Annotated in this window: 71 protein-coding genes; 55 read left to right on the top strand and 16 right to left on the bottom strand. The window is 44.3% G+C overall.

Annotated features, from left to right (window positions below; genetic code table 11):
- Positions 1 to 109: 109 nt before the first annotated feature.
- Positions 110 to 316: a hypothetical protein gene (locus tag BM299_RS14220; protein WP_092485718.1), complete on the bottom strand. Its 207-nt coding sequence runs from the start codon at positions 314 to 316 to the stop codon at positions 110 to 112.
- Positions 317 to 426: 110 nt separating this feature from the next.
- Positions 427 to 1,236 carry a M41 family metallopeptidase gene (locus tag BM299_RS18930; protein ID WP_114340135.1) on the bottom strand — a complete coding sequence of 270 codons (810 nt, stop codon included), beginning with the start codon at positions 1,234 to 1,236 and terminating at the stop codon, positions 427 to 429.
- A gap of 36 nt (positions 1,237 to 1,272) precedes the next feature.
- Here BM299_RS18930 and BM299_RS14210 point away from each other — a divergent pair, with 36 nt between their 5' ends.
- From BM299_RS14210 to BM299_RS14060, 29 genes are all read left to right on the top strand, one after another.
- On the top strand, positions 1,273 to 1,458 hold the full coding sequence (locus tag BM299_RS14210) for a hypothetical protein (RefSeq protein ID WP_092485712.1): 186 nt from the start codon (positions 1,273 to 1,275) through the stop codon (positions 1,456 to 1,458).
- Between the two features lie 76 nt (positions 1,459 to 1,534).
- Positions 1,535 to 1,765 carry a helix-turn-helix transcriptional regulator gene (locus tag BM299_RS14205; protein WP_114340134.1) on the top strand — a complete coding sequence of 77 codons (231 nt, stop codon included), beginning with the start codon at positions 1,535 to 1,537 and terminating at the stop codon, positions 1,763 to 1,765.
- Between the two features lie 272 nt (positions 1,766 to 2,037).
- Positions 2,038 to 3,456, top strand: a complete 1,419-nt coding sequence (locus BM299_RS14200) for a hypothetical protein (RefSeq protein WP_092485707.1) — start codon at positions 2,038 to 2,040, stop codon at positions 3,454 to 3,456.
- 93 nt (positions 3,457 to 3,549) lie between these two features.
- Positions 3,550 to 4,299 (top strand): SAF domain-containing protein, encoded by a 750-nt coding sequence (locus BM299_RS14195; RefSeq protein ID WP_092485704.1) that lies wholly within the window; start codon positions 3,550 to 3,552, stop codon positions 4,297 to 4,299.
- Between the two features lie 12 nt (positions 4,300 to 4,311).
- Positions 4,312 to 5,679 (top strand): ATPase, T2SS/T4P/T4SS family, encoded by a 1,368-nt coding sequence (locus BM299_RS14190; protein WP_092485701.1) that lies wholly within the window; start codon positions 4,312 to 4,314, stop codon positions 5,677 to 5,679.
- A gap of 95 nt (positions 5,680 to 5,774) precedes the next feature.
- Positions 5,775 to 6,671 carry a type II secretion system F family protein gene (locus BM299_RS14185; RefSeq protein WP_092485697.1) on the top strand — a complete coding sequence of 299 codons (897 nt, stop codon included), beginning with the start codon at positions 5,775 to 5,777 and terminating at the stop codon, positions 6,669 to 6,671.
- Positions 6,668 to 7,504, top strand: a complete 837-nt coding sequence (locus BM299_RS14180; RefSeq protein ID WP_092485694.1) for a hypothetical protein — start codon at positions 6,668 to 6,670, stop codon at positions 7,502 to 7,504. The genes BM299_RS14185 and BM299_RS14180 overlap by 4 nt, the downstream gene beginning before the upstream one ends.
- Positions 7,505 to 7,520: 16 nt before the next feature.
- Positions 7,521 to 7,811: a hypothetical protein gene (locus BM299_RS14175; RefSeq protein WP_092485691.1), complete on the top strand. Its 291-nt coding sequence runs from the start codon at positions 7,521 to 7,523 to the stop codon at positions 7,809 to 7,811.
- 13 nt (positions 7,812 to 7,824) lie between these two features.
- Positions 7,825 to 8,007 (top strand): hypothetical protein, encoded by a 183-nt coding sequence (locus BM299_RS14170; RefSeq protein ID WP_092485688.1) that lies wholly within the window; start codon positions 7,825 to 7,827, stop codon positions 8,005 to 8,007.
- 90 nt (positions 8,008 to 8,097) lie between these two features.
- The gene (locus tag BM299_RS14165; RefSeq protein ID WP_092485685.1) at positions 8,098 to 8,622 is read left to right on the top strand and encodes a prepilin peptidase; all 525 of its coding nucleotides are present in this window, start codon (positions 8,098 to 8,100) and stop codon (positions 8,620 to 8,622) included.
- A gap of 258 nt (positions 8,623 to 8,880) precedes the next feature.
- Positions 8,881 to 9,270, top strand: coding sequence for a hypothetical protein (locus BM299_RS14155; RefSeq protein WP_092485679.1), 390 nt, complete (start codon positions 8,881 to 8,883; stop codon positions 9,268 to 9,270).
- 31 nt (positions 9,271 to 9,301) lie between these two features.
- Positions 9,302 to 9,889 (top strand): hypothetical protein, encoded by a 588-nt coding sequence (locus BM299_RS14150; protein WP_131820658.1) that lies wholly within the window; start codon positions 9,302 to 9,304, stop codon positions 9,887 to 9,889.
- A 356-nt stretch (positions 9,890 to 10,245) separates the two neighbouring features.
- Positions 10,246 to 11,283, top strand: a complete 1,038-nt coding sequence (locus tag BM299_RS14145) for a VanW family protein (protein WP_165608346.1) — start codon at positions 10,246 to 10,248, stop codon at positions 11,281 to 11,283.
- A complete protein-coding gene (locus BM299_RS14140; protein WP_092485670.1) occupies positions 11,264 to 11,698 on the top strand; it encodes a hypothetical protein in 435 nt (144 codons plus the stop codon). The genes BM299_RS14145 and BM299_RS14140 overlap by 20 nt, the downstream gene beginning before the upstream one ends.
- Positions 11,699 to 11,749: 51 nt before the next feature.
- Positions 11,750 to 13,981, top strand: coding sequence for a glycoside hydrolase family 78 protein (locus BM299_RS14135; RefSeq protein WP_092485667.1), 2,232 nt, complete (start codon positions 11,750 to 11,752; stop codon positions 13,979 to 13,981).
- Between the two features lie 58 nt (positions 13,982 to 14,039).
- Positions 14,040 to 14,795, top strand: a complete 756-nt coding sequence (locus tag BM299_RS14130) for an EAL domain-containing protein (protein ID WP_165608345.1) — start codon at positions 14,040 to 14,042, stop codon at positions 14,793 to 14,795.
- A complete protein-coding gene (locus BM299_RS14125; protein WP_092485661.1) occupies positions 14,789 to 15,325 on the top strand; it encodes an HAD family hydrolase in 537 nt (178 codons plus the stop codon). The genes BM299_RS14130 and BM299_RS14125 overlap by 7 nt, the downstream gene beginning before the upstream one ends.
- Before the next feature lie 62 nt (positions 15,326 to 15,387).
- A complete protein-coding gene (locus tag BM299_RS14120) occupies positions 15,388 to 16,170 on the top strand; it encodes a ParA family protein (RefSeq protein WP_092485658.1) in 783 nt (260 codons plus the stop codon).
- Entirely contained in the window at positions 16,167 to 17,000 is an 834-nt protein-coding gene (locus BM299_RS14115) for a ParB/RepB/Spo0J family partition protein (protein WP_165608344.1), read from the top strand. Before BM299_RS14120 ends, BM299_RS14115 begins: the two co-directional genes overlap by 4 nt.
- Positions 17,001 to 17,219: 219 nt before the next feature.
- A complete protein-coding gene (locus BM299_RS14110) occupies positions 17,220 to 18,221 on the top strand; it encodes a hypothetical protein (RefSeq protein WP_092485652.1) in 1,002 nt (333 codons plus the stop codon).
- A gap of 84 nt (positions 18,222 to 18,305) precedes the next feature.
- Positions 18,306 to 19,136 (top strand): ATP-dependent DNA ligase, encoded by an 831-nt coding sequence (locus tag BM299_RS14105; protein WP_092485649.1) that lies wholly within the window; start codon positions 18,306 to 18,308, stop codon positions 19,134 to 19,136.
- 807 nt (positions 19,137 to 19,943) lie between these two features.
- On the top strand, positions 19,944 to 20,246 hold the full coding sequence (locus BM299_RS14095; RefSeq protein WP_092485643.1) for a hypothetical protein: 303 nt from the start codon (positions 19,944 to 19,946) through the stop codon (positions 20,244 to 20,246).
- Positions 20,239 to 20,721, top strand: a complete 483-nt coding sequence (locus BM299_RS14090; protein WP_092485640.1) for a hypothetical protein — start codon at positions 20,239 to 20,241, stop codon at positions 20,719 to 20,721. Before BM299_RS14095 ends, BM299_RS14090 begins: the two co-directional genes overlap by 8 nt.
- 197 nt (positions 20,722 to 20,918) lie before the next feature.
- Positions 20,919 to 23,015 carry a VirD4-like conjugal transfer protein, CD1115 family gene (locus BM299_RS14085; RefSeq protein ID WP_165608343.1) on the top strand — a complete coding sequence of 699 codons (2,097 nt, stop codon included), beginning with the start codon at positions 20,919 to 20,921 and terminating at the stop codon, positions 23,013 to 23,015.
- Between the two features lie 38 nt (positions 23,016 to 23,053).
- Complete coding sequence (locus BM299_RS14080) at positions 23,054 to 23,713, top strand: metal-dependent hydrolase (protein ID WP_092485634.1); 660 nt, start codon at positions 23,054 to 23,056, stop codon at positions 23,711 to 23,713.
- Between the two features lie 26 nt (positions 23,714 to 23,739).
- Positions 23,740 to 24,537 carry a hypothetical protein gene (locus BM299_RS14075; protein WP_092485631.1) on the top strand — a complete coding sequence of 266 codons (798 nt, stop codon included), beginning with the start codon at positions 23,740 to 23,742 and terminating at the stop codon, positions 24,535 to 24,537.
- Between the two features lie 14 nt (positions 24,538 to 24,551).
- Positions 24,552 to 25,058 carry a hypothetical protein gene (locus BM299_RS14070; RefSeq protein ID WP_092485629.1) on the top strand — a complete coding sequence of 169 codons (507 nt, stop codon included), beginning with the start codon at positions 24,552 to 24,554 and terminating at the stop codon, positions 25,056 to 25,058.
- Between the two features lie 564 nt (positions 25,059 to 25,622).
- The gene (locus BM299_RS14065) at positions 25,623 to 26,540 is read left to right on the top strand and encodes an ATP-binding protein (RefSeq protein WP_092485627.1); all 918 of its coding nucleotides are present in this window, start codon (positions 25,623 to 25,625) and stop codon (positions 26,538 to 26,540) included.
- Positions 26,541 to 26,558: 18 nt separating this feature from the next.
- Positions 26,559 to 26,846, top strand: a complete 288-nt coding sequence (locus BM299_RS14060; protein WP_092485625.1) for an STAS-like domain-containing protein — start codon at positions 26,559 to 26,561, stop codon at positions 26,844 to 26,846.
- A gap of 857 nt (positions 26,847 to 27,703) precedes the next feature.
- Here BM299_RS14060 and BM299_RS19105 read toward each other — a convergent pair.
- Entirely contained in the window at positions 27,704 to 27,934 is a 231-nt protein-coding gene (locus tag BM299_RS19105) for a hypothetical protein (RefSeq protein WP_131820657.1), read from the bottom strand.
- Between the two features lie 257 nt (positions 27,935 to 28,191).
- Here BM299_RS19105 and BM299_RS14055 point away from each other — a divergent pair, with 257 nt between their 5' ends.
- The 16 genes from BM299_RS14055 to BM299_RS13985 all read left to right on the top strand — a co-directional run bounded on the left by BM299_RS14055 (position 28,192) and on the right by BM299_RS13985 (position 39,402).
- On the top strand, positions 28,192 to 28,941 hold the full coding sequence (locus BM299_RS14055) for a hypothetical protein (protein ID WP_092485622.1): 750 nt from the start codon (positions 28,192 to 28,194) through the stop codon (positions 28,939 to 28,941).
- A 97-nt stretch (positions 28,942 to 29,038) separates the two neighbouring features.
- Positions 29,039 to 29,209, top strand: a complete 171-nt coding sequence (locus BM299_RS19450) for a hypothetical protein (RefSeq protein WP_165608342.1) — start codon at positions 29,039 to 29,041, stop codon at positions 29,207 to 29,209.
- A 213-nt stretch (positions 29,210 to 29,422) separates the two neighbouring features.
- Positions 29,423 to 29,896: a hypothetical protein gene (locus BM299_RS14050; RefSeq protein WP_131820656.1), complete on the top strand. Its 474-nt coding sequence runs from the start codon at positions 29,423 to 29,425 to the stop codon at positions 29,894 to 29,896.
- Between the two features lie 29 nt (positions 29,897 to 29,925).
- On the top strand, positions 29,926 to 30,375 hold the full coding sequence (locus tag BM299_RS14045; protein WP_131820655.1) for a hypothetical protein: 450 nt from the start codon (positions 29,926 to 29,928) through the stop codon (positions 30,373 to 30,375).
- Between the two features lie 61 nt (positions 30,376 to 30,436).
- Entirely contained in the window at positions 30,437 to 30,895 is a 459-nt protein-coding gene (locus tag BM299_RS14040) for a hypothetical protein (protein WP_092485613.1), read from the top strand.
- A gap of 66 nt (positions 30,896 to 30,961) precedes the next feature.
- Positions 30,962 to 31,819 (top strand): ArdC-like ssDNA-binding domain-containing protein, encoded by an 858-nt coding sequence (locus BM299_RS14035; protein ID WP_092485610.1) that lies wholly within the window; start codon positions 30,962 to 30,964, stop codon positions 31,817 to 31,819.
- Between the two features lie 189 nt (positions 31,820 to 32,008).
- On the top strand, positions 32,009 to 32,254 hold the full coding sequence (locus tag BM299_RS14030) for a hypothetical protein (protein ID WP_092485607.1): 246 nt from the start codon (positions 32,009 to 32,011) through the stop codon (positions 32,252 to 32,254).
- Positions 32,255 to 32,324: 70 nt separating this feature from the next.
- The gene (locus BM299_RS14025; RefSeq protein WP_092485604.1) at positions 32,325 to 32,705 is read left to right on the top strand and encodes a DUF1257 domain-containing protein; all 381 of its coding nucleotides are present in this window, start codon (positions 32,325 to 32,327) and stop codon (positions 32,703 to 32,705) included.
- Positions 32,706 to 32,707: 2 nt separating this feature from the next.
- Positions 32,708 to 32,914: a DUF2997 domain-containing protein gene (locus BM299_RS14020; protein WP_207545194.1), complete on the top strand. Its 207-nt coding sequence runs from the start codon at positions 32,708 to 32,710 to the stop codon at positions 32,912 to 32,914.
- A gap of 371 nt (positions 32,915 to 33,285) precedes the next feature.
- Positions 33,286 to 34,887 carry an ATP-binding protein gene (locus tag BM299_RS14015; protein WP_165608341.1) on the top strand — a complete coding sequence of 534 codons (1,602 nt, stop codon included), beginning with the start codon at positions 33,286 to 33,288 and terminating at the stop codon, positions 34,885 to 34,887.
- A gap of 49 nt (positions 34,888 to 34,936) precedes the next feature.
- Positions 34,937 to 36,256, top strand: a complete 1,320-nt coding sequence (locus tag BM299_RS14010) for a DUF3150 domain-containing protein (RefSeq protein ID WP_092485598.1) — start codon at positions 34,937 to 34,939, stop codon at positions 36,254 to 36,256.
- A gap of 221 nt (positions 36,257 to 36,477) precedes the next feature.
- Complete coding sequence (locus BM299_RS14005; RefSeq protein WP_092485595.1) at positions 36,478 to 37,434, top strand: hypothetical protein; 957 nt, start codon at positions 36,478 to 36,480, stop codon at positions 37,432 to 37,434.
- Between the two features lie 140 nt (positions 37,435 to 37,574).
- Positions 37,575 to 37,793: a hypothetical protein gene (locus BM299_RS14000; RefSeq protein WP_092485592.1), complete on the top strand. Its 219-nt coding sequence runs from the start codon at positions 37,575 to 37,577 to the stop codon at positions 37,791 to 37,793.
- The gene (locus tag BM299_RS13995; RefSeq protein WP_092485589.1) at positions 37,793 to 38,197 is read left to right on the top strand and encodes a type II toxin-antitoxin system VapC family toxin; all 405 of its coding nucleotides are present in this window, start codon (positions 37,793 to 37,795) and stop codon (positions 38,195 to 38,197) included. The genes BM299_RS14000 and BM299_RS13995 overlap by 1 nt, the downstream gene beginning before the upstream one ends.
- A 210-nt stretch (positions 38,198 to 38,407) precedes the next feature.
- Entirely contained in the window at positions 38,408 to 39,103 is a 696-nt protein-coding gene (locus tag BM299_RS19100; RefSeq protein WP_131820654.1) for a hypothetical protein, read from the top strand.
- Positions 39,104 to 39,132: 29 nt separating this feature from the next.
- Positions 39,133 to 39,402, top strand: coding sequence for a hypothetical protein (locus BM299_RS13985; RefSeq protein ID WP_092485583.1), 270 nt, complete (start codon positions 39,133 to 39,135; stop codon positions 39,400 to 39,402).
- Here BM299_RS13985 and BM299_RS13980 read toward each other — a convergent pair.
- From BM299_RS13980 to BM299_RS13965, 4 genes are all read right to left on the bottom strand, one after another.
- On the bottom strand, positions 39,399 to 39,884 hold the full coding sequence (locus tag BM299_RS13980) for an ImmA/IrrE family metallo-endopeptidase (RefSeq protein ID WP_092485580.1): 486 nt from the start codon (positions 39,882 to 39,884) through the stop codon (positions 39,399 to 39,401). The two genes, BM299_RS13985 and BM299_RS13980, sit on opposite strands and share 4 nt — an antisense overlap.
- 49 nt (positions 39,885 to 39,933) lie before the next feature.
- Entirely contained in the window at positions 39,934 to 40,632 is a 699-nt protein-coding gene (locus tag BM299_RS13975) for a helix-turn-helix domain-containing protein (RefSeq protein WP_092485577.1), read from the bottom strand.
- A 174-nt stretch (positions 40,633 to 40,806) separates the two neighbouring features.
- Positions 40,807 to 41,520: a GntR family transcriptional regulator gene (locus tag BM299_RS13970; protein WP_092485574.1), complete on the bottom strand. Its 714-nt coding sequence runs from the start codon at positions 41,518 to 41,520 to the stop codon at positions 40,807 to 40,809.
- A 28-nt stretch (positions 41,521 to 41,548) separates the two neighbouring features.
- Positions 41,549 to 41,767 carry a helix-turn-helix domain-containing protein gene (locus BM299_RS13965; RefSeq protein ID WP_092485571.1) on the bottom strand — a complete coding sequence of 73 codons (219 nt, stop codon included), beginning with the start codon at positions 41,765 to 41,767 and terminating at the stop codon, positions 41,549 to 41,551.
- A 103-nt stretch (positions 41,768 to 41,870) separates the two neighbouring features.
- Between BM299_RS13965 and BM299_RS13960 the strand changes: the two genes are divergently transcribed.
- Complete coding sequence (locus BM299_RS13960) at positions 41,871 to 42,083, top strand: helix-turn-helix transcriptional regulator (RefSeq protein WP_092485567.1); 213 nt, start codon at positions 41,871 to 41,873, stop codon at positions 42,081 to 42,083.
- Here BM299_RS13960 and BM299_RS13955 read toward each other — a convergent pair whose 3' ends face one another.
- From BM299_RS13955 to BM299_RS13940, 4 genes are all read right to left on the bottom strand, one after another.
- Positions 42,084 to 42,308: a type II toxin-antitoxin system HicA family toxin gene (locus BM299_RS13955; RefSeq protein WP_092485564.1), complete on the bottom strand. Its 225-nt coding sequence runs from the start codon at positions 42,306 to 42,308 to the stop codon at positions 42,084 to 42,086. It abuts the gene before it with no gap.
- 1 nt (position 42,309) lies between these two features.
- Complete coding sequence (locus tag BM299_RS13950) at positions 42,310 to 42,516, bottom strand: type II toxin-antitoxin system HicB family antitoxin (RefSeq protein WP_092485561.1); 207 nt, start codon at positions 42,514 to 42,516, stop codon at positions 42,310 to 42,312.
- 116 nt (positions 42,517 to 42,632) lie between these two features.
- Positions 42,633 to 42,971 (bottom strand): type II toxin-antitoxin system HicB family antitoxin, encoded by a 339-nt coding sequence (locus tag BM299_RS13945; RefSeq protein WP_092485558.1) that lies wholly within the window; start codon positions 42,969 to 42,971, stop codon positions 42,633 to 42,635.
- A 23-nt stretch (positions 42,972 to 42,994) separates the two neighbouring features.
- The gene (locus BM299_RS13940) at positions 42,995 to 43,213 is read right to left on the bottom strand and encodes a helix-turn-helix domain-containing protein (protein ID WP_092485555.1); all 219 of its coding nucleotides are present in this window, start codon (positions 43,211 to 43,213) and stop codon (positions 42,995 to 42,997) included.
- A 92-nt stretch (positions 43,214 to 43,305) separates the two neighbouring features.
- Between BM299_RS13940 and BM299_RS13935 the strand changes: the two genes are divergently transcribed.
- Positions 43,306 to 43,521: a helix-turn-helix transcriptional regulator gene (locus BM299_RS13935; protein WP_092485552.1), complete on the top strand. Its 216-nt coding sequence runs from the start codon at positions 43,306 to 43,308 to the stop codon at positions 43,519 to 43,521.
- On the opposite strand, the gene BM299_RS13930 is transcribed toward BM299_RS13935, so the two are convergent.
- Both BM299_RS13930 and BM299_RS13925 read right to left on the bottom strand, forming a co-directional pair.
- Positions 43,511 to 44,224, bottom strand: a complete 714-nt coding sequence (locus BM299_RS13930; protein WP_092485549.1) for a creatininase family protein — start codon at positions 44,222 to 44,224, stop codon at positions 43,511 to 43,513. The genes BM299_RS13935 and BM299_RS13930 overlap by 11 nt on opposite strands.
- 151 nt (positions 44,225 to 44,375) lie before the next feature.
- On the bottom strand, positions 44,376 to 44,696 hold the full coding sequence (locus tag BM299_RS13925) for a helix-turn-helix domain-containing protein (protein ID WP_092485546.1): 321 nt from the start codon (positions 44,694 to 44,696) through the stop codon (positions 44,376 to 44,378).
- A gap of 185 nt (positions 44,697 to 44,881) precedes the next feature.
- Here BM299_RS13925 and BM299_RS13920 point away from each other — a divergent pair, with 185 nt between their 5' ends.
- Positions 44,882 to 45,094 carry a helix-turn-helix domain-containing protein gene (locus BM299_RS13920; RefSeq protein WP_092485543.1) on the top strand — a complete coding sequence of 71 codons (213 nt, stop codon included), beginning with the start codon at positions 44,882 to 44,884 and terminating at the stop codon, positions 45,092 to 45,094.
- Between the two features lie 223 nt (positions 45,095 to 45,317).
- Here the strand turns inward: BM299_RS13920 and BM299_RS13915 are convergent, their stop codons facing one another.
- Complete coding sequence (locus BM299_RS13915) at positions 45,318 to 45,821, bottom strand: hypothetical protein (RefSeq protein ID WP_092485539.1); 504 nt, start codon at positions 45,819 to 45,821, stop codon at positions 45,318 to 45,320.
- A 13-nt stretch (positions 45,822 to 45,834) separates the two neighbouring features.
- Complete coding sequence (locus BM299_RS13910; RefSeq protein ID WP_165608340.1) at positions 45,835 to 46,149, bottom strand: helix-turn-helix domain-containing protein; 315 nt, start codon at positions 46,147 to 46,149, stop codon at positions 45,835 to 45,837.
- 128 nt (positions 46,150 to 46,277) lie between these two features.
- On the opposite strand from BM299_RS13910, the gene BM299_RS13905 reads away from it, so the two are divergent.
- Together BM299_RS13905 and BM299_RS13900 are read left to right on the top strand one after the other, a co-directional pair.
- Positions 46,278 to 46,466, top strand: a complete 189-nt coding sequence (locus tag BM299_RS13905) for a helix-turn-helix domain-containing protein (RefSeq protein ID WP_092485533.1) — start codon at positions 46,278 to 46,280, stop codon at positions 46,464 to 46,466.
- Positions 46,467 to 46,670: 204 nt separating this feature from the next.
- Entirely contained in the window at positions 46,671 to 46,895 is a 225-nt protein-coding gene (locus BM299_RS13900) for a hypothetical protein (protein ID WP_092485530.1), read from the top strand.
- 10 nt (positions 46,896 to 46,905) lie between these two features.
- Here BM299_RS13900 and BM299_RS13895 read toward each other — a convergent pair whose 3' ends face one another.
- A complete protein-coding gene (locus tag BM299_RS13895) occupies positions 46,906 to 47,736 on the bottom strand; it encodes a hypothetical protein (protein ID WP_092485527.1) in 831 nt (276 codons plus the stop codon).
- A 235-nt stretch (positions 47,737 to 47,971) separates the two neighbouring features.
- Here BM299_RS13895 and BM299_RS13890 point away from each other — a divergent pair, with 235 nt between their 5' ends.
- From BM299_RS13890 to BM299_RS13875, 5 genes are all read left to right on the top strand, one after another.
- Complete coding sequence (locus BM299_RS13890) at positions 47,972 to 48,703, top strand: hypothetical protein (RefSeq protein ID WP_092485524.1); 732 nt, start codon at positions 47,972 to 47,974, stop codon at positions 48,701 to 48,703.
- A gap of 143 nt (positions 48,704 to 48,846) precedes the next feature.
- Positions 48,847 to 49,812, top strand: a complete 966-nt coding sequence (locus BM299_RS13885; protein ID WP_092485521.1) for a GreA/GreB family elongation factor — start codon at positions 48,847 to 48,849, stop codon at positions 49,810 to 49,812.
- A 185-nt stretch (positions 49,813 to 49,997) separates the two neighbouring features.
- Entirely contained in the window at positions 49,998 to 52,871 is a 2,874-nt protein-coding gene (locus BM299_RS13880; RefSeq protein ID WP_092485518.1) for a hypothetical protein, read from the top strand.
- 62 nt (positions 52,872 to 52,933) lie between these two features.
- On the top strand, positions 52,934 to 53,125 hold the full coding sequence (locus BM299_RS19095) for a hypothetical protein (RefSeq protein WP_131820653.1): 192 nt from the start codon (positions 52,934 to 52,936) through the stop codon (positions 53,123 to 53,125).
- The gene (locus tag BM299_RS13875) at positions 53,122 to 53,421 is read left to right on the top strand and encodes a hypothetical protein (RefSeq protein WP_092485515.1); all 300 of its coding nucleotides are present in this window, start codon (positions 53,122 to 53,124) and stop codon (positions 53,419 to 53,421) included. The genes BM299_RS19095 and BM299_RS13875 overlap by 4 nt, the downstream gene beginning before the upstream one ends.
- Positions 53,422 to 53,843: the final 422 nt, after the last annotated feature.

Raw genomic sequence — 53,843 nt, 5'->3', positions numbered from 1 at the left:
CCCGTAGGTTCAGCCTACTCAGTTTGCCCCGGGTTTCCCCATTAGGGTGTCTCACTAGCCTCACCGTAGCGCAGGTTTTGGGTTCCGCAGAGGTCGCAGCGTCCCCAACTCACCCCGCCGCTTTGGCATTCAGCGTTGCGCTTTCAACCTGCACACTTCGGATAGGGACCTCTCGGTTACCCCTCTCTCCTCCGTCACGTCCCTCACGGGAGCGCGCTAGATGTACCCTTTGCCGCGCTTGCCACTTGCGCAGCGCCGGCCTGCCCTGCCTCTCGGCAGGGTGTCCGACATCCAGTGCGGGCTGCCGCCCGCACAACCTCCTCCGGGACAAGCCCGGAGGCTTCTCCACGATGGTATTTGGCAATAATGGCTCTAACTTCATCGCCAGACATGGATTTTGACTTAACCAATTCTTGGGCCATTTTTTCAATTACTTTTTTTGTTAGATAATACTATCTTAACAGCCCTATTATACTGTTCATCCATTATTTTATTAGTTAGTGTGGATTTCTGTCTATCAGTTAATACATCCCAAGTGGCAACACCAAATTCACTTATTCCGTTATTAACAATTGCTATTATTAAATCCTTTGCCTGATTAATATCCGCTAAGGCACCAGCGTATTTATCCTCAGGGAAAAATACATTTGTTGCTGCAAGCCCTCCAAGTGACCGACATATATGTATCTCAAAAGAAGATAACTTTGGCAATTCCTTAATAATATCTTTATAATACGTTATGCCACCCTCGTTTCTCTTAAAAAGAGATAACCACATCGCCCTTTCCGGGGTAATAAGAACGACTCTTTCTATACTACCCGGTGAAAGAATTTCAGAAACTATAACATGACCGCATTCATGAATTGATGTTTGATGATAATGCGATTCAAGAAAAGAAAAATTATCTTTTTTAGGCGCATTTAAGTATATTAAACAGGCAGTAATTATGGCAAAGGTTAACATTGTATTAGAAATTGCTAAAATATGTATAGATTTCTTAAGTTTTAATTTGAAATATATTATTAAATTTATTAAAGTTAAAACAGATATCACTAAAATAAATATATATATTTTTATTAAGCCAAGAAAATAATTGTTTAAAAAATTATAATAATACAAAACTAGGCAAGATAAAAATAAATAAATAATAAAGGACAATAATAAAATGATAAAGTTTTTATAGATAATTAAATTTAAAAAAAGTTTTCTCGTTAAGCCAAATTTATATTTATTCATTAATAAAATCACACGCCTTATAGGGGGTAAATAATTATGAGGCACATTAAAGAAACAAAATCGCTACTAAAATATATTATTATGTTAATAATTACATTAATCACATTAATTGAAATAACACTAATTGTTGCAAAAATTCCTGCACAATCAACAATATACAATAGGCCTGATTTAATTATTGAAAGTTATCCCATAGACCCTACTTCTGTTAAAAATTATTAAGAAATTTAATCTCTTTATTTGGTTAGGCAAATTATACTAAAACATGACAAAGCATGTCAATGAAAGAAGGGAATATATGTCCATAATTCCATTAGACTTAGCAGCAAAAAGAAAATATGCCGGATTAACACAAAAACAGCTATGCGAGAAAATTGGCATTTCAGAATTTCACCTTTTGCGGGCCGAAAAAGGAAAAGTTAATATGTCTTTCAAAACAGCCGTTAAATGTGCGGCTATTTTTAAAGACATAACTTTCTACGACAAGGAAAGCGGTACTAAGTTTAAGTTAGAGATACTAAATGAATAAAACAGCCCTTACGCTGGCACCAATGCCAGCATTTTTTATGGGGGTGGTTCTATGAGAGAGGTGTGAGAGGGGCCGGGAAGTTGCATCCTATGTATGTATATAGCAATACATTAATATGAAAATGCCGCCGATAATAATCAAGTGTAGCTTTAGAAACTCCGTAAAAACACGGAGTTTTTCTTTTTAAGGGGGTGATAGCCAATGATTTAATAGTTTTCTCGTGTGGTACGCAAAGATTAACGGTAATAGAAAAAATTTAGGAGGAAAGTTTAATGAATAAACATACTAAGTTATTTACAATATTTTTTAGCATTTATTTGCTGTTTAATTTTCCAATAAGTGCTTTTGCAGAAACATATATTTACAGTGAAATAGGTAATAGATCTTTTTCAAAGAGCGATTGGCCCTATTGCAAATTATATGCTCCACAAGCAGTAGATTTACCTCCTATTTTAATTAATAGCCCTGATGGAAAAAGTTTTATGAAAATTTCTGGTCTATCTATATTAAAGGATACAAGATGGGATTTTGGTCTTGTGGATGGGGATTACGTGTTTTATTTAACTTTTTATGGCGTAAGAAATGATGGATCTCTAGGAGAAAGCTGTAGTATTAACTGGAATGGATGGGAAAATGAAGGTGAGTCAAGGAACTTTGAAAAAGTATTTCAAGAAAGCTATGTGAAACTAAAAATAGTACCAAGCGTATATTTTTGGTCGCGTGAAAAAAACGATTATAATACATTAGAGTATTATTATTTTACTGGATCAGTAACTTTTTGGTCGGGTGGATATGTGCCCTCAAAAGAGACTTATAATTCTATAATAAACGCTACTAATACTGCTGCTACGAACGCCACCAACGCCGCTAATGCCGCCAATGCCGCAAAATCTTCCGCAGACACAGCGGCAGCAAGGTCATATTACAATGGTAACACTTCTGGTTATTGGAGCTACAACAGTTACACAAAAGCCAATTCAGCTAATACAAATGCTGCAAACGCAGTTAACATGCTTAACGGTTCCTCAAATGGCGGCAAATCCCTCGCAGCAACTTACGATAAAGCAAATGCTGCTAACTCAAACGCATATGCAGCCAAGAATAACGCCGCTACAGCATCTTCCCGTGTATGGGATAGCACCGAAGGCAAGTCCGCAGCCACCCTGTCCAAAGAGGCCCGTGACAAAGCAAATACTGCCGCCAATAATACAGCCTATATACGTAATACGCAACTTCCCGGAATTGCTACAGATGTAAGCCAGGCCAAAACAGCGGCTGATGCAGCCAAGGTTTCCGCAGATACCGCAGCAACCAAGGCAACAGCTGCAGCTGATCAGACTATTTACAACGGCAATTCAGCCGCTTACTGGGCCTATGTAGCTTACCAAAATACCGGAACTGATACAATAGCACCTGTCATAACCAAAGTTGAAGGCCAGAACGGGGCCACATGCACAACAGGAACCTCATTTACCGTAGTGATAACCGCCTCTGATAACGGGCCGGCCGGGAACCTTCGCTATCGCGTAACCTGTGGGGGTTTCGACAGCGGTTGGACTTCCAGCAACACTATAACAATAACTGGTTTATCAACTGGGGCAAAAACAGCAACAATAAAAGTAAGCGACAATCCATCGTCACCGGATAACGGAAATGTGGCACAAACTTCATATACTTTCTTTAAAATTTGATTTAACCTCCGGTAGCATAACCGGAGTTTTTTTATTTAGAGCAACTTTTGAAAGGAGTGATATCTCATTAAACTTAAAATACCCTGGAAAACTTTGATTGTTATTATTATTGGCCTGGCTACAGCTATTGGCTCTCTTCAGTACCAAAAACAGTGGGTGGCTGAAAACCAGGAGATGGTTAGTATCCCGGTACCGGCGCATAAAATCACCGCCAACACTGTAATACAGCCATCTGACCTGACCGAAAAAAAATACATCAAGGCAGCGCTTGGCGCAGACGTAATGATTAACCCTCACAAAATAATAGGTAAGGCCGCTGTCACCGATCTTTACCCGGGAGAACTAATACTAAAAAACAAACTCAAACCCGACATCCAGGTACTCAATCCGGGTGAAGTATTTGTCACCGTAAAAGCCGACAACCTGGAGCAGATTTTAGGCGGGAACATATGCCGGAACATGATAGTAGACGTAATCTACACCGAAGACTCTGAAAAACCGCCTGTTTTGTTGGCCGAAAACGCCGTAGTGGTGGCAGTAATGGACGAAAACGGCAAGTCGATGATTGAACCTGTTGCCGTGGCCCAGGCAGCCGTGCAGGGGATAACCGGCAGGGAAAGACCACCCAAATATATCATGCTCAAAGTTAAACGTCAGGAAAGCTATGAATTTACCAGACCACTTAACGGCGGGCACATACTCATCACACAGGTTGGCGAAGTTAAGCCGGCGGGGAATACCAATCCTAAAAAAGAACAGAACGTAACAAAACCGGAAACAACTTCACCGGTAAAACCGCCTGAAAAAACGACACCTGAAAAACCTTCAGATAACAATCAGTAGAAAGGTGATTTTATGGCGACTGCTTTAAATCTAATCAAAAAAACAAAAGAAACTAAAGACTATGAAATCAGGGTGGGGGAAAAATCCCTGCCGGAAGCCATGAAGATAATAAGAAACTTGCTTTCCGAACCCTCAATACAGACTCAAGAAGAAATTATAAAAACAAACGAGCTGGAAAAATGCTGCATGGGAGGATGCCGCGATTCGCGCCGGGCGTTAAAGGAAAAGATAATTGATTTTCTGAAAAAGTACGAAATCATTGTACCTGACATGACACCTGATGATGTGGCGGAACACATATGCCGCTATACATGGGGCCTGGGGCCTATAGAAGAAATATACAACGATCCCACAGTGGATGAAGTGCAAATTATCGGCACTGACATAGTCTATTCAATTCGACGCGGTATTTACACGAAAGAAAACATAACTTTCCCATCGCAAGAAGACCTTTTTCAGTTAATCAAGCGGCTAATCCGTTCCACCCGGGGCGACTTAACGGAACGAAACCCTATAATCAGGACAGTCAGGGCATTTGATGGATCAAGGGTCACCATAACCGGCCCGCCGGTTACAAAAAAATACACCGTATCAATCAGAAAACACGGGACATTTTTGATTTCCCGGGAAAACCTTATCAAAAACGGTACCATGGACGGCTTGACCTATGATAAACTGGCCCTTTCTTCCCGTGGTAGACTTAATATTTTAATCTCCGGCCCGGTTAACTCCGGTAAAACAACACTCATACGTGAATTGTTCGGACATGGGAAACCGGAACTACGGGCAGTTGTCATAGAAGTAGATTCCGAATTGCGACTGCTTGAACACTATCCGGGCTGGAACATAATCGAATTGGAAGAACAAAAGGGTATTGGAATTTCTATGGATACTTTATTCGAGACAACCCTTCAAATTTCACCGGTGCGTATCATATTTGGTGAAATTCTCGGCATAACGGAACTGCGCGGCGCTATTAAGTCCGGCATTCGCGGTCAAACAGGTAATTTTTCCACGTACCACAGCAGGGACATACGCCAGGCACTATATAACATGGCTTTGACATATGCAGAGGAAAGTCGCTCTTCGGTAATGACCATCGAAATGGCGCTGCGCTGGGTTATACAGGCTTTTGACATCATCATTCAAATGTATACCGATCCTGAACGGGGCGTTAAAAAAGTGGAACACATAGCAGAACCATACATTGATGAAAAAGGGAATCTGCAGCTTAATGACATTGTAGTTTGGCATGGATCGCAGGATGATTACTGCAAAGGGCACTGGGAGCATTATCCGATAACGGCTTCCATAAAAAATAAACTCCAACGCAACGGCATCCCGATAAAAGAGATTGAGGCGGTAGAATGCAGCAATTAGAAAACTTAATGCCTATTGCCAATCATTTCTTGCATAGCATTTACTTTCGATACACGCTTGCAGCCTTAACGTCTGTTGCCGTTGGCGTTACCGCAATGTACCTGGGGAAAACGGTCGTTGACCTTGTTTGTGGCGGCATAAGCCATCTCAGGCCCCGTTTGAAAAATAAAATAACAGCTATCCGGTCCCGACCGCCGGCACAATTACAAGCCGCCCTGGGCCTGCAAAGTAAGAAAGCTATTGACCTCGATATAGTTACAAAAAAAATAAAGTGGCTAATACCCGAACACCTATTGCGAAATGCAATATTTATTGTATTAGCCATTTTTACATCACTGATAGGCTTTAGCCTTTGTGTGACCTATTTAAACAATTTTGGTGCCGGTATCGTATGCATAGCCGCCGTGATACTGATCTTTATTCAAATTTTTACTTACGCTACCACCAAAGACCGGCGGGAAATAAACAACCAGCTGCCGGCGGTGGCAAGGATATTCGGTTCCGTCATGGAAGACACCGGCAGCTTCAGACTGGCCCTGGACGCGGTAGCCGATCGTTCCCCGGAACCGGCCAGAAGTTTGTTTATTAAGATAACCCAGATGCTCGATCACGGCATTGAGTCAGACAAAGCATTTGAAGAAATCCCTAAAGCTGCCGGAACGGGATATGCAACACTTCTAAAAGACTTGATGCTGGATGCGTACAAGTACGGGACAATCGTACTGCCGAGATTCACCCGCCTGGCCGGCCAAATTGATACCATGCAGGAGCTGCAGAATGAAAATACGCCCGATGTCGCGGCAAGCAGGTTTACTGCGATAATTCTGCACATCGGTATAATAATTATGGCATTTTTAACCGTAAGAATTGCGCCTGATGCAAAGAAATACCTGACAGATGACCCGATCGGCAAGATTATAGTAACGGCCATCTTTCTGTCCGTGGTTATCGGCATAATCGCCGATCGTTTGTGGGGTGATGTTTCAGATTGATCTGGCAAGAAATTATCCCGGTAATACTAACAACCGGAGGAATCGGTCTCGCTTTTGCGGGAGCTGCTTTGCTGGCAATACGCGGAGCCGAAGCCCTCTATGAAAAAATAACAGGCAGAATAAGCTTAAAAAGGCTTTACAGACAGCAGCAGCAACAATCGCTGGAACCGGTCTTAAGGCTGAAAAAACTGAATGAGAATCTACAAAACAACAGGGACCTTATTAAAATGTCCGCCCTGGTTTTTGGGGCGGGTATCATTGGAGCCCTGATTATGCCCGGTACAACGCTTAAAATATATGGTTTCAGCAGTGGTGCAGGTGCCGGTGCTTTTTTTTATTCTTTTTACCAAAAACAACGCAAGAAGGGGGTAAGGTTAAAAAAACTCAAGGAAGCTATTTTTATTTATGACGCAATCAATGTATACAGTGAAACGGGAGAAAACTTACCAAACATACTGGAAAAAATTCTCCCGGCGCTGGACACGCTGCGGCCGGCGGTGGAAAAGTTTCTGAAGCAGTATCCGTACAAAGCCAAGGAAGCCGTACTGGAAATGGAAAAAGAAATGGATTTCAACGAAGCCGGGATGCTTGCGTCTGTCTTTCTCCAAACACTTTCGTCCGGCGGACACAATCACATTACTGCATCAGAGGGGGTGAGAATGGAAAACACCAGGAAAACCATCTATAAAACCGACATTGCAGTAAGGCCCCTATACAGGCAGCTGGTTTTATTTTTACCGGCGGGTGCAGGTGTTATCATGGTGCTGTATACCCTGGGAAGACATGTATTGAATTCATTGTCAATGTTTAACGCATCTCAAATTTTAAAGTAAAGAGGAGGACTTTTACATGAATAAATGGAGAAAATTCAAAAATGCAGTTAAAAGGGCCTGGAATGACAACAGCGGCTTTCAAATCACTACTGAAAACGTTGGCTGGGTAATCGGCGCTTTAACCCTTGCCGGTGTAACAACCGCCATTGGCATCACTGCAGCGAAACATACAGCCTCCGACATCGCTACTGATCTGGGATCTTTTAGCGTGGATGCCAGCGGTGTAACCGGCACAAGTGCAACCGATGAAACCTTTACTCTTAATGACGGTAACCGCAGTGTTGATACCGTCACTCTCAAAAATTAAGGGGTTTGGTAAAATGCGCGTGAAAGAAAAACTTAGAGAAATTTTAAAGGATAACAGCGGTAGCTGGACCATTTCTACGCTTGTATCTTCCATAGCTGCCCTGACGGGATCGGCTGTCGTATTAGCTATACTATATACCGCCATAAAGGTGCTGGCAGCCAAAACCGGCCAGACTGTTATAAACATATCTCCTTAAGAATCCTCTCCCTCCCTAAAAAGAGCTCGTTACTTGAATAAAGTAACGGGCTCTTTTTTTGTGAAGATATTCAAAGAGGGGGTTCAAATAATGGAATACTACCTGGATTATGGTTTTTATTTAGCTGTTGCTGTACTGATTGCCCTGGGGTGCTATTACGATGTGCGAACTAAAATAATGCCCCTGTGGTGCACGGTAACGATTTTCACGTTGGGAGTTATTTATAACACGATAAAAGGGGGGGTTGTAGGTCTGGGCGCTGCCCTTATGGGAGGTATCTTCTTTCTTTTAATATATCTCCTGCTGATCTACCGTTTTTCTGTGAAAATGGGTGGAGGTGATCTAAAACTTATCATCGCCGTGGGTACTTTTGCGGGCATTAACAATATGGCTGTTTTAATCCCTCTGTACTTTTTTTGTTCAAGCATTATGGAACTCGTACACTTCGCTATATTGAAAAAAGCATACAATCCAATAACTTATGCCAGAGAATTTTGGACGCGCTATAAGCTTGAAAAGTATAAGATGGCCGAGCCTGTAGAGAAAATTTACGGCCCGTTTATAGGCGTGCCGTTTATTATATACCTTATCATCAATATAACAGGGGTGGTGTAGTTGCATGTTAAAAAACCTGAAAAAATTCTGGCTGGACAACACCGGATCGGGTGCCGCCAGCTTGATCACAACCGTGGTCCAAATTATATTTGCCATAACAGCAGGGGTGGCGATAGTAGGGATTCTGAAAGGCGCGACGGGCCAAACATTTACGAATATAATATCACACTTAAAAGACATAGGAAATTCGGGGTACTAGAGATTATAAAAAATGAAAACGGAAATACGTTAATTGGCTTATTAGTAGGATTTACCTTGATGATCTTCCTTTTAATGCAGCCGATTGATACCTTTGTGTTCCAGGCCAAACACCAGATGGCGGAAAGCATCCTGCACAAGTACCTGGCCCGCATGAGGCTGGAGGGCTACCTGACAACACAGGACGAAAACAGCCTTATCGCCGATTTCAATAATATCAAATGCCCTATTCAAAACCCGAGCACGGACATTATAGCAACAGCCAAAGAATCAAACGGCGATAACCGCATATTAAGGAGTTCCGACCCCGTATCCAGCGAACTTATGCTGCAAATCACCTGCAAGCCCGATCCCCAACCTTTCAATTTCATGCAGCTATTAGGCGGCGCCGGCGGGGAAACAACCATAACCGTGGGGGGCAAAGAGCTGAGTGAAAGAGTTAATCCTTGATATTTTAAGGGACCAAAGAGGGTTAAGTCCCTTGATACTGTTAATAATCTTTTTGCCACTGCTTATATTTGCGACAGTTTATTCGGTTACAACAACTCAGAGCGTTACCACTTATGACGTCGATGTGCAAAAAGCGGTTGAAATCGCTGCCCGAGCAGCGGCACAGCAGGTTACGGAGGATAGCCAGGCCAACGGTACTCCGAGAATACATACGGCCAACGCCCACGCCATATTCCGGCAGGAGTTGGCCAGAAACCTGGGCCTGAATGAAACGGACCTTACGCCTTTGAACGGTTCAGCAATAAAACAACCTGATTACACTGTAATAATTTACAATGTCGATGATACTTTCTCTACAAGCGGGGCTGAATTGGCACGCAAGTATGTTTTCAGCGGAGGTTCGCTTACCAGTTCCGCGCTAAATCCCGCCGGCAATCCAACTTCATTTGTGGTAACTGACACCGACATTAATATAGACAGCAGCGGCACAATCAAGACCACGCTTGACAAGCCGGGTGTTATTGCCGTGGTAAACGCTGATCTGAACAGGGCCGTTGGCACGGACCAGGTGAATATAAGCCGCTGGATAGCGGTCAGGTTGCATTATATTACCCCGTGATGCGAAAGGCAAAGGCTTCCCGGCGGGTGAGTTAAAGAAGGTGATATTTCTTGACAGCAATTTTATTTATTGCCATGGCTTCTTTGTCACTCATTCTGTGGCACATTGACTTAACCGTCTGCACGGGCCTGTGCAGTCAATTAGACATAGGCTTTTTAAACCGTTCCTGGTTTCTGTGGGGGGCGGTTTATTATTCCATAGCCGGTATCTTAACTACCTGGTTTAACAAGAATTGGGCAGTTATAGCGTTACTGATAAATGGCATACTATTCCACTTTTTTTTAATAGTTAATGGCTATAAAATCACCAATTTACTTTGCCCAATATGTATTGCATTTTTAGGTGCTGAAATTGTTTTGCTAATTTTATACGTCATGGAAAAACCACAACAGCAAAATAAATATCTTGTTTTCGGCCCGGGCAAAGCAGTGTTTATGGTTGCACTAATTGTATTTGCTTTAAACCCTGCCAGTATTGAGATTCCTATTGATTCTCATGTAGCCAGCGCAGAAGTTAAGCATGAAGAATCCGGGGCATTAATACAGGAAACAGAACCGTCAGCGATGGTAGATCAGGTTGATGAAGCAGAAAAACCAGGTCAGGTTGATACTGGTAAAATCTTGACGGTGGAGAACAGCCATGGCATTACAACACAGATAGATATATCCCAAAAACCTGCTCTGTTATTTGCCTGGTGGTGTGCCCACTGCGATCAGGCACTCAAAGAATATGCCAAATATCAGCCGGATAAAAGGCCATATCTGGTAGCAGTTTTTCTAAAAGGTACTAATGACAGGGAGTACATTGAGCAAAAATTAAAAGCCAACGGGATTAAAGGCGAATATTACATTTACCGGGAAACTCCACCGGTTGAAAGTGTACCGGTGTTGATTTGGCGGACCGGGGGAAAAATCAACAAGGCAGTTCCCGTTGCAGGAGAACAGCGGTTACTGGGCATTGCCCGCATCCAAACCGGTAACGGAAACGGTGGTTACAACGCTGTATTGGCCGGCGCTGCACTAAACGAAACTATAGTTTTGCCCGGTGAGGTTTTTTCATTCAACGAGACAGTTGGTGAAAGAACCCCGGAAAAGGGATACCGGGTATCACGGGTGATCGTTGTCACCGGCAACGGTCCTGAATACGCCGAAGGTATAGGCGGCGGCATCTGCCGCACGTCAACGGTATTGAATTGGGCTGTTGAAAATGCCGGGCTTGAAGTTGTGGAACAGCACCCGCACAGCCTACCGGTGGAATACGGAAAAGAACGGGGTGATACGGCCGTAGCCTGGCCAAGTCTTGATTACCGGTTCCGAAATAATACCGGTGAGAAAATCACGATAAAAACAAAAACCGTCGGGGAGTGGTTGGAAGTTGAAATTTGGGCTGGCTAAATTATTAATAGGTATTCTGCTGCTGGCCGGGGCGTTCAGCGCAGGTTATATGACAAACGACCTTTTAATGAAAAACAGTGATAATGAGGATCAGATAACCCAACAACCTGTTTATTTTCCGGCCGCAATATCGCAAAAGATAAAAGCACAGGGTAAAGACGGGGCCACGTGCACTACCGGGACTGATTTTACGGTAGTGATCACAGGGGGAAATAAAGTCTCTGATAACCCCCGGTATCGCGTTATATGCGGTAACTTTGACAGCCGGTGGGTTAAAGAAGACAAAATAACAATAACCGGGCTTAAAAGGTTAGGCCCCTATTCAGCTGTTGTTAAAGTAAGCGACAACCCGGAAAACCCGGATAAAGGCAACATCGAGGAAACGGCATTTACATTTTTCAAACTGAAGAGCTGAGCTCCCACTAACGCATAGTGGGAGTTTTTGTTTTTTTCAGGAGGTGACTGAATGTGGCGTGCAGTTAAGATTATACTCATGGTTTTGTTGTTGGTAACCGGACAACCGGCCGGATTATTCGCTGCTTCTCCTACATGGGAGTACCGGATAAATTCAACGGATACACCGACAATGCTGGATGCATCAAATACCACAGCCGAAATAGATACCTCAAATAATGAAATACGCCTGCCCAAGTACCTGCCCAGCGCTGTATCCTTTTGGCCGGACGGAGGCCCGGACTTTGCAGCCCTTGCACCCAATAAAGTAATTCATTACAGCTATGACCAGGCTTCCGGCAGATATGTGGAAAACGGATTTCTAAGCGTAAATTTACCGGAAAATCCGCTGGCCGTAGTAGCTGTGGAACCGTATCCTGAAATGGTTGTAATCACTAAAAACAACAGCTATCACTTTTCTTTTGACGGTTCGGGGATGGTTAACAATCCTGCACTGGCAGCATCCGGGTTAGCCAATGTATTTGCCGCAGGAGCCAGAGAGACGGATAAGGCCGGCCTTAGAGGTAACGCGGTTGAGGCTTACAGCTTTAACGGTTTATCAACGCAGCCAGACAGCTCCATGGAACCTGCCGGTCCGTTTAGCCAACCCGTAGACCTGGCAATGTACCCGGACAGGCGGGGTATTGCCGTTGGAGAACGGGATAAAATCAGAGCTTTTTTGTATACCGGAACTTCAATGCTTGAAGTTGCCTATTTATCATTGAACTCCGGTATCAGCAATTTAAAAGACGTCAGTCTCGGAGAAAGTTTCAGAATTGCTGCCATAGTAGAAAACCAGCAGAAAGAATGGGGCTTTGACATAGCTTCCGGCAGTATGAAGGAAATACCCATGCTGGGTATTACATCCGGATTGAGTAAGCCAAAATGCGTAGCCTTACGGCCCGGTACTTTCGACCGGGTTGTTTTAGATGGCAGCGAATACAGGTATTACCGCTGGAACGGTTCAAGTCTTGTATATGATTCCAGCCTTTCCGTTACAGTAAGCGGGTACAACCTTGGCTTTTATAGTGCGTCTGAAACAGCCATATCCAAGCCCCAGGACCCGGGATGGAACGCTGAAAAGGTAAGAGTACGCGCATATCACACTCTCCCGGACGGGACATCTGCAACGTGGTCCGTAACGGCAGACGGCATAAACTGGGTGACCAGGTGGCGTGTGCGCGGAACCGGTGCGGGAACGGTGGCCGAAATTTCCGACGATAACGGGGCCAACTGGACGGTAATAGGGGACGCATCTCTTTGTACTCCCGACACGTCAAATGATACCAGGACTGAGCTGTACGCCGATACCAACCCGGGAAGAAATATTCAGTGGAAAGTCTTGCTTGAAACAAATGATATAAACGTAACACCGGTTATTTCACCTGTGGTAAGTGGCGGGATAGCTGTTAAATGGGAGGCCGGCAATCCGCCTGACCAACCTGTGGTTACAGTTCCGATCGTCGGAGGTGGTTCGTGTTTTACCACGTCCACCCCTACCATCGAATGGAATTACAATGACCCTGACGGAGATCCGCAAGGGGCCTACCAGATACATGTTAAAAGAAAATCCGACGGTACATTGATTTATGACAGCGGTAAGGTTTTAAGCTCCAACAATTCTCATCAGATACCCACCAGTAATACAGGAGATACGCCAGGAGTGTTATGGAGCTCCGGCACGCATAAGTTTACGGTCGAAATTAAAGTTTGGGATTCTACGGGCCTGGAAAGCGAATGGTGTCCACCTGCTGAATTTTGCGTGGTAGCCTTCGACCGGCCAAGGATAGCTGAGATTGTGTCGCCACCTGCCGGGCAGGAAGCGCCCGACCCGGCAGACCCGTCAACACATATAGTTATCGAAAAGGGTACTGCCGCTGAAAATCTACCCAAGGTAAAAGCGGGAGCCAGGGTAAAACTACTTGTTGACAGCATTGGACCTGTAACTTTACCTTTGACCAAGGCCGAGTTTCCCTATTTAACCAAAAAGGCTACAGTAAAATCACCGGTTCTGAACTATTACCCGGATGGTAATGAGGTAAACCGCTGGGAAATAGATTTTTGGACAGATGCCAACCTGGAAATTTGTCCTACCGGTACTATTGTGGAAATGCAACTTGCGGGGGATGCCGGCGCAGACGGAATTGCAACCCTTAATGCGCCGACCTATGCGGCGGGTGTAATACAAACCCAGGGCAGTATATACGAGGATTGGTTTACGGTAGTGCAGGGGAGAGATAGTTGAAAGATCGGATAGAGTCGTATATCCGGTCTTTATATTTAAAAAGAAAGGGGATTATAACTTGAAAAATTCCAGATATGTACTCAGACAAGTCATTAAAAAAAATCTAATCAATACTGTTTTTCAACCCATTAACGATTTATTAACAACAAAAATAATTGGTTATGAAGCTCTTACCCGCGGGCCGGGTCCATATCATTCCCCCAAAAACCTGTTTCATGCTGCAATGCGGGCAAATCTGTTACAAGAGATGGAAATGGCCTGTTTTAAAAACGCAGTAAATTCTGCCCGCTATTTGCCAGGACTTATTTTTTTAAACTTTAACCCCTCGACAGTAATAGCCTACTACAAGGAAATATTGCATGAAATTGAACAATTGCGGGACCGTACGGTACTTGAATTGGCCGAAACGGGATTGAGGGATAAAGATAGAGACGATTTGGCGACAATCATCCAGGAACTTAGAAGTAAAGGAATAAAAATTGCCCTCGATGATATCGGTTCCGGGGACCGGGATTTCAGCAATATTTGTGAACTGCCCGCCGATTACATAAAAATTGACCGGGTTTTCATCAGAGGCATAACAAAGCATAAAAACGGAACCGCGCCTCATTACGTGGCCGGTCTCAACATGCTGGTTGAGTTAGCCGGGAAACTTGGCTGTCAGGTAATCGCCGAGGGCGTGGAAACAGAAATGCAACTGGCAGGCGTAAAGCGTGCCGGCATCAACCTAGTTCAAGGTTTCTATTTTTCGAAACCCGGCCCGGTTGAAAAATGGGTTACCAAAACAGAGAAAGGAGTGCTGGCAAAATGCTAATCGGAGTGGATATTGATAATACCATTGCAGATACCAATCATGAGCTTATCAAGCGTTTTGGCATTAAAATGGAATCCTACCCCGACCCCGCTGTTCCGGTTGATTTTTTCAAGACAAAGAACTGCTTGAAACTACTAGCCCGGACAAAGGCATTTCCGGTATCGGCTCAGATTTTAACAGCTATATCGCGAAGTGGTGGTCAACTGGTCTATGTTACAAGCAGACCTCTGATTACAAATTTTATAACCCACCGCTGGCTGGAATTAAACGGGTACCCATTTGGCCCCGTGGTTTATACAACCTCGGATAAAAAAGCGGAAATAGCTTGCACCAATAGTTTTTATGCATTCTTTGAGGATGACCCTTTGGTTGCACAATTGCTTTTGCGATCGGGAGTACTGGTTTTTTTAAAAGATTGGCCTTACAACAGAGATATCACTGCAAGCAAGCTGTTTCGATTTAAAAAATGGCACGAGATTGAAAAACTACTTGTCAGCGCTGCAATTAGCAATATTCATAAACAACAATAAAGCTTAATTTTTTTGTTTTGATGTAACCGTACGGTTACATCAAAAGAAAGGAGTATGATTTCATGAAGATAATAGCAATATCCAATCAAAAAGGCGGTACGGGCAAAACTACAACCGCAATTAATCTTGGCGCAAGTTTGGCAACCTCCGGTCAAAAAACACTTGTTGTTGATCTGGACCCACAGGCCAATCTAACTACCGGTATCGGGCTGCCGATAGCTGAAGATCAGCTGGGAGCTTACGAATTAATCATGCATGAATCCAGCTTGGAAGAAGTTATAACTAAAACAAGTGTTGATGGTTTAGATGCTGTGCCCAGCAGTATTATGCTGGCCGGCGCCGAGGCTAAACTTCTCGGCGAAATAGGACGAGAAAGCCAATTGCGTTCGGCGCTATCAAGACCTGTAATTCAAGAATACGATTTTGTTCTAATTGATACCCCACCCAGCTTGGGTGTATTAATGGTAAATGCATTAGCTGGTGCTGACATGGTGATAATTCCATCTCAACCCCAGGCATTTGCCCTGAAAGGCCTGGGTAATTTATTGGAAATAATCGAGAGAGTTCAGTCCAGAATCAACCCAAACCTGGTAGAGTGGATGGTCCTCCCCACCATGGTTGATTACCGCAGAAAGGAAGATCGCGTTAATTTGCATAAATTAAAGGAACAATACGCAAAGCATGTATTTTCTTCTGAAATTCGCATAAACAGCAAACTAATCGAGGCCGCAGCCCGGGGGAGAGCAGTAAACCTTTATGATAAACAATCTACCGGAGCAAAAGGCTACCTTGCGCTTGCCAAGGAGTTATTAACCTACACATGCAAGGAGGTCGCAGCACTATGAATCAAGGACGCACCGGTCTTGTCGTAGATCTGTTTCTTTCTGACGAAAACACTAAAGGCACTGTGCGATACCAGGAAATTAAACTGGAAAAAATTCATCCCAATATTTCTCAGCCACGCAAGGACTTCAATCAAGCAAAAATTAATGAATTGGCGGCAAGCATTAAGTCAAGAGGACTTCTCCAGCCAATACGGGTCCGCCCCGTTGATGGGGGAAGATATGAGATTATAGCCGGTGAACGACGCTGGAGGGCTTCTAAACTAGCGGGATTGGATAAGATTCCCTGTGTCATTACATCTAATCTTACAGAAGAACAGGTAATGCTTGAGGCATTGGTTGAGAACCTGCAGCGTGAAAACTTGACTGCTTTAGAGAAATCAAGGGGAATTGAGTATTTGATAAATGACTGTAACCGCACGGTTACAGACGTGGCCAATTCGCTGGGAATTAGTCGAATGCAGGTTTATAGATATTTAAACATCCTTAAACTTCCGGAACATATGCTGGAGACTTTTTTCGAAGCAAATTTAAACGAAATGCACGCCCGAGCCTTATTATTATTAAACAGGCGACCTGATTTGCAGAAAGAACTATTCCAACGCATAAAAGAAGAAAAAATCAGCGGTCAAGATGCAGTGCGCGCTGCCGAGCAAATGCTGGCCAATTTACCTGTTGAAACACCTTTAACAAAAACCGTTAACCGGTTACATAAAAGACTAAGCAATTTAGAAAAAAAATTAAACAAATTAAATACCAATGAAAAAGATATTTGCCGACAAGAGATTATTTCTCTGCGAAATACGCTTGATGAAATTTTAACAAAGTTTTAAAAGAATAATCTTCAACAAATCTCTGCATAAATCGCAGGGTTTTTTATTTTACAGATAACTGCAATGTATATTTATGCAATTATAAGTATAATATTGCAAACCACACTTACACCTAAGCAGCAACCAAAAAAGGGGGCATTTTAATGACATTAAGCAGCCTGCAAATACTGCAAATACAAAACAGGGTAGTGCCAGAAAAAGCAAAAAGGTGTTGGATCGATGAGTAAGATTTTATTTGACGAACAACCAATTGTAGTAGATAAGATGCTGGCCCGAAAGTTAGGTCTTAATGAGGCTATCGTAATTCAACAAGTACATTACTGGCTTAAAATAAACGAGAAAAAAAATCAAAATTATATAGATGGCAAATATTGGACATTCAACACCTTAAAAGAATGGCATGAAAACAATTTTGATTTTTGGTCATTGGATACAGTTAAAAGAACTTTTACAAAGCTGGAAAATACAGGGGTTCTCATCGTTGGCAATTTCAACAAAGACAGAAGGGACCGCACGAAATGGTACAGCATAAATTATAAAAAATTAGAGGAATTGGTATCCGAAAAAGATGATCAGGAACCAGATAATTGCAAAAGTGCAAATTGCACAAATGCAATAGAGGATACAGGGCATCAACGCAAAAGTGCAAATTGCACAAATGCGATAGATGGTAGTGGCATCAATTGCAAAAGTGCAATATGCCCTAATGCAAAAGCGCAATTTGCACCAATGCATATGGGCAAAATGCACCAAGCATTACCAGAGACTACTAACAGAGATTACTATACAGAGATATATCCATCTAACCATCCATCTATCTATATAGATAGTCTTACTTATAAAGCAAAAACGGTGCCAAACAACGGGATGACACCGATGGATGGAGGGACGGATGGACCATCTGCAAATACAAAAAACTCAGTACAACCAACAGAACAGCCTGGTGCCAATAATTACCAGGCTAAGTTAATTATTCGTCAAATCATGAAAAATACAGGCGCAACTTCGGAACAGGTTCAAAGGGCAATAAGCCGGGCCAATTTCATGGAGAAAGAAGGCAAAGTAAGGGGCAACTATCTTAAGCTTGTTGAGGCAATAACTGACACGATAGTAAAAGAGGATTTGCTGAAACAAAATGGCCAAAATGAATTAAACTCCGGGGAAAAAGAAAAAATTGGGGACGGAAAAAAGAAATTAATTCAGACGCTGTACATGAGTTAATCTTTTTACACGGAGCTTAATTTTGCTTTAGTTGTGCGGGTATCATTCCATCTCACGGGCAAAACTAGCTTTAGGTGGTTAAACATGCTCTCCTTTCCCGTTAAAACCATGAAACTAAGGTCCTGCGATACCCCTTTTGATTCAGCGGATCATGTTTTTGAGGTGAAATGGGACGGGATTCGCTGTGTCATGCATTTTTCTAAGAATCAGGTCCGCTTGCAAAGCCGTACAGGCAGAGATTGCACCAGCCGTTTTCCGGAACTCTGGTCACCGGAATTGTCCGCTGATGAAGCTGTACTGGACGGCGAGTTGGTAGTATTAACCGGCGGTAAGCCGGATTTTTATGCGGTGATGGAACGATATCACGCCGGCCAAAGACGTACCCGGGTCATTGTGAACACCCTACCTGCGCAGTATGTGGTATGGGATATCCTGAGGGTGAACGGGCGTGATGTTACCCGGCTGCCCCTGGCCGAGCGTAAGGAGTTGTTGGTTAAGACCATCACAACACGGAATCAAATTATTCCGGCAGATTGGGTCGACGGGGAAGGGGTGGCCCTTTTCAATGCCGTAAAACAGTGGGAACTTGAAGGGATTGTGGCCAAAAGAAAAGACGGGAAATACTTGCCCGGTAAATACGGGGATTGGTTGAAAATTAAGAACTACCGGTATGCCAGTCTTGATGTTATGGGGATTAGCAAAAAAAACGGCTCTGTGCTGGTGGGACACGAGGGTAAAGTTCTGGCCAGGGCCATGGGAATAACGGCGGAAAGCCGAGACGTGCTGCGAAAACTTCATGTAGTGCATGAAACAAAAGATGCACGGTTCTTCGCCTCCGGTTATATAGCCAGGGTCAAATATACGGTGGGACCACGGGGGATACGTGATTGCGTATGGGTTGGCTTTGACCGATAAGGTGCCAGAGGTTAAGTTCATCCCATGACAAAGTTAAAAACACTTGTTCTTGGTAGTGGAGAGCAGGTGTTTTCATCTGGAAAGCCTCCAGTCTTGTGTCGAAAGAGGTTCACCGAGGTGGCTTTTACCATGTAGCTCATTACGTCAATAAAAAAACAATCAATACCAGTAAATGGTATAAAACATTTTTTCGCCCCGGTCACCCCCGCGCTCCTACCGTCGCGCCTGTCTACCGACATGCCAGCAAATTGTAAATCATGCTGGCGGCTCATGAAAAACCCGGCCCCGGCCTGGCCCCGGGTGTATTACAAAACTTACTGCCGAAAAATAAGCAACTTGCCAAAACCACGTTATGCCTGCATCCAAGTGTATTTCAAGCTTTTTCAACTCATATAGCTAACCAATTGAGAAACATGCACAAAAGTGTATTACAGCCCCTGCAAACCAGGCCCTGGAACCCCTGGCCCCGGTTCCTGGTCACGCACCCCGGGCAACCCGGTGACCAGGCCGGGTAACCCAGGCCCGGGCACCAGGGAACCATGGCCCCGGGCCATGGTTTAGCCTTGGCACCCGGCCCCGGAAACCGGGCCCGGGAATTTCCCGGAAACCCGGCCCATGGAACCCCTGGAACCGAGGCTCCGGGTACCGGGTTCCTGGCCTGGGTACCTGGCACCTGGTCCTAGTGTTCCTGGTTCCTGATCCCTGGCGCCCGGCTCCAGGTTCCCGGACACATAGCCCCGGGCATCCGGTTGGGGCACCGAAATTAACAGTGTAACCGCACGGTTACAATTCGAGGAGGAGTTAACATTGAGTCTTAAGGGTTCTGAATCATGTAGTTTCAAGCTTCCGCGCGTACTGGTAAAAGAACTCAGAAAAAAAGCCAAAGAGCAGCATACAACGCTCACTGCCCAGGTTATACGGGCATGTGAAATTTATGTATCCGAGGATAGGTCCCTGGTACGCGCCGGCACTATAAACAGTCGTGCCGCATATGAGGGTGTTGCCCGGTTGCTGGCCCTGGCCACAAAGCAGCCGGAAGATACGGTGCGCCGCAGTCTCATGGCTTCAGCCAGTAAAAAATATTCTTCCGAGGAGGTGATCCATGAGTAAGAGTGCCATGAGGCAAAACAATAACTATTTACGAGTCAAGGCATGGGTACTAAGATCTCCGAACCAGGTAAAAAGGCTGGTCCAGCGGATGGCCAGGGTGGGGCTTTTTGATTCCAGAACATCCAGTCTTGCAGCCGGCGATTTCTGGCAAAAGGGAACCTACTTCACTTATTATAAGCGACCCAAGGCCGTGGTAATGGTCCTGCGGCCCGGGCTCCCGGTGAACCGGGTAACCCTGGCACGGGACGTGATCCGCTGTTTGGAGGTCCGGCACGGTATGGTTTTGGACTGGTGCGGGGCGGCAAGGCCGTCGGGTATCTGGTTAATTATAAAGACCCTGGCGGCAGATGCAGCGGACGGTCGGAATCGCCTGTTCAGGCTAAACGTTGATGACATTTACGCTACAGTGGCCCTGGTGCCCGCTAAAAATAAGCCCCGGACCAGAAAGCGAGGGATTGAAAGGAGCGTAAGGTGATATGCTGCTCCGGGAATTCAGGGACCCGGGAACCTGGAACCAGGTAACCGGGCAGCGCCCCGGGGAAAACAGATCCGGGATTCCGAGATGCCGGGGAAACCAGGTTGCCCGGTGACCTGGAGTGGGAGACCATGGCCTGCAAACCCGGCAGGGCAAGGCCCCATGGACGAGGCCAACGAGAAAACGGAGGTGTGATAATGATTAACCGAAAAAAAGTTATCATAGCCGGCGGCCTGGCCGGCTTGCTGTTTTTATTAACCCTGGGGTACTTTTATCCCCTGGGGGCGGCCCTGGTAGTGTTTGCCGGTGGCCTTTACTTTTTTAACCGAAAAAATGATAAGGCTCTGGCTTCGGTCTTTTGTGTACCGGTGCTGGGTGTGGGTATGGCTTACGCCTTTGGTCAAATGGCTGAAATACTGTTGAAAAACCCGCAGGGCTTGGTACCGGCAAGCTGGTTTACCCTGGACAGCCTGGCTAACCCGGAAAACCTGGCCGCCAGGGTGGGCTTGGTTGCAGGAGCAGTACTGGGGGCAGCATTGGGTGTGGTTAATACGCGGGACGGCAGGAGCAAAGAAAACAGCCCGGACAGGGTACACGGTCTCAAGGTTGTCAGAAATGCGGCCAAAGGCACTAACCGGTGGGCTTCGGAAGCCGATGTGGCGCCCATGTGTGAGTTCGGGCCACCGCGCGAGCAGGGTGTTTACCCGGGCGGTATAGTGCTGGGGAGGCTCCGGGGCCGGGTGGTCCGGGTTATTCCTGGGAAGGCGCCAAAGGGAAAGCCCGGCCTGGCCGGGCACGTTGCGGTGTTTGGCGGTACCGGCTCTGGAAAGACGTATAGCTATGTTATTAATAACATCATCTCGGCAGTGATGGATGGCCAGAGCGTTGTTGTTACAGACCCCAAAGGCGAACTTGCGGCAACACTGGCGCCTTGGCTTGAGTCTCTCGGCTACGAAGTGCGTATTTTTAACTTGATTTCACCCAGGCATAGCCACCGCTGGAACCCGGTTGCCGAGTGCAGGAACGACTCGGAGACTGCTGAGATGGCAGCTTGTTTTGTGAACAATGCGGCACGGGACGGCAGCGGCTATTTCGTGGCCAAGGAAGTTCAACTTTTGGAAACCCTGGCGGGGCTGTTGCAGGCAGATTTCCCCGATGAGCAACGGCACCTGCGGGCGGCCATGAGTTTGACGGCATGGTCTGTGGATGCGTTGGACGAAAGGTTTCGACGGGCGTACGAGGAGGGGAGGCTGACTCCGACCATATACGAGCGGTGGCGTGGCGCTGCCAGTGCCAATTTTGACAACGCGGTGAGCGGTCTTTCCGCCAAGCTCAGAATACTGACCACTGAACCGCTGGCGGCGTTGATGTCTGAGCCTGAATTAACCCTGGCCAATATTGGCCGGAAAAAGACAGCCCTGTTTTGTGTTTTGCCGGTGAACGGTGACGGGCGGGTTTTAAAGCCTATCCTCAGCACGTTTTATATGTTTTTATTCAAGCGGCTGTATGAGTTGGCGGCGGGAAACGAGGGTAAACTCCCGGTACCGGTGCGCTTTGTGTTGGACGAGTTCGCCAACATCGGGGCCATACCGGGTTTTAGTGAGATAATATCCACCGCACGGAGCCTGGGTATTCACATACAGTTCATTCTCCAGGGTAAGAGCCAGTTAACTGATGTATATGGCGCACAGGAGGCCAAAAATATTCTGAGCAACTGCCCAACTTTATTTCTCCTGGGTACCGCGCCGGGGGATATCGAGACGGCCAGATTCTTCTCGCAGCTTCTGGGACATGCGGCGGTGGAGACGATATCCGAGCGCCGGGATATGACCATACCGGTAAAGCATTACTTTGAACTGCCCAAGAAATCCATGTCTATTAGTCGCCGGGCACTGATGGAGCCCGGGGAAATAACCGGTATGGACCCCTTGGACTGCATAGCGCTGGTACAGTGGTGCAGGCCTATGTTTTTGAGAAAGGTGGGGTGGGTGGACTTGCCACAAGCCAGGCTGATTAAAGAGGCAGGCATAGTACCGATCCCTGAACAGATACCGGCCCGGTCGCTGGCCGTATCCGTTCCGGTGATTCCGAATGAGGATGAGGGAGGGGAGTCTCAGAGGCCGGGCCGGAGCGGCGGTCTGAACGGGTCAGGTGGTGGCTTTGATGTGGGAGAGTTATTCCGGCAGAGTCAGGATGGCGAAAATAATTTGCAGGATGAGTCCCGGCGGGGTAATTCCGGGAGTGGCCAGGAGGATGATAATCCGGTGATGGATCTTTTCCGGCCGGGGGCATAAGGCTCCCGGTTAGTATTTTACGGGGGTGGTGATAAATTTTGAGAGGTTCGACACATTTAATTGCCGGGGCGGCCCTTGGGGTCATGGCCGGCTCTCTGGTGGGCGGTCCGGCTGAGCTGGTTGCCGGAGGCGTGGTGGGTGGGTTGGGAGGAATTATATCCGATGTGGACCATCCAGGTTCAATGGCGGGAAGGTGGCTGCGGCCCGTGGCCGTGTGGTTGGAGGAAAGGAGTCATCACAGGGATTCACTGACGCACACGTTTTGGTTTTGTGCAGCTGCCGGCTTTTTTTTGGGGTATATTGCATGGATATTAACTGGCGAACCGGTGTTGATTGCAGCAGGAGTTTTAGCATGCTTGAGTCATCTGGTTCTGGATGGCATGACAAGGTCAGGGGTAAGGCCATTCAGGGTATGGTTACCGAGATTAAAGTTAAGGAATTTACGACATGGGGATAAGGCTTTTCCGGGTACTAAGGCTTCATGGCTAAACTGGAATAGGTTTGTTGATAAAGTAGAATATTGGACCGGTAGACGGTTCCGGGGGAGGTTTTACACGGGTAAATCCCCGGTTGAGCCGTTGATTGAGATTGCATCTCTGTTAGTCATAGCGGCAGTTGGATATTTTGAGCTTAGTCCTTTTATCTTTAACGGTGATAACCTTGAAATTTATAGAACGTTAGCAAAGTTGTTTGGGTAAGAATTTTAACGAAAGGAAGTGCTGTTATGAATTTAAAGCCCCTGGGATACGCTCCTTTGGCAGATAGATGGGAGCAATTACACATTGCATTTAAGCGGGAGCAGATCTTGGAAGCAAGGATTAGCAGGATTACCTGGCGCCATAATGACATCGCCACATGGATATTGGACATGGGTGATGGTATCCAGGGTATGGTGCCGGCTTCGGAAAGCGGCCTTGTCGATGTGGCAATGATGCCTAGAATGGTGGGCCAGGATATACCGGTTAAAGTAAAGGGCATGGACCGGCAGGCCGGGCTGGTGGCGTGCAGCTGCCGGGAGGCTCTGGCAGATGTGCAGGAAAAATTATTTGAGACATTACAGAAAGGTCAGGTTATAGATGCCGTGGTAAGGGTTATATTACCCAGGGCCTTGTGTATTGATATTGGCGGCGGGTACATTGTGGAGGTATCCAGGAGAAAAGCTACCAGGTCACAGGCAAGACGGTTGATGGATATTTTTCGGGAAGGGCAGCTTGTTAAAGCGAAGGTGAGCGAGGTTAACAAACAATCCTGTAAAATTAATGTTTCTCTGGTCGAAGCTGAGCCCGATCCGTGGGAATCGGTAAATTACCTGCGGGGTGATAAGGTATATGGTTGGGTGGCAAAAATTACAGACAGGCAGATTTTCATTGAGGTTATGCCGGGTGTTACAGGGATTGCGCCGTTGCCGCTAAGAGGGCAGTTAAAACGAGGTGATGCTGTAACATGCCAGGTTAAAAAGTTTGATGCGAGCAGCAAAAAATTGAGACTTGGCATAATGCCTATTAGTGGCGGGTTCCGTTAAGGAGGCATGGCTTTATGAGTGTGATTTGCGACCCCAAACCGGTTGAAACGGGAATTATTGTTTCTTCTAGGGCGGACAGGGTTTTACGGTTCCTTGAAACATGTGCCGGCGCTCCCGAAAAGGCGATCAGTTTAGTTTCTCCCAAGCACTTCAGGCGCTCCCTCAGAATACTGAGGGGCGCCGGGTATGTGCGTAGGTGCTGGTTTAAGGGCCATGATCCATTGTGGGTACCCGTAAACTATAATGTTCCACGCAACAAAAAAGAATACCTGGGGCGGTCGGCGCTAGGCTGGCTGGCCGCCCGGCTGGTTGAGGCCGGGGCAGATTTTAATCAAGGTATTGCCGTATTTCCAAATAGCAGTAAGTTTAGAGTTGTTTTGTACCCTCCCGGTAGTAGGAGTAATGAACCTATGATAATTATTGCCTTGAATGGCGAAAAGCCTGAAGCGGGTGAGGGTTTATGGGTAAACTACGATGAATTACAGGAAAAGGATTTGCAAAAGTGTTTAAATCTATTATGAGGGACCAGGCCGCCGGGCGGCTTAAGCTCCTTGTATAGCCCGGCAAGGCTGTGTTAGACCTTGCTATTTCAAGCAGGGCATCGACCTGTGACCTGGGAAGCCTCCGGCCTCGTGCCCCTCGTGCCGGAGGTTCAAAAGTATATGATTTCTAAATTTGTTCTCCCCAAACTTGTGCCGGGAGATATTTTTTTCTTTTAATCCAAACAAACGTTTGATAAAATATTTCTGGGTGGTGCTTTATGTCAAAACTATATTGTCAAACAATTGAGGTCCAAATCCAAAATGGCTTGCCCATAGCTTTTCGCTGGCGCAATTGCTGGTATCAGGTGACCGGTTGTATAGTAAAACAGACGATGCCCTCCCGGTGGGAGCCCTGGCGTGACCTAATACCCCGCTACCGATGCGAGACCCGGCAGGGGATGGTGTGCGATTTAGTAAAAAATTATGGGCAATGGATTTTAGAACGTGTGTGGGATTAAGAAAAATTGGAAACATTATAATTTAAGGTGCTAAACAAAGAAGGAAAATCTAAACGCACGGTGAAAAAATAATTAGGTGATCAAGTTGAGTTTAACAATTAACGTTCTTGAGTGGGATCATACTGAACTGAGGTACCTTGTTGAGCAATTCAGTCCACATTTTCGCAACCCATCCCAAAGAAAAGGACTCGTTTTAGATTTTTCCAACTTAAGTTTTGCAAAACCACATGTACTGTTGATGGTTGGTTGTTTTGCTAATTATTTGGAGGCACTTGGAGTAATAAATGAAAAAGATTATTATTACATACCACCTAACAAAAAAGATGTACATAATTATATGTGCCGCATTGATTTTTACAAAATGGTTGGGATTAACGAGCCGGAGGAATTTACTAGATGGGATGGCTCTGGGCGGTTTGTTGAAGTATGCCAAACAAACAGAAAAAATACATTTGAAGTCGTTAATAAAATAATTGATGTCCTTAATACCCAATTTACCGATATAGACCAAACAGTGTTATGGGGAATAGATTGGTCGCTTAATGAAGTGCTTGATAATATTATAATTCATGCCCATTCAATAATAGGTGGATATGTAATGGTTCAAAATTATTATGATCGAGTAGATATAGCTATTTGTGATTGTGGGGTTGGCATTGCTTCTAACATACATTCAAAATGGGAAAAATTGAGCTATACTGAAGCACTTGAACATGCTATCAAAAAGGGAGTAACCACAAATAAGGAAGGAGCCGGGGCAGGGTTATACTATGCCAGCAAAATAATTATGGCAAATAATGGTATAATGTCTATTTATTCAGGACCTGCACAATTAATCATAGAAAATGGAAACATAAGTTCTGTAGAGACTCCCTATTTTCAAGGAACTATGGTATACTTAAGCTATAACAAAAAGCATAGCATCAATCATAATGACATTTGGGAAGAAAGCATTCCTGTGACCATTGATAACTATATAAGCGAAGAAGAGGATTTGTGGTGAAAGGAGGGAACGATAAGAATGATTTTTAAATTTGGTGAGATTGGCATGTCCCTCGGAACCAGAGTTTTAGGAGTTGAGGCTAGAGAAAAGTTGCACAACATATTGATTAACACAAACGACATTATTATTCTTGATTTTGAGGGTGTTACTGTATTATCTAATTCGTTTGCAGATGAGTGCATAGCAAAGCTTGCCAAGCAGGTGGGATTTAATAAATTTAAATCAAGAACGACTTTTAGAAATTTCAACCCTTTTATTGCAAAAGTAATTAAAAATGCACTTAACAATAGATTGGCAATGAATTAATTAGATTAAAGCCCTGAAAAATTGCGGGGCTTTTTTATTTTCTTAATAAAATTAAAAAAACCTGCCTCTTTAGCAAGCCTGAAAAATCTTTATTTTATTTTGATATTCTGGTTGTTAAGATGGGCTTAACACCCATCTTTAATGTTATTTCTAATCTTTTAACCAAATAATGTTAATATGAATAAGGAATAGTGATATGGCGTGTATAATTATCTTGATATGCAATTATTTGCCACCTCCTTTTTGAGATGGCAAAGTGACGCCACGATGCCTTATACTGTTCATAATATGAGAAAGCAACATAATTATTCCTAATTTTTTTGACCAAAGCCGCGATTGACCCCGGTAAATATAACGTAGCACAGAAAACCTAACTTTACGGGGCGTCCATAACTACGAAATATCTTAATCCACCAATACGTGACTCCTGCTACAAAGAAAAGAGTGATAATGTTTAGCGAAAAAGGGATAGGTTATGTTTGGTTGATTTAAAAACAAAAATCATTCATACATCTTGACGATCTTAAATAATTGTGATATTTTCACTTTAAGGTTGTTGTTAACCTTTTCCTTTTACCACTGTATCAGTGGCATGTCCGGTTCAATGTTAACCGGTGTACCGTTTAACCGTGTTCTTAAACGGTGAGTCTGGCATCATTAAGCCAGGGTTCCGTGGTATTGCAGATAAGAACCTGCAGTACACGACGGACCGGTCCCGACGGAGGCCGAAACGATTACCGTCCCGGGTTGAATTCAGCCATGGAGTTTTGTTAAGCATTGCCTTTATGGCAGAAAGTTATTTCGACTGCTTCGGTCTTCGCGGTAGAGATTTAACGTTCAAATCAGCAAGCGGCTTACTATGCCATTTTTTTAAAAGCATAGGGGTCGCTTTTTATTTTTATGTGAGTAAGACGGGTTTGTATCACCCGTCTTTTATTTTTGGGTTGGTGGTTATCCCGTTTTAAATCCTTCTCCTGTCCGCCGTTCGTGGGGGTGTTGGTGGGCATGGAGGGGGGTGAGCTATTGTTCTCTGTTAAGCTCGTTGAATTAATTACTGCATTGCTCGCACTTTTAACTGCAATAGCCAAGCTTATAACCGCCCTTTATGTAAACAAGAAAAAAAGTTCGGATTAATTTCCGAACTTTAAGCAAGAATCCCTAAACAAAAACCACCACACCCCCACCCTTAAAGGGGCTGGCTGTTGTTTCGATAATAACACAGCCAACCGGAAAGTGTCAATGTATAACAATTTGCGGAAGAAAGGCAAGGATTAAGTTTAATATCTTTGCCCTAATAATTTTTAAGGAGGTGAGTGCGGTCACCTTTCCCGGTGTCCGCCGGCAAATGAAAGAAATTATTAAAAAGTTAATCAACAGTGAGATTGAGGATGCGGTGATCCAGGTGCATGTAGCGCGGCAGGCTTTATATGACTCTCTGGATGCGGTAAAACAAAAGGAAGTATTGGTAGCCGGCCAGGTTGCAGTTGAAAGAGGGAGAAGCGGTCCGGCTTTTCCAAACGAGGACGTGCGCAGGGCTGAAACAGCTATGCGGTTGCGCAGGGACGCTGAGTATCAGCGTCTTCAACAAAAACTCCAAGATGCAAGGGCCAACCTGGCGCTGGCTGAAGCGGCGCTGGAAAGGGAAAGAAGTGCACATAGCGGCCTTGTGGCTGCCGTGAACTTGCTTTCCGCAAAAGCGCAGGCCGGCCGGGATACATCCGGACTGAAGGATGAAATTGCCCGAGCACTTGGGATTGGTTCGGATAAATCCGATTCAAACGGACAATCAGCGCAAGCTAGCAAAGCACCTGCAGTTTCAACCGACAATACTACAGACGCGGGTACAGAGAATTCTCAAACGCAAGACAACGAGGATGGTCTGGAAACCGGAACATTTACGATTCTGGAAGTCCGGGACGGAAAGTCGCCTGGTACGGTCAGAGCCTGGTGCGAAGGCCCGGAAGGCAAAGTAGCCGTTTATGCAAAAAACGGTGTCGGTCAGATATTGCGCAATTCTCTGCACCGGCAAGTTGAAGCAAAATATCGCAGAGGAAATAAAGGTTTGATTGCCTTTAATGTCAGGTTGGCAGGTTAATTCGACAAACATATAGTTTACCCGGCGGGCCGGACCGCCCTGTCATTCATAAAAGAGGAGGTGAAGATGGGGCGGTGCCGGCGGCTGCCCCGTAAACATGAATTTGTTTGATCTGATGAGGCAAATTGACCCCAGTTTTGTAAAGTATGAGAGTGAATTGCAAAAATATGAGAAGGCAAAGGAAACATTGCAAGAAAAGATTGATGTTCTTTTTATGCCTGAAAAACTGGACAAAAGTGAGTGCAATAATGATCTTAAAGTAAGCTAAACGGAACGGTCTGCCGGTCCGAACCAATTCTGGAAAGGAGGGATTGGGGCGGGCCGGTGGCCTGCCCCGTATGTCATGCAAAAGCTTAATGTCTGTCATTATGATCGTCGGGGAAGAAAACGTTATTTAACCTTGCGATTTTTTGACAACGGAGAGATTTTCCCCCGGGATGCAGAGAAATGGGCACGATCGGTTGCTTCCGAGTGGGGGGAAGTGAACAGCCAGCGCAAAGTCCGGGTGCCAGAACTGCCTGGCCCGGCCTGGTGGTTTGATTGCTCCGGGCACGCAGGATATATTTTAGTGGCATCAGCAAACGAGGTGCCGAAAGAGTTAGCCAGGTTTGCCGCTGACGGAATTCTTGTCTGGGATACCAGCTGGGTTAAGCAATTTGGCGATCAATTTAACCGTATTACGGTCTTCCGATTTGAGGAGGATTGCGATTGGTCGGTTTTGGAGGTTTTGTATCCGGAAGTGGCACGTTGGAGCGTATGCGACATTGAAAGGGGTTGGGCCAAGGCTGAGTATCTGGATAAAAACCGCGCGTTATTGGCTCAGCAACGGTTGCAGTCACCCGAAGAAATTGATTTGCTGGTTGTTAAACGACTTCAAACGGCTTGCAAGTCAATCAGAGAGTGGCAGCCGCCTGAAGTAACCGAAAAGCTGCTCGATTTGGCGAAATCCGCGTAAAGTCTATTGACCAGGACAAGGCTATCCCATTGATTCCATGGAAAAGGAGGGATGGGGCGGTTTCGCCCGAGCGAGTTATGGCAACAAGCGAGACTATCTCAATTAACGGTCACTCAGTAGATGTTCTGATGGAGGCTCGTCGTTACCCGGGGACAATTTTTAAATGGGGTTATTGGAAGTTTAGCGATGAACCGGATAATTGTTACCGTTCCCTGGGGGACCCCTACAGTGGGCGCGGAGCTGCGAAACAAATACGACATGATGTAGAAAGGCAAGTGCGCCAGACATTGCACAATCCAACATTGTTTGCTCGAAAAAGCTTAATTGGGGCGATTGTGCAATATGAGGGCTCGAAATACATGGTAAAAGCACTTGATAGCATGTATCTGGTTATGGCTGTTGACATTAATAATGGCTCTATAAAGTCGCTGCCAGTAAGCAAGTTGCATGTTGCACTGCAGGAGAAGTTACTAAAATAGTTTAGTGCGAAAACCGGCGGTCAGGCCCGTCCAATTTCCGAAAGGGGGGGGGAAGGGGGCGGTGCCGGCGGCCGCCCCCTCTAATATGACAGTATATGCAAGATACGCCATTTTAGGTGGCAACGAAGAAAACAAGGTGGAACCGATTGAAATTGAAAAATGGGAACCACATCCGGAAAAGCCGGGTTATTTGAAATACACAGGCAACCGAACAATCGGTGAAATTTTTACCGATTTGCGAAAGAGGCTTAAAGAAGAGGGTCTTCTTCCGGATGAGTATTTTGATGTATTCTTGGGAGTTGACAAAAATGCGTCATTCCCTGTATATGCATGGATTGCCTGTTACCCGGTTACAGGCAGTAACGAAGGGCATTATATCCATATTAATGCTATGGCACCGAGAGAAATAGGTCGGGAAACGTTAATTGAAAGTAAGCTGATTTACTTGGGGAAAACATTCCAGGGTCTTGAATTCGCTTCGAAAGTGGCAGCTGCTTGCGCAAAGCATTTAGGTGCATGAAAAATCGGCCCAAACCATTTCCAGGAAGGAGGGAATGGGGCGGGCCGGTGGCCTGCCCCGCCTAAAATGGGAAATAAACTGAAAAATAATCCCAGTGATAAAGTTCGTGAGTTATATAACACGTTGAAAGAAGGCGTACAGGAAGCATTCACCAGCGGTCGGTTGAAAGAACTGGCCAGATTCTGGTCCATGTTCCACCGGTACAGCTTTGGAAATATACTGTTAATTTGGACGCAAAAACCGCAAGCAAGCCTGGTTGCGGGTATCAAGACGTGGAACAAGGCTGGTCGCAGGGTTAAAAAAGGTGAAAAGGGCATAAAAATTCTCGCGCCCAAGACCTATAAAAAGACAGTGGTGGACCAGGAAACCGGCGTGGAAACCGAAGAGGTGCGTCTGGCCGGGTTTCAGGTTGTTACCGTCTTTGACGTAACGCAAACCGAAGGAAAGCCTCTGCCAATCGAAAAGAAACTCGCCGACACCAGGGTAGGCCAAAACCTGTTCAAATGTGCCGTGGATGCCTGTCCGGTACCGGTTGTTTTTGACGATATAACCGGCGCTGCTAAAGGTTATTACGCGCCGAAAGAACGTCGTATAGTTCTATCCAGCGGGCTTGAAGGAGACGAGAAAGTTGCTGTCCTTCTGCACGAGATAGCTCACCACATAGCCCATGAAATTGGTGAACAAAAGTTGAGTAAAAGCAGGGCCGATGAGGAATATATCAAGGGTGAAATAGTGGCCGAGGGAGCTGCCTTTATAGCTTGCACGTACTTCGGCGTTGATTCCGGTTCACTGGCTTTCGACTACGTGGCAAGTTGGGCCGGGAATCCCGAGAAGGTGATCCGCTGGGGCGAAGCCGTACAAAAAGTAGCGCAAGGGTTAATTGACCTGATAGAAAAATCACAGAAAAGAGAGTTTGCAGCGTGAACGTATAGGCACCAAGTGTCTGCTGTAAGTATCATAACGGGTATTTTTATCCCGTTTTTTTAATGTATCCAGTGACAGTATAAAAGTCGTATTGAAAGATTGTTCAATTTTGCGCGGACATCTCCCGCGCTTCTATATCCTGCAAGGAGGTGAATAGGGCGCGGAAGGGATTACCCGCGCCCATAATAAATGCTTGAACAGGTAAGTTGGATTTACCGGCGCCCGGCAGAAGACGGTATCAGGATAATCTTCGATAATGACGTTGCGTTTTTTCCTATACCGCAAGACCTTTTTGTTTGCGATGTTTGTAACGCTGAAATTGATTTTCGGCCGGTGCCGGTAATTACCGGCTACGCTTACTGCGCTGAATGCTGCCGGCAATACTTTGGTTTTGACCCTCGCAATGAACATCCGGAGCAAATTGAAGTTAAGTAAGTGTTGGTAGAAAGCATGATGAGAAAAAGTTATTCAAGACTATATTTCATATTTGAGAGGAGGGCAATAAATGTCACATTGGTCCCGTGTAAAGACTAACATCAACAACATGGAAATTCTTGAATGTGCTGCAAAGAAACTTGGTTGCAGTATTTCCCGCAACTCAACTGCAAGGGGATATAAAAATATGGCATTGAAAGGTGAAATGGTTATCGCCGTCCCGGGCTCCCCTTATGACGTAGCGGTTAACCGTAACGAGGACGGAACATTAAGCCTAACAACTGATTGGTACCTTGGTTATGTGGCAAAGGTGCTGGGTCCTGATTTCGGCAGGCTCAAGCAACAGTATGCCCTGGAGATGGCCAGAAAGAGAGCCGCAATCCTGGGTGCTGCAGTAACTGAGGAAACCATGTCTGACGGCACCGTCCGCATGCGTATCAGGGGGGTGTAATTGTGATTGGCAAGGAAATTATTATCACCGTTAGTCCTGATGGAAACGTAAATATTGAGGCACAAGGGTATCAAGGACGTGAATGTATTAAGGCTACTGCCTCCTTTGAAAAGGATCTCGGCATTGTCGAAAAGCGCAAGTTTAAACCGGTAGCCCTCCAGGAAGAACAGGAGGTGGTTACAGGTGCCCGAAATAAGCTCCGTTATTAAAAATCGCGAAGTAGAAATTGTTATCCGCCCGGACGGGAGTGCAGAGACTTCCTGGTGGACACCGGCGCTTGCAGAAATAATGTGTGAGGTTTGCGGCAAAAGAAATTCAAAGGATTGTATTTCTTGTCTTAATAATAACCCATGGTGCGGTTAGAAATGGGCGTTCAAGCGCCCGTTCCGAAATTCACTTTTGCCCAGGGAGGTGAGCGGGCGGGCGCCATAGAAAGTGCGCCCGCCTTTAGTAAATGACAAACCGTAGTTGGATTGCAGAAATCCACAGAAAGTGGAACGCCGTTATTTCTCACGTCTTTATTTTACACTTTAATGTAAGGGATACCGCTGACGGTGTAAATTCCATGGTGGATTACCTTATGCAATCAAAACTGGTGGCAAGCCGAGATATTATAATATGCTACAACCGGTCGGCCGGTATCACCTTTCCGATTCCGTCCCACCGCAAAGTGTTGCTTGAAGAGTTAGGGTTTATGGCTGAATCTGAACCAACCTTGCCCGGTTTTGATGAAATTTTACCTCGGAAACCGGCGGCAGCCCTGGCTGTGATAGAGGCGGCGCTGCGCCTCTCCCGGCCGGGGGAAAACGGCAGACCGGAGGCCAGAACAGCGGTAATTGTTGATTATGCGGAAATGCTTGCACCGGCTGCGGATCTGGCGCATATGTCTTCACAGGATCGCACTGTGTTGACTACTTTGCAAAGGTGGGCAGTAGACCGTGAAATTATAACTTTGGGTTCTCCGGTGTTTTTAATTACAGAGAACCTTGCCGATGTGCACCCGGTGTTGAGATCTGCCAGCAGTCGTATTGAAGCAATCCAAGTGCCGCTGCCGGATACGGCCACAAGAGAAACATATATAACCGGTCTTTGTGAGAAATATGCAGAAGTGCCGTTAGAGGGTATAACTGTTCCACAAATGGCTAGGCTTACCGCCGGCCTGAAACGCCTGCACCTGGAAGACATCTTTCTCCGGGCGGAAGTGGACGGGATGCCGGTAACGTCGCAATTAGTCAAGGAAAGGAAAAGGGATATTATTGCCAGTGAATTTGGAGAGGTACTACAGATAATCGAACCCGAAACAGATTTTTCCCATATCGGCGGGATGGAGCACATTAAGAATTTCTTTCGCCGTAGCGTGATAAAGCCGCTGCAGGATGGAAACTCAAGACGTTGCCCTATGGGTATTTTGTTACCCGGTCCCGCCGGCACGGGTAAGACGATTCTTGCGGAGGCGGTGGCAAAAGAGTCGGGTATCAACTGCTGTATGCTGAACTTGGGTAAGATTATGGACAAGTGGGTAGGGTCCTCGGAGGCGAACCTGGATAAGGCACTGCAATGCATAGAAGCGCTTTCCCCCACTATCGTAATCGTGGATGAAATAGATCAATCGGGGTTATCCAGGGATAATAGCGGGGACTCGGGAGTTTCCAACAGGCTGTTCAAGCGCTTGCTTGAGTTCATGAGTGACACCAGGCACCGGGGTAGTGTAGTTTTTGTCGGGTTGACTAACCGGCCTGATAAAATGGATGCTGCGCTGAAAAGGCCGGGCAGGTTCGACAAAAAAGTTCCTGTTCTACCGCCGGAGGCTGGTGAGAGGGCGGATATATTCCGTGTTATGCTAAGAAAGTATCAAATTGAAAATAACCTGAAAGACCAGGAACTGGTTATGGTAGCCGAAGCCACGGAAGGTTACACCGGGGCGGAGATTGAGGCTCTCGTATTAAAAGCTTCGGAGGTGGCCGAGGACGCAGGCGTCCGGAGTGTGGATATGGAACACTTGCGTTATGCCCTGGATGTATATCGTCCGACAACCAGGGACATTGAAGTCATGACCAGGTTGGCATTGGAAGAATGTAACGATTTGGATTTATTACCGCCTGCATACCGGGAGAAGCTTGCGGAAAAGCGCAATATAAAAAAATTACAGAAGCAGGAAGGCAGGCAGCGCAGAACCATGTGAGAATCTTGGGGGCTTTATTGCCCCCTTAATATTTTTGTGAGGTGATAATATGCCCGGGCAAAACAATGATTCACAAAAAAAGAAAGCACAAGCTAAAGAAGCTATTAATGAACTCCTTGAAAATATAAAGTTAACCGAGTGTGAGGAAGAAGATATAGAAAAACAAAGAGCTGAAGTCGCGTCAAGACTGGGTGTACATTCCGATGACGTAGAAATGCGGATAGACGTTACTGCAACAAAATTGGCCAGGGAAGGTGTGCTGATGGAGTTGCACATAGCCCGCGAACGGTTTGAGAAACAGCTTTCCGCCGAGGACCTGGGGCTGGATGCGGACAGCGCGGAATATAAAGATTTTCTGACCCAGTACATCAACCTGGGGAGAAAGAGGTTAATACCGGCATCCTACTTGCGCAAGCTCAGTGCTCTGGAGATCAGGGCACGCAGGTTGCTTCGCGGGCACAGCTTCCAAACTGCCTGGGGCCATTTTGTGCCATATAAGGTTTACGACGAAGTTAAAAAAGGATTGACGGAAATAGAAAGGGAGTACCGGAAAGTTTACGATGAAATATTAGACCGGTATGACAGCATTCGCTTCAGCACATATGTTGAATACAGGAAAGCTGCCGTGGAGGTTTACAGGACCCTGAAAAAAGATCCGGATTGCCCGGTGCCGGAAGATTTCATCGATACTTTTGCCAGCCGAATAATGAACCACTTTCCAAGGAAAGAAGAGATTGCAGATTCATACCGGTTCAAAGTAAATTTAAGCTTTATTCCCGTTACTTCTACCATGCTGGAAATGGACGCTCACATGGCCATGACCAGGGTTAAACTGGAAACCCAGCAGGAAATTGTGTACCAGGTAAAACAGACCTACCAGCGTCAGGTCAAGGGATTCATATCCGATCTGGCTGTACACCTGCGCACAATGATTTTCGAGGCGGTGTCAGCGGCGCAAGAAAACCTGGAGAAACACGGCAACCTGCCCGGGCCAAGTGTGAGATCTCTGCGTTTGATCGTAGAGAAAGTCAAGGAGCTTAACTTCATGAATGACCGCCAGGTGCTGCAACACGTAGAGCAATTAAACGAAATGCTGGAAAGTTCGGCAAGTGACCGGGAAACGGGGGATATTGCGGGGTTGCTTCAAAAGATTGCCGAAGATAACCGCCGGGTGATCCTGGCCCTGGGACATGAACCGCGTTTGTCCCGCAACAAAGGTGAAATAGTGAATGATCTGAAAGAAATCAAGCAATCATCCGTTAACAGGCGGGCCAGGCGTGGAAGTTATAATGAACAAAGCGAAGAACCTGGGAAGCCGGTTAACCGCAGGCAGCGTGGTGTTATTGAAAAAACTGTGAGTATAATTTAAGCTGACTGAGAAAAACCCGGATGGCAAGATAGCTCCATCCGGGTTTTGGCTACCTAAATATAAGGCTTTGAGGTTAACCGTTGCTCTGTGCGGTTAACCCTTGTTGTGATTGTAAATTTGCTCTATAGCTTGTTTTGCAAGAATGTGGTAGTATAATAATAAAAGTTAACCGGTTAACCGTAGTTAACCCAATACAAGTACCGGAAGGAGAGTTAACCATAATGGAAGACCAAAACATAAAGAAAGAATCCAAATCAATAGTATGGGGGGCCAAAGTGCCCCCGGAACTCAAAAAAGAAGTTGACGAATTTATAAATGACTCAAATCTTAAAGGGGCTGATTTTTTAAATCTGGCCTTAAACAGCTTAAAGGCTCAACAAATAGTTCAAGGTGACCATGGGGCTGCCAAGGAACTCCAGGACCTGGAATATCATCTAACCAGGGCAAAAGAAATATTTGTGGAACGAGTCAAAAAAAATGATGATGATCGTGAACAGTTTAAAGCCCAACTGGAGGAAACCCAGCAGAAGCACAATGAAATTATTTCTAACCTGAACGATAACATTCGTGAACTAAAAGTAACTATTGTAAACCAAAAGGAAACCCTGCAACAAATTCAGACTGAAAACGAAAGCCTGGCGGCACGAAACGAGGAACTGGAAGAAGCAAACCGCGTCGCGGTTAAAACCACTTCCATGTACGAAGAAAAAATCGAGGACCTCAAGGCCCAGGTAGAAAACCTGCGGGCCACCGGTGAGAAATACGAGGAAGCCAAAAAAGAAATTGCATCCCAGGCAAATACGATTAATAATTTGCAAACTGAGGTTCATACCCAGGCTGAGGATCACCGGAAGGAAATTGAAAAACTAACAATTTCAAATGAAAGAGAGATAGCCACCCTTAAACTGGAGCACGAATCGAAGTTATTGGAAATCAAAAACCGGCATAACCAGGAAATTCGCAATCTACAAGACGAGTACGCAGATAAAATAAATGAATTGCATCAGAAGTATAATGAGAGATTGGAGGTTTTGGCCACCCAGGTTGAAAAATTACGCAATGAGTTAATGACTGTGAAAGAAGAAAAATTAAACCTTCAAGCTCAACTGACCAACCAAAATAGTAACATTCAGGAACTTAAAGATATCATTGCAAACCAAAAGGAAACCTTGAAATAAATCCAGGCCGAAAACGAAAGGCTGGCAGCATGAAACAATGAATATTTAAAAATTAAGCTTGAAAGCGATTGATAAGAGTAAAAATAAATCACCACCCAAGCAATTTTTGGGGTAAAATAATCTTTAAGGGGTGAGTGTAAATGGCCGTTGAAAGAATCTATGATGAGATAAAAAAACTTTCACCGATGGATCGTTATAAGCTGCGTATTATGCTCGAAACTGATGAGATTAGTGAAGATGATATTGAAGCTTCCAAGCGCGCCGCCGGAGGTTGGGCCGATATTGATGCAGAAAAAATGATTGAAGATATTTACAGAAGCCGTGACAACAACCCGGACAGAATTGGTGTCGATTGGTAATGGTAAAATATCTGTTAGACACTGATTGGGCAGTTTATTATCTCCGGGGTAAAAAATCAATTGTAAAAGCTATTGATGAATACCGTAAAGAAGGTATAGCAATAAGCTCAATTTCTATTGCTGAGTTATACGATGGAATCTATAGAAGTCCAAATCCAGAACAAAAAGAAATAGTTTTACTGGACTTTTTAGAAGGTTTGAGAATTATTAATATAACCAAACCAATAGCACGTGTTTTCGGCAAAAGACGTGCAGAACTTAAAAAGAAAGATTTAACAGTAAGTGACCTAGATCTTCTAATTGCTTGTGCAGCGGAATATCATAATTTGTTCATTCTAACTAATAATCGAAAGCACTTTGAGAAAATACCTGGAATTAAGGGAATAATATCACTTCCTGAATGAAATATGGCTTTCTAAAAACGAGCCCGGCACACCAAAGCCGGGTTTATTCTTTTAGAAATAAGTAATAAATCCAGGTCGCCGAAAACGAAAGGCTGGCAACATATATTATACTAAGAAAAATTAAAACAAAACAAGGGTTCCTGGAAAAATCAGCCTTACTCTTTCGTCCCACGCCTTCGCAATCGCTTCAAAAGTAACGAGGGTTCCGGCGTGGGACTCCCGGGGAAGAGCATACTACAAAGACTTACTTGTTCAGATATTCATTGTTTCGGCAAACGAAAGATAGTCGGTGCAACACCGGCTATCATTCAAAATAACTTTACGGGACAACTGGACGGTTTTGTGAAGCCTCTCCCCTCTATGGCTGGAGAGGCTTGCCCGTTTTTTCACCCTTTTCAGGGTGTTTTTTTTTGCTCAAAACCACCTGCAAAAAAGGAGATTGGAGTGAATGTTGTGATGCGTAAAACCTTTTGTAGTTGTGGCCATTACGAGTACCAGTGTGCAGTGAAAAAATTTGGCCAAAAAACTTACTGTAAAAGTTGCTGGAAATCTTACCGGGAGACCGGCGGCCAAACTATAACCGGTTGCATATTTCCGGAAGTGGCTGTTTGCCCCGACAGGGAGCCGGCCTGTTTAAACATGAAATTTTCTTTGGAAGACAGGTTGAAGCTATTAGAAAAAGCAAAGTGTTATCGGGGACACGCGCGTTGTGTTTATCAAAAACATCATATCAATAATGTAATCAATATCGCAGAAAAAATTTTCAATGGTGAACAAGTGCCATGCCCTCATAAAGGATGCAACCAAAATTTGTCTGTTGTTAGATCGAATTATGTACTAATATCTGTTTGTCCATTGCATGGTGTTATTTCCCGCCTGGTAATTAACCAGGAGGAAAAAGATTAATTTTACGGCAATGGCATGCAGGGTACCTCATGAAAAACAATAAAGGAGAACTGAGCAAGTCAATACTTATACAGCTCGGCAGAATATTCAATACCCGCGCCATTTTTGACCCTGTAAAATATGAAATTGTGTTTTATGGAACCCGTGATCAGTTTAAAAAAGCCATTACAATTTTAGAGGAAAAGGACATTGATTATACAGTTGACTGGAATCATTTTTACAACAAATCGGCTCCATATACCGTAAAACTTACTGTGAATGAACTATTCTTAAAAAAACAAAGAAAAAGGCAAACTTAAAAGCAAGATATTTTTGCTTTTTTGATAACCGGACGAATTATATCTTTTTTATCTTCGCAATACACTTGCATAAATTCCAGCTTTCTAAACATGAACCATACAGTTACGCCAAAATAATCAGCCAGGTCCTCACAATTGAAAAAACCCTCCTGTAATAATAAGGTAATTTCGTTGGTCGGAATAAGCTTTTCTGTGGCCCACAGCAGGGCTTTTTCTTCTTCTTCAGTAATCTTTCTGTTGAGAGAATAGTTTGTATGGATTCCCAAAGCATTTACAGTAGCACCTGCTACCATATGTCCTATTTCTTCTGCCATAATACAACGGTGCAGCTTGTCGTATTCTGGTTGTAGGAGTTTAACATCTAAGATTATGGTCCTTGATTCCGGCAGGGAAAGGCCGAATAGGCCGTTATTAATATGGCCTAAAGGAATATAGATGATTTTGATTTGCAGTTCGTTTGCTACTCTAAAAAGTGATTCCAATTCTTATGCCCCCTGAAAAGTCAAACTTTGTCGAATATCAAAAAGCAGGTTACCGTTTACGCGGCAACCTGCTTATTTTTGTTCCTGGCTGGTTTTGATTTTCTACGTTATTGAGGTATTTTTCCAATAGTTGGTTTAGTTTTAATGATTGATTTAGCAGTATTTCCAACTCAGGTTTTAGGCCCGGCTCGCCCTCCATGTGAGCAGCCAGCGGGGATTGCTTGAGGTTAATGTCACTATTCAGCAGCTCCGGGTGGGCTTTTTCTTTCAGGTACTTGATAAAGCCGTCTTTTTGCTCAGGTGTGAGGGGACGGCCTTTGTCTGTAAGGACTATGATACCTGAATTGATAAGTTGGCACAGATAGTCTATATCGTTCTTTTTTTCCGCTAATTTATCAAGCAAAGTCAGGTCCTGGCGGTATTCTTTTATTGAGGCGGTATAATTTAGCCTGGCCCATTCCTCCATTATTCCCAGGATTAATTCCTGTTGGCGTGAGTTAAGCTTTTTAGCTGCATCAACAATACGCCGGAGGTTTGGATCTAGCTCTGGCTTGTCCTTGGAAAAAAAATCAGAAAGAGGTACGCCCAGGGCGGTGCAGATGCGTTGAATCGTTTCGATTGTAGGATTGCTTTTATTTCGCTCAATATCACTTAAAAAAGAAGGCGCAATATCTGCCTTCCCTGCCAATTGACGCCCTGACATGCCTAATATTGTACGCAGTTCTTTAATTCTGTCTCCAACTTGCATAGATCAACAACTCTCTAAGCGTTATTTCATATCGAACAAATTTGCTCTTGCTGTATATTTATAACTTAACAAAAATTTGAGAAAAATAAAGAAACATGTAACAATTTACCTATAGTTGTTGCATATAGAGCAATTTTAGCTTTGCTGTGTTCGGTTTACATTAATATAATCTTATTACAAATTAAACTCATAAACAAACTCATAACAGTCAGCACGATCTGTAAGCAAGCAGTATTCAAGCACGTTACCGTCCGGATCGTAAACAAGCCTTGTAATTCTCACTACCGGCCAGGTAGTGAGACGTGGCATTTGCAAAATCTCTTGTTCTTCCTGGGTGGGGGGGGAAGCTATTAGCGATTCCCGGCAGGTTACCGGGTTAAAACCATGTTTTTTCATTAGATTGTATAGCTCAACGGACGGGTCGGCAAGTTTTTTTTCAAATGCCTTTAGCGGCAATATGCCGGGCAGATAGGATTCTGAAACAGCGACTGCAACGCCGTTTTTCCACTGCCGGGTTCGGTACAGAAGCGCCGGCGCATTTAATTGCTTTCTTACGGCTTCCGGGACATTATCAAGAGTATCCAGTAATTTCAACTGTAATACTTCTTGTTTTCCTTGTTCGCCGGCCTCCGTAAGAAAACCGCCTGCACGGACCGATCGCTCCGGAGGCTTGTAGACTGTCCGCCTTGCGCTGCTGCTCCCTGCTGATACAACCAATCCTTCGGCAATGAGCGCATTTACGGCCTGTTGGATTGTAGCAGCGTGAACTTCGAACATTTTCATTAGTTCAAGGTTGGTGGGAAAGTCCTGACCCGGTTTTAGTTTGCCGGATAAAATTTGCTGGCGAAGTGTATGGGCAATCTGTTCCCATTTTCTTGCTTTGGCCATTGATGTTCAATTCCTTTGTTTATTTATTTCAGTGTCGCCGTGGGTCATCGCTGCGGCCCACCAAATAGTCCAGGGAAACGTCAAAGTAGTCGGCTAGGGCAAGCAATACCTTTAAGCTGGGATCTCTATCACCGGTTTCGTAAAAAGTAATGACTCTCGGAGTTAATCCAATAATAGCAGCTAATTCCTCACGCTTTAGGTTTTTAGACTTTCGCAGATATCGTAACCTCTCCCCGAGAGTGTCCATAAAATTTTCCTCCTGATAAACAAGAATTTATTGACAAGGTACCATAAGTACCTTATACTAAAACCGGGTGGGGAACTTTAAGTTCCTAGATGGTAAATAAAAAATGAGACAAAAACTATATGAATTACGCAACAAAAAAGGTTATCGTCAACAAGATGTAGCACTTTCAATAGGCATAAGCCGTCGCATGTATGGTTTTATTGAATCCGGCAATCGCAATCCCTCCTGGGAGGTAGCCCAACGCCTTGAAAAATTTTTCGGTATACCCGCTACTGAATTACTGGCTAAAACTAACAAAGGAAGCACGGGTTCTTGATTAATCCAGCAACTCAACAAACTCGTTGACGGACATTTCGGCCTTACGAATCAAACTGCGCAATAGGCCACGGTCCAAAACTTTGTGATTCGGAATTGATAGAGTTGCTAGCATGCCCGCTTTGACCAAAATGATGTGACTACCTTTTTGTCGGGCAACTTTCCAGCCGGCCTTTTCAAAAGCTAGGACTGCGCTCCGGCCAGAAACAACGGGAAGGGGAGCCATGTTAAATGGCCACCTCTACTTCATGAAGAGGTAATGTTAAAGGTAAGCCGGCTTCCTTTCGAACTTCCAAGCAGAGTTTAATCGCTTCTTTGATATTTGTCAGTGCTTCTTCCTCGGTCCTGCCTTGGGAGACGCATCCCGGTATGACCGGACACTCTGCGACGATATAACCGTCTTCGCCGGGATAAAGAGTAACAGGTAAGCGCACAGTGTAAAACCTCCTTTTGGATAATTTTTTCAAACTAAAATAAACGCTGCTGGTTGTTGCTACAGCTACCCAAGTAACCGAGGGATCGACTCCGGTAACTCTGAGTATTCTGGGGGTCATACCGTTACCTCAACCCAATTGATTCCTAAATACTTATCGCTGTCCGGAATGTTTTCGCCATAGATTACATTGGCTTGCAAGTAACATTCTATAGCTTCCTTGATATTATCAAGTGCTTCGTCACGAGTATCTCCCTGGGATATGCACCCAGGCAAGGAGGGTACAGTCACTGTAAATCCTGCATCATCGTCATCGTTCCATTCCAACAGGACGTTATATCTTCTGGTTACGGGTGTCGAAAGCTCTATCGCCTTGATATGGTTATATATTATCTGTAATTTATCCTCGGGCAGGGAGTTTAGACTTTTATTAATCTGTTTGCGCAAAACACTCATGACAGCACCTCTTTTTCAAAGGTTTAGTGTCGCCGTGGGTCATCGCTGCGGCCCACCAGATAGTCCAGGGAAACGTCAAAGTAGTCGGCAAGGGCGATTAGTGTATCAAAACTTGGTTTGGATTCGTTTTTTTCATAATGAAAAATAATGCGTCTCTTTAAACCTACGGCTGCTGCTAAATCTTCTGCTTTAATGTTTTTGCTTTTTCTTAAAAAGTTTAATCTATCACCGAAAGTAGGCATATATAATCTCCACTGTATAAAATAACTCTTGACAGTGCAATGTAATTGCACTAAACTTACAGTAAGTGCAGTGCTGTTGCACAGGTGAAATTATGCGTGAATGGTTAAAAAGAGCAAGAGAAACTGCCAATTTGGAGCCTGGCGAAATAGCAAAGGCCATTGGTATTAAAAAGAGAATGTACTACGCAATAGAGTCTGGAAAAGCAAATCCTTCCTGGCCGGTAGCCAAACGCCTAGGTGACTATTTTAATCAAGACCCCAGGGTGCTGCTGGCTGAAACAAAGGATAGTGATAGTGTTAACTGTTAGTTTCAAAAACAAACTCATTAATCACTTTTTCACACTCTCTTATAAGAACATTCAACAAAGCAGCGCCTTTTTCAGTTGTAGCCCGCGTTGGAAAACCAATGGCTCCGGTTTCGGAGTAGTGTTTCATTCCGACCACTTCAAACAGCGGCCTTGATGGGCAATCAACATCCTTGATTCCAGATTGTTTAACAGCCTCCGGGGCCAGGTGCATGATCAGTGAAGTTTCCCCCTCGCCGGCGTGCATGTCCCGGCTGATGGTGGTGGAAATCCCGGCCTCCCGGTAAGCAGTATCCCAGGCTGATTTTGAAGGAACCAAAAGTAACCGGGGACCGTACCGGTTAACCTCCTGGGTTATGTTTCTTAAAAAGTGATTCCCCTGGTGGCCGTTTACGATAACGCATTTCTGAACGCCCGACATGGCCAGGGATTCCAAAATATCGCTAATAACAGCCGCAACCGTGCTGACCTTTAAAGAAACCGATCCGGGAAACCCGGCATGTTCAAAAGACGATGAATAGGGGATCAGGGGTAACAGATATGCTTTTTCAAACCTTTGGGCAAGATTTTCTGCCAGGGCGGTTGCGATAAGGCTGTCCGTATAAAGAGGCAAGTGCCAGCCGTGCTGTTCTATTGAACCAATGGGCAATATCGCAAACTCAATATTATTCAGTTCCCTGTGAGAGTTAATAAGGGAAGTAAACATGCGAATCACCTCGAAATTTGTTTCAATCTAAGTTTAGATTGAAAAATTGACAAAAAATAAAAGTTGACAAGATACTCAATCTAGATTTAGATTATATCAAATAATACTAAAAATTTCCATGTTTTATCATTATCAGCATAAGTTTTACAGCTTAAGTACAGTCTTTCTTATTATCGATCCATTCATCAAGAACATCGTTCAATATTTTAAGCTGACGCGGTGTAAGCTTTTGAGCTTTATTAATTATTTGTTTAATCTCAGGTGATACTTCCTGAATATCATCAGCAAAGAATTCGCCAAGTGTAATACCTAAAGTAGAACAGATACGCTCAATTGTCTCTATTGACGGTTTTTTGGCGTTTCTTTCAAGCTTGCTCATGTAAACTTTTGATACGCCAACTGCTTGGGCTAATTCATATGACTTGACTTTTGCAGCCTCTCGAAATATTTTTATTCGACTACCAATTTCCATAACTAGCCCTCGCAAAACTTAAACTATAAATTTAACTCAATCATATTTAAAAAAAATAAAATGGTCAAGATTATATGGGCAATACTTAGTATTGCCTATAAAAAAACATTTTAGTTGAACTATGGGTTTAATATATGTTGACAAAGTTGAACTTATAGTTTAATGTTTAAGAAGGTGGTGATAGATTGTATAGAATTAAAAGCATAAGAAAAAAGAAAGGTGTAACCCAGGAATGGTTAGCCAGGCAAGTTGGGGTTACGAATATATATCTTTCAAAAATTGAAAATGGACATGCAAACCCGTCAATTTCATTACTCAAAAAAATTGCTGGGGTGCTTGGCGTAAAATTTACTGATCTTTTCGACGAAGATGACAATCTACAAGCAGGTATTTGTTAATAGCTTAATTTTACCATTTAAATAGTAGAAAAAAATGTAAAAACTTGCCGGTTAAAAAACACATACCCAGTGAAAAGCCAGATTAAGGTTCAACCCCACAGCACATAACATACACCCACCTGATGAGCCTGCGGTAGTACCCGGGCGAAACCGACTGCACTCGTCGCAGCCGGTCGTGGGAAACTGTAATAATTTTGCGTGATGTTTTGTATAAAGGATAATCCTATTTAACCTGCTTTAATATTTTAATTTCCGCCTCTTGACGGATGGAACGCGCTGCTAAAACATCCAGTATTTCAGATTGTTTGTTTTGAACTTCAATGATGCTATCTACTTTTGTTTCCAGGCGGTCGAGTTTAGCCGACATTTCATAATATTTTTCTTCAAGCGTTTTTTGATTATCCAAGAGAATTCGCTGGTTTTTCTCCAGCCTTGCAAAACCGGATTCCAGTTTTTGCTGACCTATTTCCAGCTTATCAATTTTAGATTCCAGGTTATCAATTTTAGATTCTAGTTTATTAACTTTAGATTCCAGGTTGTCAACTTTAGATTCAAGTTTGTCAACCTTAGATTCAATTTTAGCAACTTTTGTTTCCAGGCTATCAACTTTAGATTCCAGGTTGGCTTGACCTTCACGCAGTTCTTCGACAGCAGCGTTGGTGTTGCTGACGATGTGCATAAGCTGGGTTACCATTTCGTAAATTTGTTCAATGCGATTTTCGGACATGATAATTCTCCTTTCAATCAGATTCGATCCAAGTATCAAGTACCGGTTCAAGTATTTTCAGCTTTTCCGGGGGGAGTTTCTTAACCTTGTCAACTATCCGCCGCACTTCCGGGGGTAGCGGTTCCTGTTCATGGGTTTCGGTGAAGAACTCAGCCAGGGTGATGCCCAGGGCGGTGCAGATTTTATGAACAGTTTCAACGGTTGGTTGTGCCTTGCCGGATTCAATATAACTTAAAGACGATTGAGCGATACCAGAGATCTTTGCTAATTTGGTCAGACTTATGCCTTGTTCAGTACGTAATTTGGTGATTTTTGAACCCACATTCATAAGTCTAACCTCCGAGCAAATCATTATATTGATTGTTACATATATTTATTTAAGAATCAAATCAATATAACGATTGACTTATAATCAGTTTATTGATATAATCAATATAACGAAGGGAGTGCAGCAAAATGAAAATCAAACAGCTAAGACAGGTACGAGGTTTATCCCAAAAAGCACTTGCCGAAAAGGCCGGAGTTGCTCAGGCAACCGTTCATTATATAGAAGCTGGTGGTAATGCGACACAAAAAACGTTGAAAAAACTCGCCGCTGCCTTGGGCGTAAAAGTTACTGATTTACTGGAGGAACAAGCCAGTTAAACATCAATAGGTTTGTTGTTTTCATTGTACCATTTATACCACAGAAAAAATGCTAAACTATGACGACTGCCTAACTGATGAGTCAAAGGCGGTACCATACGAAACCGGCTGCAAGCGCAGCCGGTCGTGGGAAACCGATCATTAACCAAATTTTGAAAAACGGGACTTTACCCATAGCAACATAGCAAAGGGGAGGTGGAATAGGTGTCCTATATTCTGGAAGAGGCGTTAATGGATGCAGATGTATATGCAATTATAGCTATAGAGAATCGGAATGGAAAAATTAAAACCACACTGGTAAAGAACGAACTAATAGTTGATGCAATGAAACGTTTAATTCATAAAGAGCCGAATTGTAAAGTGCGGCTTTTTATGAGGGAATTGCATCCAAAGTATTTTGTGCATCCCAATATTCAAAAAAAATACTGATGCTGACGCTTTAAGTTGTGTCAATGCTCAGTGAGTTCAGAAGTTCTTTTTCATGGTGCTTTCGCCAAAGACCGAATCGGTACAAATGCTCTATGCGGTTTGAATTTTGTAAAATTCCTTTACTTAATGTAACACGCGCAAGCCATATTTTGGTAAGTGGATGATCTTTATCAATTTTTACATAAGACGTGAGCAGTTCATGATCACCACATAGTAATTTTTTGAAGAAACCATATTGTCGGGGAAGTATGTTTTGGCAGAAAGAAACGCCTTCAAAAATTTGATGCCAAAGTTCTGGTTTGTTTTGTATGTTGCAAAAATTAAGCTTTACTGTTATGTAACCACCCATGGTATTGTCAGGTTTGCCTGCCCATAGATACAAATATTGCCCATCAACTTTATACTGCTTAAGATATCGGATTTTAGTTGCTGTAAAAATGCCAGGTGTACCTATTGGTGGCAGGGTTGAATAGTAATCTGCATCTAAACGGGTTACCTTTGCTTTTATTTGTTTTATGCCAAATCTTTTAGCAACGCAAACTCGGTGTTTACCTTCACCTACCCAGTATTTACCTTTGTATTCAGCAAGTATTATTGGGTCGTGTTCATTGCCAGGGGTTATCCCTTGTTGGAAAAGTTTTAGAAGTTCACCACAATTACCAGCTTTACAAATAGCTAATTTTTTCGAATCATTTGCGCCTAGTTGAAGCTCGTGCAAGATTTTTTCCTGGGTGTTACTGTATAAGCATATTCCTAATTCATCAAGCAAACGACAACCAGGGGAACCAAACGATGTGGGATACTCGACAATTTTATCCACATGCACATCCATAAAAGCCACAAAAACCACCCCATAACAAAACAGTTAAATTTACTTAATTAGCCACAAGACAATTGTAACATCACAAAGACAATAACTATGAAAAAAGCTGTCGAAAATAACAAATAAAAATCATAATGAATATCTTATTTCCCACCTGACGAGCCCGCGGTGGTACCCGGGCGAAACCGGCTGCAGGCGCAGCCGGTCGTGGGAAACTGAAAATCATTAGGCAAGCAGAAGGGAGCGAAGGCAAATGCAAATATCCGATGCCCTGGCTAAACTTAAAGAAAATCCGCTTTTAAACCCTAAAAAAATCGTGCCCGACTTTTCCATGCGGCGGGAGTTGTACGCGCACCCGGAGTATGAAAAAATAATTGCTGCCCGCAGGGAAATCAAACGGGCCAGAAAGCGCATTTCCTACAGAACCAAGCGCAGCCGGCAAATAAAACAGTTGGTTGCGGAACAAAAACAAATTGAAAAAGACATAACAACCATCCCGGAAGAAGAAAAGCAGCCGTTGGCTGCTGCGGATGTTATGCATGCCGATGCCAGGCAGGGTGGAAAAACGAATTGCTATTACACCGCCGAGACACAGGCGCTGGATCACGACGCTGCTTACGTGGTCAAGCGGCACAACCTGGGCCTGGTTAAGGACCGCATCCTGGAAGCAACAAAAAGAATCATCCAGGAAGTGATTCAAGAGATTCAGCCTGCTTTTCGCAAAGTGGCGGCCAATTATATCAGGGCAAAATTCGGCTATGCCCCCGGTGAAAAAGTTCAGACCGTTTTCAAAGAAGAACCTCATAACCCAAAACGGTTCAAAGAAATTGACATTTTTGCTTCTGATGATCGCTATATAGACCCGGAAATAGAGAAACTCATGCACGGCAGTCGGAGCAGGGGTGAAGTAGAAGGTTGGCAGAGGGCCAGCCAGGCAGGTCTGGTTAACCCAGTGACCGGCAAACTAGAATGTTCATTTGCGTAAAAACGGTTGTACCCACTGTACCCACTTGTACCCACTTTTAAAATACAAAGTGGGTACACCGGAAAGCCTTGGGGGAGTAAGGCTAAAAGGGGTTGTACCCACTGTACCCACTAAAAATTTAAAATTCGGAAAGGGGGAGTAAAATGTACCCGGCCAGGGAAGGTGCATACATAAACAGCAACCGGGCATTCGAAATTCCCGAACAATTGATTATGCCGGAGGGATATAGAATTATGCCCGACGGGGTATACCGGGAATACGATGAAAGCCAAAGGCTGAAGCTGATAAGCAGTACACCATTTTACGTCAAAGGATTGTTGGTTAACAAAGAACGAGGAAACTATATGTATGTCGTGGAGGTCGGAGGAGAGGAAGCGGATGAAATATATGTATCTGCTACTCGTGGCCCGCAGGAGATCGTGCGGGCGGTTGCAGGAATGACTATTTTCCTGCGACGCCGGGAGGCCGCGAAGTACATTGAAGAGTTTTTGGCCATTAATTTCAGAGAATTGCCTATACTGAAAAAAGATGAAGATAACCTCATGGGAACTGAGATGGAACCGGTTTTCGACCTGTTGGTTAACTACATAAAGCAAAACGAAGAGAAGTTCGAAGACCAACAGTGGGGCAGGTTTCTTGATCGAAATATTGTAGCCATAAGAATTTATGTATTTGACGAATTTTTAATCAGTGCGGGGATATCAAGCAAGAAGAAAATACTAAATCACTGGAAGCGCCATGGATGGCTGCAAGTAGATAATGACAGCAAACACCTGGCCCGCCAGGTGCGTATAGACGGCCGCAAGCAGCGGGCCTATGTGATCCACTGGCCGGATTCCACGCCGGAAGACGAACACGGCGTGCAATCAGGAGGTATTAAACCGGGCGATTATGTAGTTTTAGTGAATGTAGAAACCGGAGAAAAAACAGCCGCAACCTTGGTCGAACCTGAACTGATAAGTGATCAATCGGACGGTGATCTCATTTCTACCGCCTCACCGTTGGGACGGGCGCTCCTCGGAAAGTGCATTGGTGAAACTTTTGAAGTTGATGTTGATAAAAAAACAGAATACCGGGTATTGGATTATTTTTCAAGCAATACGCACTAGCCAGGCGCCGGGAGGCGAGGCTGCAAAAGAAGGTATAAATATAATGGTTAGTTGTAAATAACAACAGGGGATATATACCCCTGTTTTTCATAATAGAGCATATACTGCCAAAAGGTGGAACAAAAATCTTATTTTTGAGGTCTAATCTAAAAAAAGAAAACATGTTTGTTTTTGGAGGCGGTATAATGGGCAAGCAAACAGATCGCCAAGAAAAAGAACATATTATAATTTCATGGAGTCATGATCAGACATCTTACGATAGTGCTAGAAAAGAGTGGGTGCCGATAGGCAGGTTGGACAAAAAAAGCCAATGCGCACTGTGTAAACGTAACCTTGAACATCCCGTACTTGTACGTAATCGTTTTAATGGCCAGGAACGCGTGGTTGGATACGTCTGTTGTCGCGACTATATAACCGATGTGGACAGTCCCGACCCTGAAGCGTCTTTTCGTAAAAGGCTGGCTCGGGCAGAGCATCAAGCATTAGTTTCTTCTTTAGAATCTGATCTTGAAGTAGTAGACAAGCAATCAGCTAATTTTACATGTCCGCTGACCGGTAGGTTGCCATCTGCAACCGGCGACTGCGATAACTGTACTGACCCAGTTACAAAGCGAACATGCTTACACTTTTTTCTATACCCGGAAATTGGACTGGCTGCATATCGAAATTATGAGATTAGTGAACAAAAATTCTTGAATATTCTGGAGCGAATAAAAATACGTGCGGTAGAAGAGTTTGTGCGTGTGGCTCGTGTAGTTTCTGATCCACAATGCAAGGAATTAATTGACCCTGAAAGATTTCAGTGTACTGCAAACGCATACGCTTGCGATAGATATGGTGATGATCGTCCATGTCCTCACATTGATGTATTAGATTCTCTTCATTCCGTAAAAAGATTTCTTTTGAGAATGGCAGGTCCGGGTGCTTATAATTCGGCACTACGAGGTATTTTATCCAGACATTCGATTTCAATACCAGAAGAACAGGAATCCGGCATGTCGGACATCGTCAGGATACGGTGTCCACATACAGAAGTATTTCCGGACAGAAAAAATTGCCCTAATAATTGCTCTGATAAAGTTGCTGGAAAATGTGAAGAGGTAACACATTTCCTAGAAGGTTATCAGCAAGCCGGAGGGGAAACCACCGCCACGCTGGTTAGGTCGATTTTAACAGAGCAGATCAAAGAAAAGCTTGGCGAATGGTGGCAAGACTTATTCTCTTCTTCATGCGCATTAATAACTGATCCGTCAATGTCGTTAAGAGATTGCTTAAAATATCGTTGTTATGCACTGCGTTGGTCGTATCCATGCCCGTTTGCTAAAACAGGCATGCCACGTTCTCAGTCTCATTTTGATGAAATACCATCAAATGACGATTCTCTAGATGACGATGAAAAGTACATTGAAAAACGCAAGCGACAATATTATTTACTGCGGAAGGTAGCTATTAAACGCCTGACCCGAAAAGGATATATGGAACTTGTAAGTGATCGAGCCGGTGAGGGTGAAAATCTGGCAACTGTATTGCCAGTTCAGGAAAAACAAAGAGCCGAGCGTCAAGGGCAGTTATTAAAGACATCCAAACGAACTGGCCAAAACCCAAGGACGCTCCTGGCTAAGGCCCGTTATGATGCCCTTTGCATAAAAGCTGGGGTTCCTGGTTTAGGACAGGAAAATCCTTTTAAGTGGTCCGAGTGGTCTGAGGATGAAATATTAGGGGAAAATCTAATACGAGACTTAGAAGAAGCCAAATTGTATAACCTTGCTAATGATGCTCGTGAACTTATTTTTATGATTCAAAAATTTAATAATTTTCCTTCTTTCGTTAGATCCTTAGTAAAATCAAATTTGCATGTCCTAACCAAGGCTTTTTGGAAAAAAATGCGCTATGAGTTGCCTCAAACATTTCAAACCCTTAAACTTAAAGAATGCGCTATAAAGACAAAGCAAGTTTCAAAACTTACCAGAGGTCAAATTAAACGTTGGCTAAACCGGGGTTTACCACCGAAAGAGGCTGAATTTCTTGACGCTGTAAATTATTTATTAAAAGAACCGATATCTATTAACAAATTAATAGAAATAAGCTTAAACCAACCTTCACCTGGAATGCAAGTGTTATGTCGTTATTTACTCCGCTATGTTGGATGTTTTGTACATAAGGATATTGTTGCGGACAATTCCGGTTTATTAAACGGTCATTACATCTGGTGCGAGCGAGATAGTTTTTGGAATCATTTTTTTAGACCACAAGGTAAGGAGCATGTTGCCCTGGAGCGTTTTATTGAAGCATGCAAATCAATAGGACTGAAAAACTTGGCAGGTGATTTAAGCAACTTAAACAAAAAAGCTGCAAATTGGCGCTGGAGGGAAGTAAAGAGGATTTACGATAATTTTTGTTATGGGGTTGGTCTTAAACCATTAGTAATTAATAGACCTCGTAATAAATGCGTGACATCATTCAAACTTGGCATTCCCAGCAGTTTAAATGATATGCTAGCTTATGCTTACCAAGAAGGGCTAACGCAAATAACTAAAGAAGTAGATATAATTAGGAGATGGCAGAGCAGTGGTGTTAAAAAGAATCAAATTATAGCTGCTTGGCGGGAAAGCGTTGGTATGACTAGGCAAGAATTCCATATACTGATAGATATTTTGGGATTTGACATGGAGTTGTTAGATTTGCATTTTAGGTTTTATGATATAAAGAAGCTAAAATCTAGTGAATGGTTATATTTAGCCGGTCGCATAGAAAAAGGACCCAATATTATCAGAGAACTATTACGCAGCCCGTTATCCTTGAACGATCTCAAGAAACACATTTTAAGCGGTAACAGTATAAGAACAATAATAATACGTGAAGGTGTATATGCATTCATTTATAATCAAGAAAAGGAAATCGATAATTTGTTATTGGCGCAATATTTGATTAAACATCGTCCTCGCTGGAAAGGTGATATACCGGTAAGAATACTGGCTCATATTGTGAAACAGTCAATTGCAGTTTCGGAAATCATAGCAGTATTAAACGAAAAAAGTGCTATTGGTCAAGTGGTATAGAACAACAGTTGCAGTAGCATTAGTGTAAACTTGAATTGAATTATTGAAAACCGGACCGGGAAATGCCCAAGCGCCTGTTGGAGTACACGGCCATGCAGCACTGTGAATTTAAAAAGCCGGTATATCCGGTGGTAATTAACTTCACCAGGCGGACACAAAGGGAGAGTTATAGCTTTGAGTGTCTGGACTTGACAGTAATCGCATTTAATTATCGGCAGATCAACCTGGCCGATTTACCCAGAAGGAGTTATTGAGGCGCAGCCCGGTGGGGATCATTCCATTGGTACCTCTTATGCGACATGATGACCCACCGAAAGAAGTATTGGCTGGTTGTGCCAAGCGGATAGAAGAAGTCCAACCTGAATTACAACCGGATCTGTATTTGGGTTTGGCAATATTTTCATCCATCAGATTTTCCAGGGATTTAGTTTTAAGGTATATCGAGGTGAGCAAAATGAAAAACTCTCCGCTTTTTGGCGGCATCCGCGAAAAGTGGATTGGGCAGGGTGAGCAAAAAGGAGTAAAACGAAAAACTTGGAAGAGTTCATGACTGCTTTTGATGAGATATTAAAAAAGTGAGCATATTGGTTCACATCAATAACCCCGCCGTATTTTAGGCGGGGTTTTGTGTTCGCCCGGCATGTCTGCCGAGCCGATGGGTTGAAAGAAACCCTGTCACCTAACCAGCGGGAAGACAACCCGTAGGCAAGGGCGTCACTGGCAACGGTGGGGTCTGAAGGAAGCTGAAGGGGGAACTTGGAACATAGCGCAAGCGAACCGGCGTTGGCCTATCAGGTGGGTAACCTTGCACAAAGTGGGAAAGCCCGAAAGCTGGATAACCTGGGAGGTTAGGACGGATGCGTTCAAGTTCAGGTAAGCAGACTTAACCGGGGAAGCCCGGCACCATCCTGCCACTAAAAGCAGGTAAACTCAAACAAGCGGAGACGCAAGGGAGAGCATACGTGGTGTCGG

It is taken from the genome of Desulfoscipio geothermicus DSM 3669 (genome assembly GCF_900115975.1).
GTDB classification, from domain to species: domain Bacteria; phylum Bacillota; class Desulfotomaculia; order Desulfotomaculales; family Desulfallaceae; genus Desulfoscipio; species Desulfoscipio geothermicus.
Note: the sequence above shows the minus strand (reverse complement) of the source record. Positions and strands in the feature narration are given on the sequence as shown.

Coding starts and splice junctions, on each gene's coding strand:
- BM299_RS14015 (WP_165608341.1), top strand. CDS start 33,286: ATGCAATCAAAACTGGTGGCAAGCCGAGATATTATAATATGCTACAAC.
- BM299_RS13975 (WP_092485577.1), bottom strand. CDS start 40,632: ATGCAAGTTGGAGACAGAATTAAAGAACTGCGTACAATATTAGGCATG.
- BM299_RS14210 (WP_092485712.1), top strand. CDS start 1,273: ATGAGGCACATTAAAGAAACAAAATCGCTACTAAAATATATTATTATG.
- BM299_RS14135 (WP_092485667.1), top strand. CDS start 11,750: ATGTGGCGTGCAGTTAAGATTATACTCATGGTTTTGTTGTTGGTAACC.
- BM299_RS14175 (WP_092485691.1), top strand. CDS start 7,521: ATGAATAAATGGAGAAAATTCAAAAATGCAGTTAAAAGGGCCTGGAAT.
- BM299_RS14190 (WP_092485701.1), top strand. CDS start 4,312: ATGGCGACTGCTTTAAATCTAATCAAAAAAACAAAAGAAACTAAAGAC.
- BM299_RS14070 (WP_092485629.1), top strand. CDS start 24,552: ATGAGTGTGATTTGCGACCCCAAACCGGTTGAAACGGGAATTATTGTT.
- BM299_RS13885 (WP_092485521.1), top strand. CDS start 48,847: ATGTACCCGGCCAGGGAAGGTGCATACATAAACAGCAACCGGGCATTC.
- BM299_RS14120 (WP_092485658.1), top strand. CDS start 15,388: ATGAAGATAATAGCAATATCCAATCAAAAAGGCGGTACGGGCAAAACT.
- BM299_RS13985 (WP_092485583.1), top strand. CDS start 39,133: ATGAAAAACAATAAAGGAGAACTGAGCAAGTCAATACTTATACAGCTC.
- BM299_RS14165 (WP_092485685.1), top strand. CDS start 8,098: ATGGAATACTACCTGGATTATGGTTTTTATTTAGCTGTTGCTGTACTG.
- BM299_RS13910 (WP_165608340.1), bottom strand. CDS start 46,149: ATGAATGTGGGTTCAAAAATCACCAAATTACGTACTGAACAAGGCATA.
- BM299_RS14025 (WP_092485604.1), top strand. CDS start 32,325: ATGTCACATTGGTCCCGTGTAAAGACTAACATCAACAACATGGAAATT.
- BM299_RS14010 (WP_092485598.1), top strand. CDS start 34,937: ATGCCCGGGCAAAACAATGATTCACAAAAAAAGAAAGCACAAGCTAAA.
- BM299_RS13930 (WP_092485549.1), bottom strand. CDS start 44,224: ATGTTTACTTCCCTTATTAACTCTCACAGGGAACTGAATAATATTGAG.
- BM299_RS14105 (WP_092485649.1), top strand. CDS start 18,306: ATGCTCTCCTTTCCCGTTAAAACCATGAAACTAAGGTCCTGCGATACC.
- BM299_RS14170 (WP_092485688.1), top strand. CDS start 7,825: ATGCGCGTGAAAGAAAAACTTAGAGAAATTTTAAAGGATAACAGCGGT.
- BM299_RS13965 (WP_092485571.1), bottom strand. CDS start 41,767: ATGGACACTCTCGGGGAGAGGTTACGATATCTGCGAAAGTCTAAAAAC.
- BM299_RS13995 (WP_092485589.1), top strand. CDS start 37,793: ATGGTAAAATATCTGTTAGACACTGATTGGGCAGTTTATTATCTCCGG.
- BM299_RS13890 (WP_092485524.1), top strand. CDS start 47,972: ATGCAAATATCCGATGCCCTGGCTAAACTTAAAGAAAATCCGCTTTTA.
- BM299_RS14090 (WP_092485640.1), top strand. CDS start 20,239: ATGAGTAAGAGTGCCATGAGGCAAAACAATAACTATTTACGAGTCAAG.
- BM299_RS14155 (WP_092485679.1), top strand. CDS start 8,881: ATGATCTTCCTTTTAATGCAGCCGATTGATACCTTTGTGTTCCAGGCC.
- BM299_RS14060 (WP_092485625.1), top strand. CDS start 26,559: ATGATTTTTAAATTTGGTGAGATTGGCATGTCCCTCGGAACCAGAGTT.
- BM299_RS14055 (WP_092485622.1), top strand. CDS start 28,192: ATGAAAGAAATTATTAAAAAGTTAATCAACAGTGAGATTGAGGATGCG.
- BM299_RS14125 (WP_092485661.1), top strand. CDS start 14,789: ATGCTAATCGGAGTGGATATTGATAATACCATTGCAGATACCAATCAT.
- BM299_RS14005 (WP_092485595.1), top strand. CDS start 36,478: ATGGAAGACCAAAACATAAAGAAAGAATCCAAATCAATAGTATGGGGG.
- BM299_RS14035 (WP_092485610.1), top strand. CDS start 30,962: ATGGGAAATAAACTGAAAAATAATCCCAGTGATAAAGTTCGTGAGTTA.
- BM299_RS13935 (WP_092485552.1), top strand. CDS start 43,306: ATGCGTGAATGGTTAAAAAGAGCAAGAGAAACTGCCAATTTGGAGCCT.
- BM299_RS13940 (WP_092485555.1), bottom strand. CDS start 43,213: ATGCCTACTTTCGGTGATAGATTAAACTTTTTAAGAAAAAGCAAAAAC.
- BM299_RS14110 (WP_092485652.1), top strand. CDS start 17,220: ATGAGTAAGATTTTATTTGACGAACAACCAATTGTAGTAGATAAGATG.
- BM299_RS13955 (WP_092485564.1), bottom strand. CDS start 42,308: ATGGCTCCCCTTCCCGTTGTTTCTGGCCGGAGCGCAGTCCTAGCTTTT.
- BM299_RS13915 (WP_092485539.1), bottom strand. CDS start 45,821: ATGTCCGAAAATCGCATTGAACAAATTTACGAAATGGTAACCCAGCTT.
- BM299_RS13905 (WP_092485533.1), top strand. CDS start 46,278: ATGAAAATCAAACAGCTAAGACAGGTACGAGGTTTATCCCAAAAAGCA.
- BM299_RS13970 (WP_092485574.1), bottom strand. CDS start 41,520: ATGGCCAAAGCAAGAAAATGGGAACAGATTGCCCATACACTTCGCCAG.
- BM299_RS14030 (WP_092485607.1), top strand. CDS start 32,009: ATGCTTGAACAGGTAAGTTGGATTTACCGGCGCCCGGCAGAAGACGGT.
- BM299_RS14075 (WP_092485631.1), top strand. CDS start 23,740: ATGAATTTAAAGCCCCTGGGATACGCTCCTTTGGCAGATAGATGGGAG.
- BM299_RS14205 (WP_114340134.1), top strand. CDS start 1,535: ATGTCCATAATTCCATTAGACTTAGCAGCAAAAAGAAAATATGCCGGA.
- BM299_RS19095 (WP_131820653.1), top strand. CDS start 52,934: ATGCCCAAGCGCCTGTTGGAGTACACGGCCATGCAGCACTGTGAATTT.
- BM299_RS14085 (WP_165608343.1), top strand. CDS start 20,919: ATGATTAACCGAAAAAAAGTTATCATAGCCGGCGGCCTGGCCGGCTTG.
- BM299_RS14185 (WP_092485697.1), top strand. CDS start 5,775: ATGTACCTGGGGAAAACGGTCGTTGACCTTGTTTGTGGCGGCATAAGC.
- BM299_RS13925 (WP_092485546.1), bottom strand. CDS start 44,696: ATGGAAATTGGTAGTCGAATAAAAATATTTCGAGAGGCTGCAAAAGTC.
- BM299_RS14200 (WP_092485707.1), top strand. CDS start 2,038: ATGAATAAACATACTAAGTTATTTACAATATTTTTTAGCATTTATTTG.
- BM299_RS19450 (WP_165608342.1), top strand. CDS start 29,039: ATGAATTTGTTTGATCTGATGAGGCAAATTGACCCCAGTTTTGTAAAG.
- BM299_RS13960 (WP_092485567.1), top strand. CDS start 41,871: ATGAGACAAAAACTATATGAATTACGCAACAAAAAAGGTTATCGTCAA.
- BM299_RS13945 (WP_092485558.1), bottom strand. CDS start 42,971: ATGAGTGTTTTGCGCAAACAGATTAATAAAAGTCTAAACTCCCTGCCC.
- BM299_RS14000 (WP_092485592.1), top strand. CDS start 37,575: ATGGCCGTTGAAAGAATCTATGATGAGATAAAAAAACTTTCACCGATG.
- BM299_RS13880 (WP_092485518.1), top strand. CDS start 49,998: ATGGGCAAGCAAACAGATCGCCAAGAAAAAGAACATATTATAATTTCA.
- BM299_RS18930 (WP_114340135.1), bottom strand. CDS start 1,236: ATGAATAAATATAAATTTGGCTTAACGAGAAAACTTTTTTTAAATTTA.
- BM299_RS14115 (WP_165608344.1), top strand. CDS start 16,167: ATGAATCAAGGACGCACCGGTCTTGTCGTAGATCTGTTTCTTTCTGAC.